Raw genomic sequence first — 54053 nt, forward strand, 5'->3', positions numbered from 1 at the left:
TCACTGACCAAGACCATCAGGCCGTCGGGGGATAACCCCGGCGGCCTTTTGCTTGCCCGGAACAGGCGTCGCCGTCACCCTGTCGCCAACCGCCGCGATGAGCCGGCGGATAGAGGGTGGCGAGCATGGAACGTCGGAGATTTCTGAAGGCCGCGGGCGTGGCGGCGGCGGGCGCGGCCCTGGCGCGACCCGGTGTCTCCGGCGCGGCGGCCAAGGCGCCGCCGCCGGAGCCACGCGGACTATCGGCGAGCGGGCCGGGCGAACGGCTGTCGCTCGACCTCGGCTGGCGCTTCCACCGCGGCGACGTGGCCGCGCCCGTGCCCCACACCGGCGACCAGAGCTACGCCAGCACCAAGGCCGGGGCGGCGGGCGGCGCGGCGGGCCTGCGCTACGACGCCTCGTCCTGGCGCGAGCTCGACCTGCCGCATGACTTCGTGGTGGAGGGGCCGTTCGAGGAGAGCGCCAATGTCGCCCAGGGCTATCGGCCGAAAGGCGTCGCCTGGTACCGCCGCACCCTCAAGCTCGACCCCGCCGACCAGGGCAAGCACCTGGAGCTGCAGTTCGACGGCGTCGCGACCAACGCCACCGTCTGGTTCAACGGCAACGTCGTGGCGCACAGCTACAGCGCCTATTCGTCGATCTACGTCGATATCACCGCCTTCGCCCGGTTCGGGGAGGAGTTGAACGCCATCGCCGTCAGGGTCGACGCCGATCCGCTGGAAGGCTGGTGGTACGAGGGCGGCGGCGTCTATCGCCACACCTGGCTGGTCAAGCGCGCGCCGGTCCATCTGATCACCGACGGCGTCTACGCCCATCCGCGCCGCGAGGCGGACGGCCGCTGGACCCTGCCCGTGGAGGCCACGGTCGCCAACACCGGCGAGGCGGTGGCCGAGGCCGAGATCGAGGTGGTGCTGGTCGACCCCGAGGGCCGTCCGGTCACTCAGGGGCGCGCCAGCGTCTCTGTGGCGCCGCTCGAGCGGTCCGTGGCGCGCCTGTCGCTGGAGGTCGTACAGCCGCATCTCTGGTCGATTGAGACGCCGACGCTCTATCAGGTGCGCACGACCGTCCGGCTTGGCGCAGCGGCGGTGGATGAGGCGGCCACGCTCTGCGGCTTCCGGACCCAGAGGTTCGATCCGGACCGCGGCTTCTTCCTCAACGACAAGCCGGTGAAGATCCAAGGCGTCTGCATCCACCAGGATCACGCCGGCGTCGGTATCGCCCTGCCGGACGCGATCATCGACTTTCGGCTGCGGCGGCTGAAGGCGCTGGGCTGCAACGCCATCCGCTCGTCGCACAACGCGCCCACCCGCGAGCTGCTCGATGCGGCCGACCGGCTGGGCTTCCTGGTGATGGACGAGAACCGGCTCTTCAACACCAGCGCCGACTATCTGCGGATGCTGGAGTGGATGGTGCGGCGCGACCGCAACCATCCGAGCGTGATCCTCTGGTCGGTGTTCAACGAGGAGCCGCTACAGGGCCGCCGCGAGGGCTATGAGATGGTCCGCCGCATGGCCCGGGTGGTGAAGAGCCTGGACACCACCCGGCCGGTCACCGCGGCGATGAACGGCGGCATGTTCAACGCCGTGAACGTCTCCCAGGCGGTCGACGTGGTGGGCTTCAACTATCAGATCTCGGCCTACGACCGGTTCCACGCGGCCAACCCCACCAAGCCGATGACCAGTTCCGAGGACACATCGGCGGTGTCGACGCGGGGCGAATACCTCAGCGACCGCAAGGGGCGGCACGTCCTGACCTCCTACGACGACGAGGCGCAGCCTTGGGGGGCGACGCACCGGGCGGCGTGGAAAGCGGTCGCGACCCGGCCCTTCGTCGCCGGCGCCTTCGTCTGGACCGGGTTCGACTACCGCGGCGAGCCGCAGCCCTTCGAATGGCCCACCGCGAGCTCATCCTTCGGGATCATGGACCTCTGCGGCTTCGAGAAGGCGGCCTTCTACATCCACCAGGCGCAGTGGGTGAAGGACCGCCCGATCCTGCATCTGATCCCGCACTGGAACTGGCCAGGCCGCGAGGGCCAGAAGATACGCGTCGTGGCCATGGCCAACACCGAGACCGTGGCCTTGATCCTCAACGGCAAGCTGATCGGCGAGCAGAAGGTCGATCCGTTCGAGATGAACGAATGGCAGGTAGCCTATGCGCCCGGTCGGCTGGAGGCGGTGGGCAAGACCGCGGGGAGGGTGGTCGCCCACGCTGTGGTGGAAACCACCGGCGCGCCCGTCGCCCTGCGCCTGACGCCGGACCGGATCGGCCTGGCCGGGGATGGGCGGGACGCCATGCCGGTGACGGTCGAGGCGCTGGACGCCCAAGGCCGACCGGTCCCGACGGCGAACCTCCCCGTCGCTTTTGAGATCACGGGCGGGCGGATCATCGGCCTGGGCAACGGCGACGCCAACAGCCACGAGCCGGAGAAGGGGAACGCCCGCAGGCTCTACAACGGCCTGGCGCAGGTGATCGTGCAGAGCGAGGCGGGCGGGGCAGGCGTGCTGGCGCTGCGTGCAAAGGCCCCGGATCTGAAGCCGGCCGAGACGCGGATCGCAGTGCGGGCCGATCGCGGGCCGCCCAGCGCGCCCCGGCCAAGTTGAAGGCGCCCGCCCGCGAGGAAAGGCTGCTCATGACAGCCAAGTCATGACCGCGAATTAAGCTGCTTCGACTGCAACGCAGGGCTAGCTTCCGCGCCAGGATTTGAGATTGGGGATCAGACCATGCGTTTTGCGATCGCGCTGCTGGCGGCCGCGGCGGCCTTGACCACGGCGGGCGCCGCCGCCGCCGCGCCCTCCGTCGAGATCAGGGACGCGGTCGTCCGCGTCACGGTGATCCCCGAGGACCGCGCCGACGTGAAGGTGGAGATCCTGACCACCAATTCGAAGCTGCCGCTGGAGGTCAGGACCCAGGGCTCGGAGACCATCATCTCGGGCAACCTCTGGCATCGCATCCACGACTGCCATTCCCGAGGCGACCATCCGACCGCCTGGGTCGGCGGGATCGGCATCGTCGACTTCAAGGACATGCCGCAGGTGGTGATCCGCACGCCCAAGGCGGTGGCGATTTCGGCGGGCGGGGCGGTCTATGGCTCGATCGGCCGCGCGGCGAGCCTCGACCTGGAGAATTCCGGCTGCAGCGGCTGGACCCTCGCCGACATCGCGGGCGACGTGGCCCTGCGCGAATCCGGCGCCGGCTCCGTGCGGATGGGCTCGGCCGGCAAGCTCGACATCCGGCTCTCCGGGGCCGGCAACGTCCACGCCACCCAGGTCCGCCAGGGCCTGGACGCGACCGTCTCGGGTGCGGGCGGGGTGACCATCGACGACCTCAGCGGCGCCATGCAGGCCCACCTCTCCGGCGTCGGCCACATCAAGGTCGCCCAGGGCCACGTGGGCGCGCTGCGGGCCTCGATCTCAGGGGTCGGCGGTGTCGACTTCGGCGGCCAGGCTGAAAGCCTCGACGCCTCGATCTCCGGCTTCGGCGGCATCCGCGTGAAGGCGGTGAGCGGCCAGGTGACGAAATCCATCTCGGGCGGCGGGCACGTGACGATCGGCTGACGCCGCGTTGCGACCTCGCTCCCGGACCCAAGAGACCAAGAGGAACCGAAAGATGCGTATCTTCCTGATGCTGGCGGCCACCGCGGCCGCGGCCCTCGCCGCCGGCGCCGCCAGCGCGGCCTCTGTCGAGGTGAAAGACGCCGTGGCCCGGGTGACGGTAGTCCCGGAGAACCGCACCGACATCAAGGTCGATATCATCCAGGCCAATTCGCAGCTGCCGCTGGAGGTGCGCACCTTCGCGGGCCGCACCATCGTCGATGGCCGGCTCGGCCGCCGGGTCCGCGGGTGCCGCGGCTCGGGCGAGAACGTCAGCGTCCATGTCCGAGGGGTCGGCGACGTCTCCTGGCGGGAGATGCCCCAGGTGGTGATCCATACGCCGCGAGACGTCGACGTCGACGTGGGCGACGCCGTCTGGGGCTCGGTCGGCCGCTCGGCCAGCCTCAAGCTCGGCAACGCCGGCTGCGGCGACTGGACCGTCGGCAATGTCGAAGGCGCCATGCGGATCAGCCAGGCCGGATCGGGCGACACCCGCGCCGGGTCGGCCGCCGAGGCGAAGATCCGGGTGGCCGGCTCCGGCGACACCGCCGTGGGTGACATCCGCGGCGGCCTCGACGTCGATATCGCCGGCTCCGGCGACGTGACCGTGGCCTCGGTCTCAGGTCCCCTGGACGTCCACGTGGCCGGCTCCGGCGACGTGAAAGTGGCCGCCGGTCACACGCCGACCCTGAGCGTGGCGGTGGCCGGCTCCGGCGACGTCGACTTCCGCGGCGTCGCCGACAGCGTGAAGGCCCGCATCGCCGGGTCCGGCGACATCCGGATCCGCGAGGTCAGGGGCCCGATCTCCAAGACCGTCATGGGCTCCGGCGGCGTGACCATCGGCGACTGACTTCGGGCAACGGCGGGCGGCCGAAAACCGGCCCCCGCGCCCTTGACGCCACCGAGTCGAACCGGTAATGACGCGCCTCCTGTTGGACCGGCTGTAGCTCTCGGGCTAGACGCGGTCCGCAGAACGAGCTGAGGCAGTGCTCTCACCAGCGCCTCGGCACAGGCCCTCGCGGGTATCGCGTGGGCCTAAGTCGTTTTTGCGGACTTACGCGTACGGGCTCTCACTTGAGAGTTCGGGTTGGTCTTTGAAATGGTCGAGATCACGCGGACGGTTCGTCGTCTGTAGGGAACGAAAAGAGCGATATGGATCGTCAGAACATCCGCATCCGCCTCAAGGCGTTTGACCACCGCGTGCTGGACCATTCCACGCGCGAGATCGTCAACACGGCCAAGAGAACTGGCGCGACCGTGCGCGGGCCCATCCCGCTGCCGACGCGCATCGAGAAATTCACCGTCAACCGCTCGCCGCACATCGACAAGAAGTCGCGCGAGCAGTTCGAAATCCGCACGCACAAGCGCGTGCTCGATATCGTCGACCCCACCCCGCAGACCGTGGACGCGCTGATGAAGCTCGACCTGTCCGCCGGCGTGGACGTCGAGATCAAGCTCTAAGGGGATTGATCCGATGCGAACTGGCGTAATCGCCAAAAAGCTGGGCATGGCGCGCTTCTTCGATGAAGCGGGAACCCATGTGCCGGTGACCGTGCTCAGCCTCGAGGGCTGTCAGGTCGTCGCCCAGCGCACCCAGGACAAGGACGGCTACGTGGCCCTCCAGCTGGGCGCGGGCGCGAAGAAACCCAAGAACACCTCCAAGGCCATGCGCGGCCACTTCGCCAAGGCGGAAGTCGAGCCGAAGCGCACGATCGCGGAGTTCCGGGTCTCCGAGGACATGCTGATCGACGTGGGCGCCGAGTTCACCGCCGACCACTACCTCCCGGGCCAGAAGATCGACGTGACCGGCGTGACGGTCGGCAAGGGCTTCCAGGGCGCCATGAAGCGCTGGAACTTCGGCGGCATGCGGGCCACCCACGGGGTGTCCGTCTCCCACCGGGCCCACGGCTCGACCGGCCAGCGCCAGGATCCGGGCAAGACCTTCAAGGGCAAGAAGATGGCCGGCCACCTCGGCCAGGAAACCGTCACCACCCTCAACCTCACCGTCTGGCGCGTCGATGTCGAACGCGGCCTGATCCTGGTGAAGGGCGCCGTTCCCGGCACCGAAGGCGACTTCGTGAAGATCCGCGACGCGGTGAAGATGGCCGCCCCCAAGGACATTCCGACGCCGGGCGCCTTCCGCAAGGCCGGTGAAGAGCCCAAGGCTCCCGCCGCCGAGGAAGAGCCCACGGTCGTCGAAGCCGCCGCCGAAGCCGAAGCGCCTGCCGCTGAAGCGCCCGCCGCCGAGGAACCCGCCGTGAGCGCGGCTCCGGAAGCCGAAGCGCCGACGGCTGAAGCCTCCGAAACCGAAGCCCCGGCCGCGGAAGCGCCGGAAGCCGGGGAAGAAGCCTGATGAAACTCGACGTCATCAAACTGGACGGCGGGAAGAGCGGCTCGATCGAGCTTTCCGACGACATCTTCGGGATCGCCGACATTCGCGGCGACATCCTGCAGCGCATGGTGACCTGGCAACTCGCCAAGCGCCGCGCCGGCACCCACAAGGTCCAGGTCCGCAACGAAGTCTCGCGGACCTCGAAGAAGATGTACAAGCAGAAGGGCACCGGCGGCGCCCGTCACGGTTCGCGCCGGGCGGCTCAGTTCGTCGGCGGCGCCCGGGCCCACGGGCCCGTGGTCCGCAGCCACGCCTTCGGTCTGCCCAAGAAGGTCCGCGCGCTCGCCCTGCGTCACGCGCTCTCCTCCAAGGCCAAGGACGGTTCGCTGATCGTCGTCGACACCCTGACGCTCAAGGACGCCAAGACGGCGGCCCTGCGCACCCAGCTCGGCGCCATCGGCATCACCCACGCCCTGGTCATCGGCGGGGTCGAGGTCGACAAGAACTTCGGCCTGGCCGCGCGCAACATCCCGAATGTGGACGTGCTGCCGAACGCCGGCCTCAACGTCTATGACGTGCTGCGCCGCCGCACCCTGGTGCTCACCAAGGACGCGGTCGAAGCGATCCAGGCGCGCTTCGTTAAGGAGGCCGCGTAATGGCTGAGCAACCCACCGCCCGTCACTACGACACCATCCTGTCGCCGGTGATCACCGAAAAGGCCACGCTGCTCTCCGAGCACAACAAGGTCGTCTTCCGCGTCGCTGGCGACAGCACGAAGGACGAGATCGCGGCGGCCGTCGAGGCGCTGTTCAAAGTGAACGTCACCAAGGTCAACACCCTGAACGTCAAGGGCAAGACCAAGCGGTTCCGCGGCATCAAGGGCCGGCGTTCCGACGTCAAGAAAGCTGTCGTGACCCTGGCCGAAGGCCAGTCGATCGACATCACCACGGGGCTCTGATCCGATGGCCTTGAAGCAATATAACCCGACCTCTCCCGGTCGCCGCCAGCTGGTGCTGGTGGACAAGTCCGAGCTCCACAAGGGCGGGCCTGTGAAGTCCCTCGTCGAGGGCCTGACCAAGTCCGGCGGACGTGGCGGCGGCGGTCGCATCGCGGTGCGTTTCCGCGGCGGCGGCGCCAAGCGCCTCTACCGCAAGATCGATTTCAAGCGCCGCAAGTTCGACATGGTCGGCACGGTCGAGCGCCTGGAGTACGACCCCAACCGCACGGCGTTCATCGCGCTGATCAAATATGCCGACGAGGAGCTGGCCTACATCCTGGCTCCGCAACGGCTGAAGGTCGGCGACCAGGTGATCGCGGCCGAAAAGGCCGACGTGAAGCCCGGCAACGCCATGCCGCTGCGCGGCATGCCGATCGGCACCATCATCCACAACGTCGAGCTGAAGCCCCTGAAGGGCGGCCAGATCGCCCGCTCCGCCGGGACCTACGCCCAGCTCGTCGGCCGCGACGCCGGCTACGCCCAGATCCGCCTGAACTCGGGCGAGCTGCGCATGGTGCCGGACGGCTGCATGGCCACGGTGGGCGCGGTGTCGAACCCCGACCACATGAACGAGGTCATGGGCAAGGCCGGCCGCAATCGTCACAAGGGCCGCAGGCCCCACGTCCGCGGCGTCGCCATGAACCCGGTCGACCACCCGCACGGCGGCGGCGAAGGCAAGACCTCCGGCGGCCGTAACCCGGTCACCCCGTGGGGCAAGCCGACCAAGGGCGCCAAGACTCGTACGAACAAGACGACCGACAAGTTCATCATCCGGTCACGTCATGCCAGGAAGGCTCGCTAAGCGATGACCCGCTCAGTCTGGAAAGGTCCGTTCGTCGACGGATACCTGCTCAAGAAGGCCGAGGCCGTCCAAGGCTCTGGCCGCAAGGACGTGATCAAGACCTGGTCGCGCCGCTCCACCATCATGCCGCAGTTCGTGGGTCTCACGTTCGGCGTGCACAACGGCCAGAAGCACGTCCCCGTGCACGTGTCGGAAGACATGGTCGGCATGAAGCTGGGCGAGTTCGCGCCCACCCGCTTCTTCCCCGGCCACGCCGCCGACAAGAAGGCCAAGAGGAAGTAGCCATGTCGCAGACGAAGAAAGTTCGCCGACTGGCCGGCATCGAAGCGATGGCGAAGGTCCGCACCCTGCGGACCAGCGCGCGCAAGCTGAACCTGGTCGCCCAGTCGATCCGCGGCCTCAAGGTCCAGCGGGCGCTGAACGAGCTCGAGTTCAGCCACAAGCGCATCGCCAGCGACGTCCGCAAGGCGCTCTATTCGGCGATCTCCAACGCCGAGAACAACCACAACCTCGACATCGACTCCCTGGTCGTCGCCGAGGCCTACGTGGGCAAGAACCTGGTGATGAAGCGCTTCTCCGCCCGCGCGCGGGGCAGGGCTTCGCGTATCGAGAAGCCGTTCAGCGAGATCACCATCGTGGTCCGCGAACTGGGTGAGGCTGCCTGATGGGTCAGAAAGTCAATCCGATCGGGCTTCGGCTCGGCATCAACCGCACGTGGGACAGCCGCTGGTTCGCCGACGGCGCCGACTACGGCAAGCTGCTGCACGAGGACATCAAGGTCCGGCGCGCGCTGAAGAAGCGCCTCTACCAGGCCGGCGTCTCGCGCATCACCATCGAGCGTCCGCACAAGAAGTGCCGCATCACCATCTATGCCGCGCGCCCCGGCGTGATCATCGGCAAGAAGGGCGCGGACATCGACAAGCTGCGCAAGGACATCGCGGCGATGACGGATGGCGAGGTTCACCTGAACATCGTCGAGATCCGCAAGCCCGAGACCGACGCCCAGCTGATCGCCGAGAACATCGCCCAGCAGCTCGAACGCCGCGTGGCCTTCCGCCGCGCCATGAAGCGCTCGATGCAGTCGGCCATGCGCCTTGGCGCCAAGGGCGTCCGCATCAACGTCTCCGGCCGCCTGGGCGGCGCGGAAATCGCGCGGATGGAATGGTACCGCGAGGGCCGGGTGCCGCTGCACACGCTTCGCGCCGACATCGACTACGGCTTCACCGAGGCCAAGACCACCTACGGCATCATCGGCGTGAAGGTGTGGGTGTTCAAAGGCGAGGTGCTCGAGCACGACCCGATGGCGCTGGATAAGCGTCTGGCCGGCGAAAGCGGGCCCGCGGGTGAAGGCGGCGGTCGTGACCGCGCTGGCGATCGTCCCGACCGCGGCCCGCGCCGCGATCGGCGCGAGCAGGCGAACGCGTAAGGGCCGATCAGATGCTGTCTCCGAAAAAGACCAAGTACCGCAAGCAGTTCAAGGGCAAGATCCATGGTCTTGCCAAGAGCGGCTTCACGCTGAACTTCGGCTCCTATGGCCTGAAGTCGGTCGAGCCCGAGCGGGTCACCGCGCGTCAGATCGAGGCGGCCCGCCGCGCGATCACGCGTCAGATGAAGCGCCAGGGCCGGGTGTGGATCCGGATCTTCCCCGACGTGCCGGTCACCGACAAGCCGGCCGAAGTGCGGATGGGCAAGGGCAAGGGCGCGGTCGAGTACTGGGCCGCGCGCGTCCACCCGGGCCGGATCATGTTTGAAATCGACGGCGTGCCTGACGACGTGGCCCGCGAAGCCCTGCGCCTCGGCGCGGCCAAGCTTCCGGTGAAGACCCGCATCGTCACCCGCATCGACGCCGTCGCGGAGCACGCGTGATGAAGATCGATGAAGTTCGCGGGCTGACGCCCGACCAGCTGGCCGAAAGCCTGATCAACCTGAAGAAGGAGCAGTTCAACCTGCGCTTCCAGAAGGCGACCGGCCAGATCGAGAAGACCCACCGCGTGGATCAGGTGCGCAAGGATATCGCGCGCATCAAGACCCACCTGCGGACCAAGCAGGCACAGGCCTGAGGAGACTGACAGATGCCCAAACGAATTCTCGAAGGCGTTGTCGTTTCCGATAAGGGCGACAAGACGGTGGTGGTGAAGGTCGAGCGGACCTTCCTGCATCCGGTGCTGAAGAAGACCGTCCGCCGGTCCAAGAAGTACCACGCCCACGACGAAACCAACGCCTACAAGGCCGGGGACAACGCCCGCATCATCGAGTGCGCGCCGAAGTCGAAAACCAAGACTTGGGAGGTGCTGCCCAAGGGCGGCGCCGACCAGGCAGCGTAAGGGATCAGAACCTATGATCCAGATGCAAACTAACCTGGAAGTCGCCGACAACTCCGGCGCACGCCGAGTCATGTGCATCAAGGTGCTGGGCGGCGCGGGGCGCCGTTATGCCGGCGTCGGTGACAAGATCGTGGTCTCCGTGAAGGAAGCCATTCCGCGCGGCCGCGTGAAGAAGGGCGATGTGCTGCAAGCCATCGTCGTCCGCACGAGCTCGGCCATCAAGCGCAAGGACGGTTCGGTTATCCGCTTCGACAAGAACGCGGCGGTGATCGTGAACAAGCAAAGCGAGCCGATCGGCACGCGGATCTTCGGCCCGGTTCCCCGCGAACTGCGCGCCAAGAACCACATGAAGATCATTTCGCTCGCCCCTGAGGTGCTGTGATGGCGGCGAAGATCAGAAAAGGGGACCGCGTCGTGGTCCTCACCGGCAAGGACAAGGGCCGCCAAGGCGCGGTCTCCAAGGTGTTCCCGAAGGAATCCCGCGTGCTGGTCGACGGCCTGAACATGGTTCAGCGCCACACCCGGCCGTCGCAGGGCGATCCCCAGGGCGGCATCAAGAACAAGGAAGCGCCGCTTCACGTGTCGAACGTGGCCGTCGTCGACTCCAAGGGGAAGGCGACCCGCGTCGGCTTCCGCATGGACGGCGACAAGAAGGTCCGTTTCGCCAAGACGACCGGCGAGGTGATCAATGGCTGATCAAGCTTACGAACCGCGGCTGAAGTCCGACTACCGGACCCGGATCCGCAAGGCCCTGAAGGACCAGTTCGGCTACACCAATGAGATGCAGATCCCCAAGCTGGACAAGATCGTCCTGAACATGGGCATCGGCGAATCGGTGGCCGACTCCAAGAAGGTCAACGCGGCCATGGCCGACCTGGCGAAGATCGCCGGCCAGAAGCCCGTGCCCACCAAGGCGCGCACCTCCATCGCCGGCTTCAAGCTACGCGAAGGCATGGTGATCGGCGCCAAGGTGACCCTTCGCGCGGACCGCATGTACGAGTTCCTGGATCGCCTGATCACCGTGGCCCTGCCGCGGGTGAAGGACTTCCGGGGCCTGAAGCCCACCTCTTTCGACGGTCGGGGCAACTACGCCCTCGGTCTGCGCGAACACATCGTGTTCCCGGAGATCAACTACGACGAGATCGACCAGATGTGGGGCATGGACATCATCGTCACCACCACTGCGAGGACCGATGACGAGGCGCGCGCGCTTCTGAAGGAATTCCAGTTCCCGTTCGTCATCGCGCAAGCGTAAGCGGGAAAGAAAGAGCACATGGCCAAGAAAAGCGCCGTCAACCGCAACCTGCGGGTCCAGGCCCTCGTCAAGCAATACGCCGCTAAGCGTCTCGAGCTTAAGGCTGTCGCCAACAACGAGAGCCTGCCGCTGGAAGAACGTTTTGAAGCCCGGCTGAAGCTGGCGGAATTGCCGCGCAGTTCGTCCAAGACCCGCATCCGTAACCGGTGCCTGGTGACTGGTCGTCCGCGCGCCTACTACCGCAAGCTGAAGATGAGCCGGATCTCCCTGCGTGACCTCGGGTCGCACGGGCTGATCCCCGGCCTCGTCAAGTCGAGCTGGTAGGAGGGTCCCGCAATGGTCAACGACCCCATCGGCGATCTGATCGCCCGCATCAAGAACGCCGCCACCCGCGGCCGCTCGAAGGTGATGACGCCCGCGTCGAAGATGCGCGCCCGTCTCCTCGACGTGCTCACCGACGAAGGCTACATCCGCGGCTACCACCTGGTGGAAAAGCCTGGCGCCTTCCCGGAATTCGAGATCGAGCTGAAGTACTTCGATGGCGCTCCCGTCATCGTCGACATCGCCCGCATCTCCAAGCCCGGCCGGCGCGTCTATTCGTCGATCAAGGACCTGAAGCCGGTGAAGAACGGCCTCGGGATCTCGATCCTGTCGACGCCCAAGGGCGTCATGTCGGACACCGCCGCGCGCGACGCGAACGTGGGCGGCGAAGTCCTCTGCCGGGTCTACTGATATGTCTCGTATCGGAAAGAAGGCGGTCGCCATTCCTGCGGGAGTGACGGTGACCGTCGAAGGTCAGACGGTCACGGTGAAAGGCCCCAAGGGGCAGCTTTCCTGGACGGTCGCCGAAGAGATCGAAGTGAGCCAGGCGAACGGCGAACTGACGCTCGGCAAGCGCGTCGAGGGCCAGCGCGCCCAGGCCATGTGGGGCCTCTCGCGGACCCTGGTCGCCAACATGGTGACCGGCGTCACCACGGGCTTCGAGCGCACGCTCGAGCTGGTGGGCGTGGGTTACCGCGCGGCGATGAAGGGCCAGGCGCTCTCCATGCAGCTCGGCTTCAGCCACGACGTCGACATTCCGGCCCCGGCCGGGATCAGCTTCGCCGTGCCCAAGCAGACTGAAATCAAGATTTCCGGCATCGACAAGCAGCAGGTCGGCGAAACCGCCGCCCGCATCCGCCGTATCCGTCCGCCCGAGCCCTACAAGGGCAAGGGCGTGCGCTACGCCGGCGAGCAGGTCCGCCGCAAGGAAGGCAAGAAGAAGTAGGCCATGGCCCTTTCCTCCCGTGATTCATCGCAGAAGCGCGCGCAACGCACGCGCACCCGTCTGCGCAAGCTGGCCAACGGGCGTCCGCGCCTGTCGGTCTTCCGTTCGTCGAAGAACATCTACGCCCAGGTCATCGACGATGAGCGCGGCGTGACGCTGGCGGCCGCCTCGTCGCTGGAAAGCGGCGAGAAGACCAAGAAGGGCGCCGACAAGGACGCCGCGGCCCGCGTGGGCGCGCTCGTCGCCCAACGCGCCATCGACAAGGGCGTCAAGGACGTGGTCTTCGATCGCGGCGGCTACCTCTATCACGGTCGGGTGAAGGCGCTGGCTGACGCCGCGCGTGAAGCCGGCCTGAATTTCTAAGGAACGCTAGATGGCTCGCAGAGACGACAACCGCGGCGGTCGCAACAATCGCGAAGAAGAACGCGACAGCGACATCGTCGAAAAGTTGGTCCACATCAACCGCGTGGCCGCCACCGTGAAGGGCGGGCGCAGGTTCTCCTTCGCCGCCTTGATGGTGGTCGGCGACCAGAAGGGCCGCGTCGGCTTCGGTCATGGCAAGGCGCGCGAAGTGCCGGAAGCCATCCGCAAGGCGACCGAAGAAGCCAAGAAGACGATGATCCGCGTGCCGCTGCGCGAAAGCCGCACCCTGCACCACGACGGCAACGGCCGCTGGGGCGCGGGCAAGGTGATGGTCCGCTCGGCGCCGCCCGGCACCGGCGTCATCGCCGGCGGCCCGATGCGCGCGGTCCTGGAGACGCTCGGCGTGCAGGACGTGGTCGGCAAGTCGGTCGGCTCGTCGAACCCCTACAACATGGTGCGCGCGACCTTCGAGGCGCTGAAGGCTCAGTCTTCGCCCCGCCAGGTCGCCGCCAAGCGCGGCAAGAAGGTCTCGGACGTCATCGGCCGCCGCGCCGACGGCGCTTCGACGCCGGCCGCGGACGTGGAAGGATAAGCTTCGATGGCTAAAGTCACCGTCCGCCAGACCGGCAGCCCGATCCGCCGCAAGAAGGATCAGCGCGCGACCCTGGTCGGCCTGGGCCTCAACCGCCCCGGCCGCGTCTCCACGCTCGAGGACACCCCCTCGGTGCGCGGCATGATCGCCAAGGTCGCCCACATGATCGAGATCGTCGAAGGCTAAGGCCTTCGGCCCTCGATCCACGTCACATCAAGCCGAGTCGGGGTCTCGCCCCGGCGCCAGATCTCCAAGGAGAGGCACATGACCAAGCTCAACGAACTTTCGCCGCGTGAAGGCTCCACCAAGGGCCGCATGCGCGTCGGCCGCGGCCCGGGCTCGGGCAAGGGCAAGACCGCCGGTCGCGGCGTGAAAGGCCAGAAGGCGCGCTCCGGCGTCGCCATCGCCGGCTTCGAAGGCGGCCAGATGCCGCTGCACATGCGCATGCCCAAGCGCGGCTTCAACAACATCTTCCGCAAGGACTTCGCCGAGGTGAACCTGTGGCGCCTGGAGCAGGCGATCGCCGCCGGCAAGCTCGACGCCAAGAAGGCCATGGACGCCGACGTCCTGATCGCCGCCGGCGTCGTGCGCCGCGCCAAGGACGGCCTGCGCCTGCTCGGCAAGGGCGAGATCAAGTCGAAGATCGACATCACCGTCTATTCCGCCTCCGCCGCGGCCCGTGAAGCCGTCGAAAAGGCGGGCGGCAAGGTCACCACCACCAAGAAGGAAGCCCCGGCCGAAGAGGCCTGAGCTTAGCTTTGCGACCACGGCGGCCTCGCAAAGGCCGCCGGGGCGCCCTATCTGGTGAGGACTTCGAGTCAGGGGAACTGGTGAATGGCTTCGGCCGCTGAACAACTCGCAGCCAATTTGAACGTCGAGGCCTTTTCGAAGGCCACGGAGCTTCATAAGCGCCTGATCTTCACCATGGTCGCGCTGATCGTCTATCGGATCGGCTGCTACATCCCGATCCCGGGCATCAACATCGCCGCCTTTTCGCAGGCCTTCGAAGGCCAGGCGAAGGGGATCCTGGGCATGTTCAACATGTTCTCCGGCGGCGCCGTGCGGAACATGGCGGTCTTCGCGCTCAACGTGATGCCCTACATCTCGGCCTCGATCATCGTCCAGCTGCTGGGCACGATCTATCCGCCCTGGGAAAAGCTCAGGAAGGAAGGCGGCGAGGCGGGGCGCAAGACGCTCAACCAGTACACCCGCTACCTGACCGTGGTGCTGGCCCTCTTCCAGTCGTTCGGCATCTCCATGGGCCTGCAGTCGGGCCAGGGGATCGTCGACAATCCGGGGATCTTCTTCACAATCTCGACGGTGGCGACGCTGACCGGCGGGACCATGTTCCTGATGTGGCTGGGCGAACAGATCACCAGCCGCGGGGTCGGCAACGGCGTCTCGCTGATCATCTTCGCCGGCATCGTCGCGGTCTTCCCGCGCTACATCGCCCAGGCCTTCTCGCTGGCCCGCACGGGGGCCATGAGCCCGACGGCGCTTCTGATCATCTTCCTCCTGGTGATCGCCGTGACAGTGGCCATCGTCTTCATGGAGCGCTCGCAGCGAAGGCTCCTGGTGCAGTATCCAAAGCGACAGGTGGGCAACCGCATGTTCGGCGGCGACACCTCGTTCCTGCCGCTGAAGATCAACACCTCAGGCGTCATCCCGCCGATCTTCGCCTCGTCGCTCCTGCTGTTGCCGGCGACGGTGATGGGCTTCCTGGCCAACGCCAACCTGCCGTCCTGGGCCCAGTGGCTGCCGGGCGCGGTCGGCCAGTTGCAGCACGGCCGGCCGGCCTTCATGGTGCTCTATGGCCTGCTGATCGTGTTCTTCTGCTTCTTCTATACCTCCGTGGTGTTCAGCCCCGAGGACACGGCGGAGAACCTGCGCAAGTACGGCGGCTTCATGCCCGGCATCCGGCCCGGCAAGCGCACGGCGGAATATCTCGATTTCGTGCTGACCCGCCTGACGGTGATCGGCGCAGCCTATATCGCCATCGTCTGCCTGCTGCCCGAGGCGCTGATCGGGTTCTATAACGCGCCCTTCTACATGGGCGGCACCTCGGTCCTGATCGTGGTCAGCGTCACCATGGACACCGTGACCCAAATCCAGTCACACCTGTTGGCGCACCAATACGAAGGCCTGATCAAGCGCTCGAAACTGCGCGGCAAGGGCGTCCGATAGGAAAGTCTCGCAGGCCCCGCTAAGAGGGCCGGCGATGGGGAAGGGCTTTAGCCGCATGAATCTGATCCTGTTCGGGCCGCCGGCGGCGGGGAAGGGCACCCAGGCCAAGCGCCTGGTCGAGACCCGCAAGATGGTCCAGCTCTCCACCGGCGACATGCTGCGCGCCGCCATCGCCTCCGGCTCGGAACTCGGCAAGCGGGTTTCCGGGATCATGGAGCGCGGCGAGCTGGTCTCCGACGCGATCGTCGTCGAACTGATCGAGCAGCGCCTGCCCGAGGCCGAGGCCGCCGGCGGCGCGATCTTCGACGGCTTCCCCCGCACCCTGGCCCAGGCCGAGGCGCTCGATCGCATGCTGGAGCACCGCGGCTCGCGCATCGACCTCGTCGTCCGGCTGAAGGTCGACGATGACGCCCTGATGCAGCGCGTGGCCGGGCGGTTCGCCGAAAGCGGCCGGCCCGACGACAACCCGGACAGCTTCAAGGTCCGGCTCGACGCCTACAACACCCAGACCGCGCCGCTGTTGCCCTACTACCGCGACCACAGGAAGCTGGTGGAAGTGGACGGCATGGGCTCCATCGAGACCGTCGCCTCGGCCATCGACAAGGCGCTGGACGCACCGCGCGCCTAAGCTTCAGGCCGCGTTCTGGTGAAGCCGTCGATACTCTTCCGAGATGACCTGGTGTGCCGGCGCGTCTTCCACGGCCCGACCAACTCATACGCCGCCGGCTTCGGGAAAGCGCCGGGCGGGAGCTTGCCTTCGCGCGGTCAATTGGCCATTCACCGGCATGGATCGCCCGCCGCCATCCGCCATCAGTGACCGGGGCCGATGAGCCAGGACTTCCCGACCTCCTTGGCCGCCGACATGGAGGCCGCCGTCGCCCATGACCGCGCCGGGCGCCTGGAGGAGGCCGAGCGGCGCTATGCGGAGATCCTCGCGCGGGAGGCGGACACTCTCGCCGCGGCGTTCAATCTCGGCCTGGTGCAGTTGCGCCGGGGCAGGCCGGAGGCCGCCGAGGCGAGCTTCGCGCGCGCCCTGCAGATCGCGCCGGCCTATGCGAACGCCATGGTCAACCGCGGCACGGCGCTGAAGGCGCTTAACCGGCCGGCCGAGGCCGAGGCCTGCTACCGCGGGGCGCTCGCCCTGGAGCCCGGCCACGCCGCGGCGATCCGCAATCTCGGCATCCTCTTCAACCTGCTCGAACGGCACCAGGACGCGCTGGAGGCCGCCGACCTCGCCCTGACGGTTGCGGGGACGCCGGAAAGCTTTATCGCGCGGGGCGACGCGCTCTATGGCCTGGGCCGGTTCGAGGACGCGCTGGCCAGCTACGCCGAGGCCGGAAACCTGTCGCCCGACCCCTATGAAACCCTCATCAAGGCGGCCATCGCCCGGACGCCGCTGCGGCAATATCCACAGGCCCTGGCCTTGCTCGAGGAGGCGGTCGCCTTGCGGCCCGAGAACCCGCTGGCCTATTTCCAGCGCGCCTCGATCCGGCTCTTGACCTGCGACTTCGCCGGCGGATGGCGCGACTACGAGTTCCGCTGGCGCAACGCGCTCTTCAACGCCTCGTCCGCCGCGATGGTGTCGCCGCAGGTGCGCGAGAGCCTCGCCCTCAACCTGGGGATCGATGATGTCAGGGGTCGCCGCGTGCTGCTGGTCGGCGAGCAGGGCATCGGCGACCAGGTGATGTTCGCCAGCATGATCCCGGATCTGGCGGCCGTGGCGGCCAGCGTGACCTGTGTCTGCGACTCCAGGCTGCTCGGCCTGTTCTCCAACTCGTTTCCCGCCGTGCGGTTTGTCGATCCGGGCGCTACGAACCTGTCGCGGTCCGCCTTCGACCTAGTGGTCGCCATGGGCAGCCTTGGACGCATCTTCCGCAACCGCATCGAGGATTTTCCCGGGACCGCCTACCTGCGGCCGCGCGAGGATGTGGTCGCGCGTTGGGCGGCGCGCCTCGGCGCGAGGCCGAAGGGCCTGCGCATCGGCCTCTCCTGGCGGGGCGGGACGCCCGGGACCTCGGCCAGCCAACGTTCGCTCGCGCTCGCCCGGCTCGCGCCGAGGCTCGAAGCCCCGGGGGACGAATTCGTCAGCCTGCAGTACGGCGACGTGTCGGCGGAGGTGGCGGCCGTCAACGCCGGCCTGGCGCGGGAGATCCGCGTCTTCCTGCCGGGCGACATCGATGACTATGAGGAGCTCGCCGGCCTGATCGCCAACCTGGACCTCGTGGTCTCGGTGCAGACCTCGGTGGTGCACCTGACCGGCGCCCTGGGGACGGAGTGCCGGGTGATGGTTCCGTACAATCCGATCTGGCGCTACACGGCCAACGCCGCCACCATGCCCTGGTACCGGTCCGCCCGGATCTTCCGGCAGCCCGAGCCGGAGGGCTGGGACCCGGTGATCGAAAGCGTGGCGGAGACGCTGCGCGCCAGCCGCCCGCCGGCCCGAACCTGACCGTCTGGAGACCAGGCTGCAACCGCCCCCCGTCCTCGACGTCTTCATCGGCTACGATCGCAATGAGATCGTGGCCTACCATGTGCTGTGCCAGAGCATCCTGGAGCGCAGCCGCCATCCGGTGCGCTTCACGCCGGTCAACCTCGCGAGCCTCAAGCCGATCTTCGAGCGCGAGGCCACCAGCCAGCAATCGACCGAGTTCTCCTTCTCGCGGTTCCTCACGCCCTACCTCTCCGGCTATGCCGGCTGGTCGCTGTTCATGGACTGCGACATGCTGGTCCGCGCCGACATCGGCGAGCTCTTCACCCTGGCCGACGACCGCTATGCGGTGATGGTCTGCAAGCACGACTATGCGCCGAAGGACGAGGTGAAGTTCCTGAGCCGCACCCAGTCCCGCTACGCCAAGAAGAACTGGTCGAGCGTGATGCTGCTCAACAACGCCCGATGCCGGGCGCTGACGCCGGCCTTCGTGCGGAACGCGACGGGGCTCGACCTGCACCAGTTCCGCTGGCTGGCCGACGAGGGCGAGATCGGCGGCCTGCCGCTCGAATGGAACTGGCTGGTGGGCGAGTATGACTTCGATCCGGTCGCGCGCGTCGCCCACTTCACCCGCGGCGGACCCTATCTCCCGGGCTACGCTGCCAGCGACTACGCCGACGAATGGCGCGCCATGTACGAGCGCACCGTGCACGCGAAGGGCTCCGGTCCGCGCCCGTGGGAGCCGGCCGGCTAGGCCGCGACGTAGGCCTCGATGGCGGCGAGGTGCGGCGCGATCTCCTGGGGTGTCAGGAACGACCCCGTGAAGCTGTTGCGGGCCAGGGTGGCGAGGTCCTCGCGGGTCAGGCCCAGCGCGCCGGCCGTCGACACCCAGTTCTGCGCCAGGTAGCCGCCGAAATAGGCCGGGTCGTCGGAGTTGATGGTGGCGTGCAGGCCAAGCTGCAGCATGGCCTTCAGCGGATGCAGCGTCAGGTCGTCGACCACGCAGAGCTTGAGGTTCGACAGCGGGCAGACGGTGAGCGTCATGCCCTCGGCGGCCAGGCGCCGGACCAGGGCCGGATCCTCCAGCGCCCGGTTGCCGTGGTCGATCCGGTCGACCCTCAGGACATCGAGCGCCTCCCAGACATAGGCCGGCGGCCCTTCCTCGCCGGCGTGGGCCACCAGCTTCAGGCCGCGGTCGCGGGCGGCGGCGTAGATCTTGGCGAACTTCGACGGCGGATGGCCGATCTCCGAGGAGTCCAGGCCCACGGCCGCGATGCGGTCGAGATAGGGCGCGGCGGCCCTCAGCGTCACGAAGGCGGCGTCCTCATCCAGGTGGCGCAGGAAACAGAGGATCAGCTTGGAGGTGACGCCCAGCGTACGCGCGGCCTCCGCCATGCCGGACAAGAGACCGTCGGCGGCGACCGAGAAGGGCAGGCCACGGTCGGTGTGGGTCTGGGGATCGAAGAACAGCTCCACGTGGCGCGCGCCGTCGCCGGCGACGCGGCGGAAATAAGCCATGGCCAGGTCGTGGAAGTCCTGCTCGGTCATGAGCACGCCCGCGCCCTGGTAGTAGATGTCCAGGAAGTCCTGCAGGTTCGAGAAGGCGTAGGCCGCGCGCACCGCCTCCACCGAGGCGAAGGGCAGGGTGATGCGATTGCGGCGCGCGAACTCGAACATCTGCTCGGGCTCGAGGCTGCCCTCGATGTGCAGGTGGAGCTCGGCCTTGGGCAGGCCGCGGATGAAGTCGGCGTCGGAGGTCATGCGGCGAATGTCTGGACGCCGCACCGCCCGCGTCAAGCCTAGTGCGCGGCAGGCAGGCCCTTGGCCTTGTAGACAACGCCGCCCTTCATCACGAAGGACACCTTTTCCAGCACCGTCACATTGGCCAGCGGGTCGCCGTCGACGGCGATGATGTCGGCGTATCGGCCGGGCTGGATGGACCCGATGTCGGCGGTGTCGCCGATCAGGTCGGCGGCGTTCCAGGTGGCCGCCTTGATGGCTTCCATGGGCGGCATGCCGGCGTCGACCAGGAGCTTGAACTCCTGGGCGTTCTCGCCGTGGTTCGACATGCCGAAGGTGTCGGTGCCGAAGGCGATCTTCACCCCGGCCTCATAGGCGTTGTGCAGGTTCTTCAGCATGTAGGGCACGACCGTCATGGCCTTCTGGGCCGTGGACGGATTGAGGTCCTCGGGGTGGACCTTGGCGTGCTCATAGACCTTGGAGCCCACCAGCATGGTCGGCACCAGATAGGCGCCGTGCGCCTTGAAGAGCTTGTAGCTCTCGGCGTCCGCATAGGTGCCGTGTTCGATGGAATCGACGCCCAGCGAGATCGTGTGGTCGATGACCTGCTTGCCGTGGGCGTGGGCCGCGACCTTCATGCCCAGGCTGTGGGCGGTCTCGATCACCGCCTTGATCTCGTCGTCCTCCATGAGCTGCAGCTTCGGGTCGTCGCCGATCGACATGACCCCGCCCGACGGCATGATCTTGATCAGGTCGGCGCCCTCGCGGCGCAGCCGGCGCACGGTCTTGCGCGCGGCCTCGGGGCTGTCGATCAGGTTGCTGGTCCAGCCGGGATGCTCCAGCTCCGGATCGAGGCCGTTGGCGGCGTCGCCGTGGCCGCCTGTGGGGCCAAGCGGCGTGCCCGCCACCCACAGGCGAGGCCCCGGGATGAGGCCGGCGTTGATGGCGTGCTTCAGGGCCACGACCACGCCGGTGTCGCCGCCGACGTCGCGGGCCGAGGTGAAGCCGGCCATCAGGGTGTTGCGGGCGTTGACCACGGCGTCGATCTCGTCGTCGAAGGACGTCCGGGTCATGGACGTGTGGATCGGATCGCCCTTGTGGAAGCTCTGGGTGATGTGGACGTGGTCGTCGATCAGGCCGGGCAGGACGGTCGAACTGGAGAGGTCGATCACCTCGGCGCCCTTGGGCGTGGTGAAGCCGGTTTCGATCCCGGTGATCCGGTCATCGTGGATCACGATCGAGACCTGCGTCCTGACCGCCTTGCCGGCGCCGTCGATCAGCCGCCCGGCGTGAATCACCAGGTCCTTGGCCGACGCCGGCGCGGCGCTCAGCGCCAACAGGGCCGCGAAACCCGCCGCGGCCGTCAAACCCTTGCGCAAACCCATCTCAGATCTCCCCCGAATCCAAGATCGAAATAAGGGCGCCGCCGACGCCCATGCAAGCCCGCGCGCGCGAGGCAATTGCGCGCCTGCCCCTCTTCATGCTTTCCTCAACCGTCCCCGGCGCAGAGTCGGGGCCTTATGAGTACGCACGCGGGCGGGGGAGCACCCCTTGCGCCCGCCCTTTTCCGTTCATAAATGGGCGTTTCCGTTGTTGACGGAACCGCAACGATCCCTATAACGAGGCGCTTCCGCGAAAGAGCGCGAAGGACGAACCGGCTTGACCTTCGGGCGAGGGGCCGGGGCGCCGTTCGCGCTTTCCTTGCGTGACCAGGAGAGATCTGAACGTGGCCCGTATCGCAGGCGTCAATATTCCCACCAACAAGCGCGTGGTGATCGCGCTGCAGTATATCCATGGCATCGGCCCTGCGAAGGCGCGCGATATCGTGCAGAAGGTCGGCATCGAGGACGCTCGCCGCGTCAATCAGCTGACCGACGCCGAAGTGCTGCAGATCCGCGAGACCATCGACCGCGACTTCACCGTCGAGGGCGACCTGCGCCGTGAGACCGCCGTCAACATCAAGCGCCTGATGGACCTGGCCTGCTACCGCGGCCTGCGTCACCGCAAGGGCCTGCCGGTCCGCGGTCAGCGCACGCACACCAACGCCCGGACCCGCAAGGGCCCCGCCAAGCCGATCGCCGGCAAGAAGAAGTAAGAGAGCGTCTCGATGGCCAAGGAACCGGCGCGCGTCAAACGTCGCGAGCGCAAGAACATCATTTCGGGCGTGGCGCACGTGAACGCCTCGTTCAACAACACCATGATCACCATCACCGACGCTCAGGGGAACACCATCTCCTGGTCCAGCGCCGGCATGATGGGGTTCAAGGGGTCGCGTAAGTCGACGCCCTACGCCGCGCAGATGGCGGCCGAGGACGCCGGCCGCAAGGCCGCCGAACACGGCGTCAAGACGCTGGAAGTCAACGTCTCCGGTCCCGGTTCGGGCCGTGAGTCGGCGCTCCGCGCCCTGCAGGCGGTCGGCATGACGATCACCACCATCCGCGACGTGACCCCAATTCCGCATAACGGCTGCCGGCCGCCCAAGCGCCGGCGCGTCTGAGTAGCCAAGTACACAATTCCCTGCGCCGGACCGCGACTGCGGCCGGCGATCCTGCGTTTTCGAGGGACATCCATCCGTGATCGAACGAAACTGGAACGAGCTTATCCGTCCCGAGAAGCCGCAAATCGAGACCGGCGCCGACGCGAACCGCAAGGCGCGTCTGGTGGCCGAGCCCCTCGAGCGCGGGTTCGGCGTGACGCTGGGCAACAGCCTGCGCCGCGTGCTTCTCTCCTCCCTGCAGGGCGCGGCTGTGACCGCGGTGCAGATCGACGGCGTCGTGCACGAGTTCTCCTCGCTTGAGGGCGTGCGCGAAGACGTTGTCGACATCGTCCTGAACATCAAGCAGCTGGCCGTGCGCATGCACGCCGAAGGCCCCAAGCGCATGACCCTGCGCGCGACCGGCCCCGGCGCTGTCACCGCCAGCCAGATCGAGGCCCCCTCGGACATCGAGATCCTCAACGGCGACCACGTGCTCTGCACGCTGGACGACGGCGCCCAGGTGCGCATGGAATTCACGGTCCAGACCGGCAAGGGCTATGTCCCCGCCGAGATGAACCGTCCGGAAGACGCCCCGATCGGCCTGATCGCCGTCGACGCGCTCTATTCCCCGGTCAAGCGCGTCGCCTACCGCGTCGAGCCCACCCGCCAGGGCCAGAGCCTCGACTACGACAAGCTGGTGCTGGAAGTGGAAACCAACGGCGCGGTCACGCCCGTGGACGCCGTGGCCTATGCCGCGCGCATCCTGCAAGACCAGCTGCAGATCTTCATCACCTTCGAAGAGCCGAAGAAGAAGGTCGAAGGCGAGGCCAAGCCCGAGCTGCCGTTCAACCCGGCCCTGCTGAAGAAGGTCGACGAGCTCGAGCTGTCGGTCCGTTCGGCCAACTGCCTGAAGAACGACAACATCGTCTACATCGGCGACCTGATCCAGAAGACCGAAGCCGAGATGCTGCGCACCCCGAACTTCGGCCGCAAGTCCTTGAACGAAATCAAGGAAGTCCTGGCCGGCATGGCGCTGCATCTCGGCATGGACGTGCCCAACTGGCCGCCCGAGAACATCGAAGAGCTGGCCAAGAAGTTCGAAGACCAGATGTAGAAGGCTTCCGCGCCGACTCCAGGGCCGCCCACTTTTATCTGAAGGTGGGGCGGCCTGGGCCCGATGAAGCCGCAACCGCGGTGAAGGGCTCCGGCGCTTCGCATTGACCCAGGCGGGAGCAGGCTGGGATTTGATTAGGCAGGACGGCTTCCCGATGGATCGGGAGCGTCCCTGGTGGGCCAGGCGGCCCAGGAGATATCGAGATGCGTCACGGTTCCGCGCACCGCAAACTGGGGCGGACGTCCGCCCACCGGACGGCCATGTTCGCCAACATGGCGGCCAGCCTGATCAAACACGAGCAGATCGTGACCACGCTTCCCAAGGCCAAGGAGCTTCGCCCCTTCGTCGAGAAGCTGGTGACGCTCGGCAAGCGCGGCGACCTGCACGCCCGCCGCCAGGCGATCAGCGCGGTCCGTGACGTCGAACAGGTCGGCAAGCTCTTCGCCGTGCTGGGTCCGCGTTACGCGGCCCGCAACGGCGGCTATATCCGCGTGTTGAAGGCGGGCTTCCGCCATGGCGACAACGCGGCCATGGCGGTCATCGAGTTCGTCGACCGCGATCCGGCCGAAAAGGGCAAGGACAGCGGGCCCGTCGCCGAGAGCTTCGCCGACTGATCCCAGCCACAGAGCTGAAATTCCGAAAACCCCGGAGCGACCCTCCGGGGTTTTTGCTTTTGCGGGCTTTTGCCGGGGCTGAAATGGACTTGCCGCAGAGCCGGTCTAGGGTCGGCGCATGACATCGCTGCTCCGCGCCATCGCCGCCCTCGCGGTCCTGTTCCTCGCCCTTGCCGCCGGTCCGGGCGCGGCCCAGCCGCAGAAGCCGCTGCTGGTGCTGATCTCCATCGACGGCTTCCGGCCGGACTACCTCGACCGGGGCGTGACGCCGACGCTCTCGGCGCTCGCGGCGGGCGGGGTGCGCGGCGAGATGCGACCGTCCTTCCCCTCCAAGACCTTCCCCAACCACTACACCCTGGTCACCGGCCTGCGCCCCGATCGGAACGGCATCGTCGACAACAACATGTACGACCCGGCGATCACCCCGCTGGAATTCACCATGAGCAAGCGCGAGGTGAACAAGGACGGCCGCTGGTGGAACCAGGCCGAGCCGATCTGGGTCACTGCGGAGAAGGCCGGCCAGCACACCGCCACCATGTTTTGGCCGGGCTCCGACGTGGAGATCCGTGGCGTCCTGCCGAGCCATTGGCAGCTCTTCGATATCAAGATGCCCGCCGAGGCCCGCGCCGACCAGGCCCTGGCTTGGCTGGACGGCCCGCCGGCCGAGCGGCCGAAGCTCCTGACCCTCTACTTCGACGACGTCGATACCGCCGGCCACCACGCGGGTCCGGATTCGCCGGGGCTGAACGAGGCGGCGGCCAAGGTCGACGCGGCCATCGCGCGGCTGGAGGCGGGGCTGAAGTCCCGCGGCATCGCGGCCAACATCGTCGTCGTCGCCGACCACGGCATGGCGCCGATCGCCCAGGACCGGAGGGTGTTCGCCGACGACATGCTGGATATGACCGCGATCCGATGGACGACCATGGGGGCTTTCATGGCCCTCACCCCCGTGCCGGGCCATGAGGCGGAGATCGAAAAGGCGCTGCTGCAGACGCCGCACCCCCACATGCAGTGCTGGAAGAAGGCCAACATCCCGGCGCGCTATCACTACGGCAAGAACCCGCGCGTGCCGGCGATCCTCTGCCTGGCCGAGACCGGCTGGGAGATCACCAACCACGCCTACAAGCCCAAGCAGATCGACGCCGGCGACCACGGTTTCGACAACTTCGCCCCCGAGATGCGCGCGGTGTTCATCGCCAACGGCCCGGCGTTTCGGCAGGGGCGGCGGCTGCCCGCCTTCGACAACGTCGACGTCTATCCGCTGCTGGCCAAGCTGCTGGGCGTGAAGCCGCAGCCCAACGACGGGACGCTGGCCGATGTCGCGCCGGCGCTCGCTGACTGATCGGCCAGACCGGGCTCCTTGACGAGTTAATTTCGATATGCGTTAAATATTCTTCTCATGAAGAAGGATCATCGTCATGGCTGAACGCCCCGCGATCGTCGCCAGCCTGTTCTACAAGGACCCCATCGCCGCCATGAAGTGGCTGGAGCAGGCGTTCGGGTTCGAAACCACAATCCTGCTGACTGACGCCGAAGGCCGGCTTGGGCATGCGGAGATGGAGTTTCGCGGTTGCCCGGTGAGCATCGGCGGTGAGTTCGGCGGCGCGCTGCTGGGCGGCGCCCAGATGAAGAGTCCGGAGAACCTCGGAGGCAACAGCAACCAGTTCCTGCGGGTGGAGCTGGCCGACGGGATCGACGCCCACTGCGAGCGGGCCAGGGCCGCGGGCGCGAGGATCACCGCCGAGCCGCAGGATCAGTTCTATGGCTCGCGCACCTATCGCGCCCTGGATATCGAGGGCCACGTCTGGAACTTCAGCCAGGCCGTGCGCGTGGTCTCGGGCGAAGAGATGGAAAAGGCCAGCGGCCTGAAAATCCACACATCGCTCGAAGGCGTCTGACATGGCCGACCGGCGCGCACCCCTGATCTCGGCGCTCTGCTACCAGGACCCGCGGGCGGCCATCGCCTGGCTGGAACGGGCTTTCGGCTTCGAGCTCTTCATGCTGATCGAGGACGACGGCGGCGCGCTGGTCCACTCGGAGATGCGTTTCGGCGATGCGGCGGTGATGATCGGCGCGGAGTGGAGCGACGACCACAAGAGCCCCAGGTCGATCGGCGGCAAGAATACCCAGACGGTCCACATCCAGGTCGAGACCGACGTCAACGCCCATTGCGAGCGGGCGCGGGCGGCGGGCGCGGAGATCCTGATGGAGCCCGAAAACCAGTTCTATGGCGCACGCAGCTACCGATGCCGCGACCCGGAAGGCCATATCTGGTCCGTCGCCCAGAGCGTGCAGGAGGTCTCCCGCGAGGACGCCGAGGTCGCTAGCGGGCTGAAGATCACGGGGTGGGTGTGAGCCAGGCCGCGCGCGCCATCCCCGCCGACCTCGACCGGACCCTGGCCGCCCTGGCCGACCCGCACCGCCGGCGCGTGGTCGATCTGCTGAGCCAGGGCCCTCGCGCCGCGGGCGATCTGGCGCGCGAGCTCGAGCTGACGCCGCCGGCCATGAGCCGCCACCTGAAGACGCTGCGGCAAAGCGGGCTGGTGGAAGAATCCCATCCGACCTTCGATGCGCGGGTGCGCATCTATGCGCTGAGGCCCGAACCCATGGTCCATCTGCTGCGCTGGCTGGAGGAGGCCGAACGGCTTTGGAGCGAACAGCTCCTGGCCTTCAAGGCCCATCTTGAGCGGGCCGCCAAGCCCGGGGACGACGCGTGACGTCCAAGGTCTATGTGGCGTTGCGTGTGAGGGCGACGCCGGAGCGGGCGTTCGCGGCCTTCGTCGAGGAGATCGGCGTCTGGTGGCGGCCGAGCCCGATGTTCCAGACCACGCCGCGCCCCGGTCGGCTGTCCTTCGAGCCGGGCGAGGGCGGCCGGCTGATCGAGACGCGGGAGGGCGGCAAGGTCTTCGAGATCGGCAAGATCACAGTCTGGGCGCCGCCGAGCCGGCTGGTTTTCTCCTGGCGCCAGGCGAGCTTCCCGCTGGATCTTCGCACCGAGGTCGAGGTCGGGTTCGAGGCGGTGGGCGAGGAGACCCGGGTCAGTATCGGGCACCGCGGCTTCGATCGGGTGCCACAGGCCAGCGCCGCGCGCCACAGGTTCCCCGACGAGGTCCTGCTGCTGCGACTGGCCGAGTTCTGGCGAGGCCAGATCGGCGCCGTCGGCGAGAGGCTGGGATAAGCCGGTTGCACGAGTTCATGTTTTGTTTCATGGTCGGGCCAGGGGATCGGCAATGAGCGATCAGCAGAATCAGGCCGGCGCGTCGCGCGGCCGCCAGGCGGCGGTCGGCTTCATCCTGGTCAGCGTCTGGCTCGACGTCCTGTCGCTGGGCGTCATCATTCCGGTCTTCGCCCCGCTCATCCAGCGGTTCAAGGGCGGCGATGCGGCCGCGGCGGGGGTCTATATCGGCCTCTTCGCCACGGTCTGGGCCTTGGCCCAGTTCTTCGGCGCGCCGATCCTGGGGGCGCTTTCCGACCGCTTCGGGTGCCGGCCCGTGTTGTTGATCTCGCTCTTCGGACTGGCCTTCGACTACCTCTTGATGGCCTTCGCACCCAATCTCGGCTGGCTCTTCGTGGGGCGGGTGCTTTCGGGCGTGACCGCGGCCGGCATGGCGGTCGCCAGCGCCTATATCGCCGACGTCACCCCGCCGGAGAAGCGGGCCGGCACCTTCGGCCTGATCGGCGCGGCCTGGGGCGTCGGCTTCATCGTGGGCCCGGCGATCGGCGGCTTCCTGGGCGACATCAACCTGCGCCTGCCCTTCGTTGGGGCGGCGGCGCTGACCCTGATCGGCGCGCTCTACGGCCTCTTCGTGCTGCCGGAATCGCTCAAGCCCGAGAATCGCGCGCCCTTCGCCTGGACGAAGGCCAACCCGGTGGGTTCGCTGAGCTTCCTGGCCTCGCACCGCGAGCTCCTGACGCTCTCCAGCATGAACTTCCTGCTGCAGCTCGCCCACAACGTCCTGCCGACCATCTTCGTGCTCTATGCCTCCAACCGTTACGGCTGGTCGCTGGCCGCGACCGGCTCGGCGCTCGCGCTGACCGGCGTCTGCAACATCATCGTCCAGGGCCTCCTGGTGAAACAGGTGGTGGCCAGGGTGGGCGAGTGGGGCGCGGTGCTGGCCGGCCTGGTGTTCGGCGGCCTGGGCTTTGCGATCTACGGCCTTGCGCCGACCGGCCAGTTCTTCCTGCTCGGCACGCCGGTCTTCGCGCTCATCGGCCTCTTCGGCCCGGGCTTCCAGGGCTTGGTGACCCGCCGCGTGAGCGCCAGCGAGCAAGGACGGCTGCAGGGGGCCAACGCCAGCCTCTCGGGCATGGCCGGCGTCATCGCGCCGACCATGTTCGGCTACACCTATGCCTGGTTCGTGGGCGCTGGGCATCCCTACGTGCCGGGCTCGGCCTTCCTGCTGGCCGCGGGGCTGCATGCGCTCGCCGCCCTGATCGCCGTGGTGGTGATGGCCCGCGCGCCGCGCGCCGCGCGGACGGCCGCCTAGATGGACACGCCCCCCGCCGCGCCCCCCGCGACGGCTTCGCGCCGCCGGGCCGCCTTCGGCTTCATCTTCGCCAGCGCGCTGATGAACTCCATCTCGTTCGGGCTGATGATCCCGATCCTGCCGAACCTGATCCGCCAGCTGACCGGCGGCGACACGGCCGCGGCCTCCGACTGGAACGTGGTCTTCGCCACCACCTGGGGCCTGATGCAGTTCATCGTGGGCCCGATCCTGGGGATGCTGTCCGACCGGGTGGGCCGCCGGCCGATCCTCTTGATCTCCAACTTCGGCCTGGCGGTCGATTTTCTGTTCATGGCCTTCGCCCCCACGCTCTGGTGGCTCTACGTCGGCCGGATCCTCAACGGCCTCACCGCAGCCAGCTTCTCGACGGGCGGCGCCTATGTCGCCGACATCACCCCGCCAAAGGACCGCGCCAAGAACTTCGGCATGCTGACCTCGGCCTTCTCCATGGGCTTCCTGGTCGGCCCGACGCTTGGAGGTTTCCTAGGGGACATCAACATCCGCCTGCCGTTCCTGGTCGCAGCCGGGCTGACGGCGCTCAACTGGTTCTACGGCCTGCTGATCCTGCCGGAGTCGCTGCCGCCGGAGCGTCGCCTGGCGCGCTTCGAATGGGGGCGGGCGAACCCGCTCGGGTCCTTGCGGCTTCTGCTGTCGCATCCCGGCCTCTTGAGCCTGGCGGGCGTGGCCTTCCTGTTCCAACTCGCCCAGATCGTGCTGCCGCAGGTCTTCGTGCTCTACACGACCTGGCGCTACCACTGGTCCATGTCGATCCTGGGCCTGACCTTCCTGATCACCGGGGTGATGGGCGTCATCGTGCAGATGTTCCTGGTGGGACCGGCCGTGGCGCGGTTCGGGGAGCGGCGGATCGTGCTGATCGGCTGCATAGCCGGCGCCCTGGGCTTCGCCTGGTACGGCACGGCTTCGGTGGGCTGGGCCTATCTGGCGGCGGCGCCGATCTTCGCCTTCTCAGGCCTGCTGATGCCCGGCGTGCAGGGCCTGATGTCGCAGCGCGTGCCGCCCAACCAGCAGGGGCAGCTGCAGGGGGCGAACCAGAGCCTGCAGGGCGTCGCCGGCGTCATCGGCCCGTCGCTCTTCGGCCTGACCTTCGCCTTTTCGGTGCGCCACGACGCCACCCTGCATCTGCCGGGCTTGGCGATCTATCTGGCGGGCGGACTGTTCGTGCTGGCGTTCCTGCTGGCCTGGGGTTTCGCCCATCCGCATCGTCCGCAGGCCGCTCCCGTTCCGGCCGCCTGAGCGTCGCCATTAAAGCGCCCGAAAAATCGAGGTAGTGTCGGCCGAACGTCAAGCTCCGGAGAGACCATGCGCGCCTACCGCGTCCTGATCCCGACCCTCGCCCTCTTCGCCGCCAGCTCGCTGGCAACCGCGGGCCTCGCCCAGGCCGAGCCGGCCGCCCGCGTCGTGCCGGCCAACGCCATCGGCCTCAAGCAGTCCTTCGCCCCCGTCGTGCGCCGCGCCGCGCCGGCCGTGGTCAACATCTCCTCCAAGCGGATGGTGCGCCAGCAGGTCGACCCTTTCTGGCAGCTGCTGGGCATGGCGCCGCGCAACCGCATCGAGGGCTCGCTGGGCTCGGGCGTCATCGTCCGCTCGGACGGGGTCATCGTGACCAACAACCACGTCGTCGAGGGGGGAGAGGAGATCACCGTCGCGCTGGCCGACCGGCGCGAGTTCACCGCCAAGGTGCTGCTGGCCGATCCGCGCACCGATCTGGCGATCCTGAAGATCGATCTGCCGGCCGGCGAGAAGCTGCCGGTGCTGACCATCGATGAGCGCACCGACAGCCAGGTCGGAGACCTGGTCCTGGCGATCGGCGACCCCTTCGGCGTCGGCCAGACGGTGACCAACGGGATCATCTCGGCGCTGAACCGCAGCGCCGACCCCAATGGCGACGCGGTGTCCTACATCCAGACCGACGCGGCGATCAATCCGGGCAACTCCGGCGGCGCGCTGGTGGACATGGACGGCGCCCTGATCGGGGTGAACAGCTTCATCCTCTCGCAGTCGGGCACCTCCTCGGGCGTCGGCTTCGCGATCCCCGCGGCCGTGGTGCGCCGCGTGGTGGAGGCCGCGATGGGCGGCGGCCACTCCGTGGTCCGGCCCTGGCTTGGCGCGCGCCTGCAGAGCGTGACGCCGGAGATCGCCAAGACCATGGGCCTCGCGACCCCCTCCGGGGCCCTGGTGGCCGATGTCTGGCCGGACGGGGCGGCGGCGCGCGCCGGGCTCAAACAGGGTGACCTGGTGACTTCCGTCGATGGCGGCCCCGTGGTCGATGCGGCGGCGCTCAACTATGCGATCGCCACCCACCGTCCAGGCGAGGCGGTCAGCGTCGGCGTCCGCCGCTCGGGCGGCCAGCAGACCCTGACCGTTCGCGCCGAGGCTCCGCCCGCGACGCCGGCCCGCGACGAGCGGCTGATCGCCGGCCGCAACCCGTTCTCGGGCGCGACGGTGGTCAACCTGTCTCCGGCGGTCGCCGAAGAGGTCGGGCTCGACCCCTTCGGCAAGCGCGGCGTGCTGGTGATCAAGATGGCCGATGGCGCGGCCCACCAGCTCGGCGTCCAGCCCGGCGACATCATCCGGGCGGTCAACGGCCGCGACATCAAGAGCGTCAACGACCTGACCAGCGCGGTGGCGACCCCGTCGTCGGTCTGGCAGCTGACCATCGAGCGCAACGGCCGGCAGGTGACGGCGACCGTCCGCGCCTAGGCGGCCTGCAGGGTCCGGGAGAGGCCGCTCGCCTGGGCGACCGCGCCTTCGAGCGCCTTCTGCTTGTGATCGGGGCTGATGTTGACGCCCTCGGCGCCCACGACTTCGACGTCGGTGACGCCGATGAAGCCGAAGAAACCGCGCAGATAGCTCTCCTGATGCTGCAGGGACGCCGCGGCGCTGTCGGGTCCGTAGTAACCGCCGCGCGAGGAGGCGAGGATGATGCGCTTGCCGCCGGCCAGGCCTTCCACGCCGGATTCCGAATAGCGGAAGGTCTTGCCGGCGATGGCCAGGTGGTCGATCCAGCTCTTCAGCTGGCTGGGAATGCCGAAGTTGTACATCGGGACCCCGATCACCACGATGTCGGCGGCCAGGAACTCGTCGAGCACCGCGTCGGCCTCGGCGACATCGCGGGCCTGTTCGGCGCTGCGAGCCTCGGGCGCGAGGCCGCGGGCGGCCATCAGGGCGCCGGACTGGTGCGGGGCGGGCGCGGCGTCCAGGTCGCGGTAGACGACCTTCAGGTCGGGGGTCTCGGCGCGTAGCGCGGCCACCGCCGCCGCGGAGATCCGGCGGCTCACGGAGTGGTCGCCGAGGATGCTGGAATCGATATGGAGCAGGTTCACGGGATAGGCCTCATGCTGGTATATGTTTGTGACCAGCACTATTTGAGTAACTGCCCTGAACCTCACAAGAAGGCACTTTTTTGGAACCCAAGCACACCGATGTGACCGCCCCCGTCACCACCCAAGGCGGCCTGTCGCACGCCGAGCTCTTCGCTCAGATCGAGAAGAACGGCGTGCAGTCGGTCGCCGGCGCCTGCCGGCCGGTAACCGATATCCTCAGCCGCGTCGGCGACAAGTGGAGCGTGATGGTCGTCATGCTGCTGGGGCCCGGCTCCAGGCGGTTCAACGAGATCCGCCGGGCGATCAACGGCATCTCGCAGCGCATGCTGACCCTGACCCTGCGCGGCCTGGAGCGCGACGGCCTGGTCACCCGCACGGTCACGCCGAGCATTCCGCCCCGGGTGGACTACGAGCTCACCGAGCTCGGCCAGTCGTTGCGCCGGCCGATCGACGCGCTCGGCGAATGGGCCTTCGCGCACCGCGACGAGATCGATGCGGCGCGCGGCCGGTTCGATCGCTCGCCGGATCGTTCGCCGCTCTGATGCGTCTCACCCTGACCGCCAGGGTTTGGTAGAAGTCTGACATGGCCGATCTCTTCGAAGCCGCGGGCCTGGCGCCCCAGGCGCCATCGCCGCTCGCCGACCGCCTGCGTCCGCAGCGGCTGGACGAGGTCGTCGGCCAGGACCACCTCCTGGGCCCCACGGGGCCGATCCGGCGGATGGCCGAGGCCAAGCGGCTCGCCTCGATGATCCTCTGGGGGCCGCCCGGCACCGGCAAGACTACCATCGCGCGCCTGCTCGCCAAGGAGGCCGGCTATGAGTTCCAGCAGCTCTCGGCGGTGTTCTCCGGCGTGGCGGATCTGAAGAAGGCCTTCGAACAGGCCCGCGTGCGGCGCCTGGCCGGCCAGTCGACCCTGTTGTTCGTCGACGAGATCCACCGCTTCAACCGCGCCCAGCAGGACGGCTTCCTGCCCTTCGTGGAGGAGGGGATCGTCACCCTGGTGGGGGCCACCACCGAGAACCCGTCCTTCGAGCTGAACGGGGCGCTGCTCTCGCGCTGCCAGGTCTTCGTGCTGAAGCGCCTGGACGAGACGGCGCTCGAGACCCTGATCAAGAAGGCCGAGACCTTCGAGAGTTCGCCCCTGCCTCTGGAGCCGGACGCGCGGGCGGCGCTGATCGCGCTCGCCGACGGCGACGGCCGCTACCTGCTGACCCTGATCGAGACCCTATTCAACATCGGCACGGCCAAGCCGCTCTCGACCCAGGAGCTGGGCCAGGTGCTGCAGAAGCGCAGCCCCGCCTACGACAAGGACCGCGAGGAGCACTACAACCTCATCTCCGCCTTGCATAAGTCGATCCGCGGCTCGGACCCGGATGCGGCGCTCTACTGGCTGGCGCGGATGCTGGCCGGCGGCGAGGACCCGCTGTTCGTGGCCCGCCGGCTGATCCGCGCCGCAGCCGAGGACATCGGCGAGGCCGACCCCATGTCGCTGGTGCTCGCGAACGCCGCGAAGGACACCTACGATTTCCTGGGCTCTCCCGAGGGCGAGATAGCGCTCGCCCAGCTCACCGTCCACCTGGCGACCGCGCCCAAGTCCAACGCCGTCTACCGGGCCTATGGCGCGGCGATGAAGGCCGCCCGCGAGACCGGCTCGCTGTCGCCGCCGATGCACATCCGCAATGCATCGACGCGGCTGATGAAGGACCTTGGCTACGGCAAGGGCTACGCCTACGACCACGACCAGGCCGAGGGCTTCTCCGGCCAGGACTATTTCCCCGACGAGATGGACCGTCAGACCTTCTATGCGCCGAAGGGCGAGGGTTCCGAGGCGCGGATCAAGGAACGGCTCGACCGCTGGACGGCGCTGCGCCGCGAGCGGGGCGGGGCTTGAGCCGCCGTCCACAGCGCCCCGACCGCGCGCCGACCGCCGGGGTCAAGCTGACGCCCGTCGAGATCGCCTTCGTGCGCGGGCTGGTGATCTACGAGGACCCCGACATCCTGGCGCTGAACAAGCCCGCGGGCCTGTCGAGCCAGGGCGGACGCGGCCAGGCCCATACGCTGGACGAGCTGCTCTGGGCCTTCGCCAAGCCCGGCAAGGCCCGCCCCCGCCTGATCCATCGCCTGGACCGCGACACCTCCGGGGTGATCCTGACCGCGCGGACCAAGCCCGCCGCGGGCTTCCTGGGCAAGGCGATGATGGGCCGCAGGTTCGCCAAGACCTATCGCGCCATCGTCACGCCCGGCGCGCCGGAGCCGAAGGCGGGCGTGGTCGAGGTTCCGCTTCGCCGCGAGGAACAGGGCCGCGAGGCCTATATGCGCGTCTGCCCGCCCGACCACCCGGACGCCGAGACGGCGCGCAGCCGCTACCGCACGCTCGCGGAGGCGCCGGGCGCGGCGTTGCTGGAGCTCGATCCGGAGACGGGCCGCATGCATCAGCTTCGGGTGCACCTGGCCTCCCTTGGCCGGCCGATCGCCGGCGACGCGCGCTATGGCGGCGCCCTGGTGGTCGGCGGCCATGCCGTCCCGCGCCTGATGCTGCATGCCGCCGCGCTCACCTTCCCGCATCCTTCGGGCGGCGAGAAACGCATCGAGGCCGCGGTTCCTGCCGACATGGCCGGGCTGATCGCCGCGCTCGGTCTCGGCTAGGCCAGGGAACGGCCTGGGCGTTTCGCCGGTTGGGTAAGCGACGCTATGATGCGCCTTGAGGGACCTGCGCCGGAACCAACCGATGAAACGTCTTCTGCTGCCCGCCCTCGCGGCGCTCTCACTCGCCGCCTGCGCCACGGCGCCGACCCACTTCCAGCCCGCCGGCGGCCGCGACGCCGTGGGCTTTTCCGACACCCGCATCGAGCCTGGCCGCTACCGGGTGACCTTCCAGGGCGGCCCGGGCGCGCCGGCGGGCCAGGTGCAGGACTACGCCCTGCTGCGCGCCGCCGACCTGGCGGTGGCCGACGGCTACGACTGGTTCCGGATCACCGACCGGATCACCCGCCAGAACGGCTACGGGGGCTCCAGCCTGAGCGTCGGCTTCGGCGGCATGAGCTTTGGCCGGCACAGCGCCACCAGCGTCGGCGTCGGGACCGGCGTGCCCCTGAGCGGCGGCCCGTCGCTGGTCACCTCGCTCGAGGTCCTGATGGGGAAGGGACCGAAGCCGGCGGACGGCGACGTCTACGACGCCCGCGGCGTGCAGCGGTCGATTCGCGCGCCCGCCTGACGCCCTTTGCGGCGGCGCTGCGCCGTCGCATAAGGGGCGCATGCTGAGCCTCGCCAATGTCCTGCTGGTCGCCCTCGGAGGGGCCGTCGGCTCGGTCTGCCGCTACCTGCTGAACGTCGGCGCGACGCGTGCGCTCGGTCCGGGCTTTCCCTATGGGACCCTGGGGGCGAACGCCATCGGCGGCCTGCTGATGGGCGTGCTGGTGGGCGTCCTGGCCCTGCGCGGTGGCGCGGATCAGGAGAAGTGGCGGCTGCTAGTCGGGGTCGGCGTGCTGGGCGGCTTCACCACCTTCTCGTCCTTCTCGCTGGAGACGGCCCTGATGATCGAGCGCCGGCACCTGGAGATCGCCGCTTTCTATGTCCTGACGTCGGTGGCGGCGGCGCTCGGCGGCCTGTTCCTCGGCCTCTTCCTGATGCGCCGGATCCTGGCGTGAAAGAGGTCCGGACCCTCTATGTGGACAGCGGCGAGGACGGGGTTCGTCTCGACCGCTGGTTCAAGCGCCGCTGGCCGCACCTGAACCACATCCAGATCCAGAAGCTCGCCCGCTCCGGCCAGATCCGCGTCGACGGCGGCCGCGCCAAGCCCGACACGCGGCTCGCGGCGGGCGCCCAGGTCCGCGTGCCGCCGCTGCCCGACGCGCCGCCGCCGCGCGACAAGGGGACCCTCGATCCGCGTGAGATCGCCTTCGCCAAGTCGCTGGTGCTCTACGAGGACGACGAGGTGCTGGCGCTGAACAAGCCGGCGGGCCTCGCGGTCCAGGGCGGCACCAAGACCTCCAAGCACATCGACCGGCTGCTCTCGGCCTGGGGCGAGGGGCTGGAACGGCCGCGGCTGGTGCATCGGCTCGACCGCGACACCTCCGGCGTCCTGGTGCTGGGCAAGTCGCCCGGCGCGGCCGCCAAGCTCGCCGGCGCCTTCGCCAAGCGCCGCGCCCAGAAGACCTATTGGGCGCTGGTGGCGGGCTTTCCGAAGCCCGGGGAGGGCGTCCTCGACCTGCCGCTCGCCAAGAAGGGCGTCGGCGACCGAGAGATGGTGCAGCCGGCCGATCTCTCCGACCCCAAGGCCGAGCCCGCCCAGACCGAGTTCGTGACCCTCTCGCGGGCCGGCGACCGCGTCGCCTGGATGGCGCTCTATCCGCATACCGGACGCACCCACCAGCTGCGCGCCCACATGCTGGCCATGGGCCACCCGATCCTGGGCGACCCCAAGTACGGCACCGAGGCCTCGGCGGAGCTCTCCGGCGGGCTGAAGCTGCAGCTGCACGCGCGGCGGCTGGTGCTCGCCCATCCGTCCCGCGGCCAGCTCGTCCTGGAGGCGCCGCTAAGTCCCGAGATGAAGGCCGGCTTCCAGCGCTTCGGCTTCGAGGAGCACGAGGCAAATCCCGACCCCTTCAGGAAGACCCGCCGATGAACGAGGCCGCCGAGATCCGGCGCGCCGAGACCCTGATGGCGCAGGGCAAGGCGGGCGAGGCCGTGGCGCTGACGGCGGGGTTGGTGGTGAGCCGCACGCCCAGCCACCTAGCGCTCGCGGCCCACGCCGGCGCCCTGAAGGCCGCGGGCCGGCGCGAGGAGGCCCTGGCCTTCGACGTCCAGGCCATCGAGCGGTTCGCTTCGAGCCCGATCGCCTGGCATAACCTGGCCGCCACCCTGGGTGACCTCGGACGGGCCGGGGAGGCCGTGAAGGCCTGCGAGAAGGCCTTCACCCTGGGGCTCGACGCGTCCCAGACCTGGGGCGTCTACGCCCGCGCCCTGCAGGCGGCCGGCGACCACGAGCGGGCGGAATACGCCTACCGCCAGAGCCTGATGCGGGCCGGCGGCGACCCTGCGGTGGCCTCCGAACTGGCCGACCTCATCTGGATGGGACGGGGCGATGTCGCGGCGGCGGAGACCGTGCTCGACAGCGCCTTCCATGCCGGCGGGCCGCCGCCGCCCCTTTTGCTCGCCAAGGCGACGCTCTTCGAGGCGGCGGGCGACCCGTCCCGCGCCGCCGCCCTGCTGGAGGCGGCGACCCAGCAGATCCCAGGCGACCTGTCGCTGCTGACCGGCGCCGCCCAGATCGCCTTGCGCATGGAGCGCCTCGAGGACGCCCAGCGCTATGTCGAGGCCGCGCGCGCCGTCGATCCGAACGCCCGCAGCGTCGCGCAACACAGCGCCATCGTCGACCTGGCCTTGGGCCGGCCCGACGAGGCCCTGGCCACGTTGCGCATGGCGCTGGCCCGCTACCCCGACGACCAGTCGCTGTGGGGCTGGGCCGCCACGGCCGCCCGCGCCGCCGGCGACCCGCTCTATGACCAGCTTTGCGACTACGAGGCGATGGTCGCGGCCTACGACCTGGAGACGCCGGAGGGCTGGCCGTCGCTCGATATGTTCTTAGGAGATCTCGGCAAGGCGTTGAAAATCTTGCATCGTTACGCGCAGCATCCGTCCAACCAGTCGCTTCGTCACGGAAGCCAGACGCTGCATCTCCTGTCCGGGTCCGATGACCCCGCGGTCCGGGCGTTCTTCCAGGCGATCGACGCGCCGCTGCGACAGCACATGGCGAAGCTGGGAAGGGGCGAGGACCCGCTTCGCCGCCGCAACACACTGGACTACCGCATCCAGGGGGCCTGGTCGGTGCGGCTGCGGCCGGGCGGCTTCCATCGTGACCACTTCCACCCCGAGGGCTGGCTTTCGTCGGCCTTCTACGTCGAGACGCCCGACGCGGCGCTGGAGATGCACGACCGGCAGGGCTGGATCCGCTTCGGCAAGCCACCCTTCGTGACCCGCCCACCGATGGAGCCGGACCACTACGTCAAGCCGAAGCCCGGGCGGTTGGTGCTTTTCCCGTCCTACATGTGGCACGGCACCGTGCCGTTCACGACGGACGAGAGCCGGCTGACGATCGCCTTCGACGCGGTCCCGAAAGGCTAGACCAGCCCCGTCACGGGCCTGGCCGCGGCGCTGCTGGGGAACACGCTGTTGTCGAGGGCCGCGCGGTCGACGCCCATGTGCTCGGCCAGCACGCCCTTGAAGAGGCCGCGCATGTCGAGCGTCGGGGCGACGTCGCGGCTCTCGTAGAGCGCCTGCTGCCTGAGGGTGGGCCAGTCACCCACGATGCCGCCGGGCTTCAGCGCGCCGCCGAGCAGCAGCGCCGTCGAGGCCGTGCCGTGATCGGTGCCGCCGGTGCCGTTGGCCCGAGCCGTGCGGCCGAACTCGGTGGCGACCACCACGACCGTGTTCTTCCACTCCGGGCCCAGGCCGGTGTGGACGCCGTCCAGCACCGCATCGAGATAGGCCAGGCGCGTGGTGAGCAGGCCCGCCTGGTTGGCATGGCTGTCGAAGCCGTCGAGCGAGATCGCGGCCACGGTGGGCCCGCCGGGCTCGCGCATGAAGCCGGCCAGCGATGCGCCGAGCGTGTGGGCGGCGTCACGCCCCTGCTGCGCCGCAGCGCGCACGAAGGCCGCCTGCTGGGGCGGAACCCCGCCGCCCTTGCCGTTGGTCATCATCGTAGCCGCAGGCGCCGCTTCCAGGCCCGCCGTGGCGTCCTTGGCCATGGTCTCGGTGGCGAGGCCGCGGGCCAGCGCCGGGCCGAGCAGGGCGTCGTTGCGGTAGAGGTCCTGCAGGAGCATCGGCAGGCGGGCCTCGGCGTCCACCGAGCGGCCCGGCGACCAGGAGGCGGTCTGCACCTTGCCGCGCAGGATCAGCGGCGCGGTGGGGCCCACGGAGAGGGCGTCCACCTTGCGGTGCGTGGAGAGCGTCTCGACCGCGCGGTTGAGCCAGCCGGAGGTGGTCGAATAGACGCCCGGCGCGCCGGTCTCCAGCACGTCCTGCGCCTCGAAGTGCGAGCGCGCGCGATCCGGCGTGGCGACGGCCGGGACGATGCGGGCCTCGCCGGCCTTGGCCATGGCGTGGACGGCGGTAAGCTGCGGATGCAGCGCGAAGGTTCCGTCCAGCGGCAGGGCGCTGTCGTTGAGGGCGAGCGCGCCGCGCAGGCCCCGGTATTCGCTGTCGCCGATCGGCGGGGCGACGGAGAGGCCGTCCAGGCCGCCCCTGCAGATCACCACGATCATCTTGCGCCTGTTGAGCTCGCCGTCGGCGGCGAGCGCCGGCACGGCCATCAGCTGCAGCGACAGTCCGAAGCCGGCCGCGGTCGCGAGCAGGCCCCTCCTTGAAGGCGACAGGGTGCGCGAGGGCGAGAGGGGGGTGAAGGCGTTCATCGGCGTTGGAACTCCGGCGACATCAGGAGGAGGGCGAAACCCTCCGGGCGCGACTCGGCGCGTGCTATGGCTTTGGCGGTGTCGGGCGACAGGCGCTCGCCCAGCGCATCGGCCGCCAGCGCCTTGGGATCGCGGTCGCGAACGGCTGTGGATGAGAAGTTCTGAGCGAACTGCATGCGTTTGACGATGGCGTCGGGCGCGGCCCAGGACTGGGCGTCCTCGGCCCAGCCCTTGGGCGACGGAGCCGAGAAGGGCTTCTGGCCGAGCGAGGTCAGGATCGGCGCGAGCATCTGGAAGCCCTGCGGCTCCGCGCCGGCCGCGCGATAGCTCGAGACGATGAACTCGTAGGGCATCTTGAATTTCTCCGCCCGGGGGCTCCAGGCTTCCGGCGCGGAGACCAGGGCCTCGGCCACCTTGGAGAGGTCGCCGCGGCTGGCCGTCCAGGCGGTCGTCAGGCGGGTCGCCAGCGCCGGCGGCGGATCGTCGGCGACGAAATGGCGGGCGATCTTCGTGCAGATGAACCGCGCGGTCTGCGGCTTGGCGGCCAGATCGGCGAGGATGGCGCTCGCCTGCTGCTTGCCGCGCTGGTCGTAGCGCACGCCCATCACCTGCCGCTCGCCGGGTTCATGGGCGGCGTCGCGGAAGACGGCGACGCCATAGGCCGCGTCCCGCTGGCCGCCGATCGACAGGCCGGTCATGGCGCGCGCGAATTCGGTGACGTCGGCCTGGGTGTAGCCGCCGCTCACGCCCACGGTATGCAGCTCGAGGATCTCGCGGGCGAGGTTCTCGTTGAGGCCGAGAGTGCGCTGCTGGAGGGCGGCGGGCTGCAGTCGCGCGCCGAGGCCGCGCGCACCGCCGCGCCGGCCGAACTCGGCCATCTGGCTGTCCGGCCCGATCGACTGGATCTGGTCGAGGTAGGTCAGCATGGCCGGATGGCTCTCGGCCGCGCCCAGCAGGTCGTCGAAGCGCCCGAAGACGTTGGGCCGGATGGCCTCTTCCTCGAAGGGCCCGACCACAGTGCCGGTGATCGCCTTGGTGGCAGAGACGGTGAAGTGGTTGGCCCAGAAGAGCGTCCAGCGTTCGCGGAAGGCCGCATCGGTGGTCGCGGCGAGCTGGGCGCGGGCCGCGAAGTCGGAGCCGATGTCCTGGCGCAGCATCCGGCCGATGACCTTCACCGGATCGCGCGCTTCCTGGCCCTTGGCCGGCGCCGCCGTCTCCATGGCCGCCCCCGCCGCCGGAGCCGGGGGACGGACGTCGGCGGCCTTCTCCAGGCGCACCTCACGCTTCTCGCGCTGGTAGTCGCGGAATTCAGCCATGCGCTGGGCGCTGCTGACCGTGGGCCCCAGGGGCTGGTCGGCGCCGGAGCGGCGAATCTGGCTTTTCAGGAACCCCTGCGGGTCCCTGCGGGCTTCGTCGAGTTCGCCGGGCTTGGCCCCCAGGCCGAAGCGCGTCACCGCGATCGCGGCCTTCATGTCCTGATCGACAAGCGCCACTGGGTGTCTCCTTGCGCCTGTCCCTCATCGCCGTCATGTCACACGAAAGCGGCGTAACCTGGGCCGTCGCGTATCGGGAGTGAAGCGTTGGCGCGAGGATTTCACGAACCGGGGGACAAGCCCAGGCGGTTCTACGCCGCGGTCAGCGTCGCGCCGGCCGAGGGCGGTTACGCGGTCCTGCTGGACGCGCGCCAGCTCCGCGGGCCCAAGGGCGGCCAGGTCGTCCTGCCGACCCAGGCCCTCGCGGACCAGGTGGCCGAGGAGTGGGCCGCGCAGGGCGAGCGGCTGGAACTCGCGGCCATGCACGCCACGCGCCTGGCCAATACCGCGATCGAATCGATCCCCCAGGCCCGCGACGCCACCGCCCAGGCGATCGCCGACTACGCGGCCTCCGACCTGCTCTGCTACTACGCCACCGAGCCCGCAGGCCTCCTGGAGCGCCAGGAGCGCCTCTGGGGCCCGGTCCTCGACCGCGCCGAGGCCGAGGCCCATCTGCGCTTCATCCGGGCCGCCGGGATCGTCCACCAGGTCCAGCCGCCGGAGACCCTGGCGCGGGTGAAGGCCATCGCCCTGGCGCTCGAAGATTTCGGCCTGACGGGATTGGCGTTCGGCGCGGCCCTGTTCGGTTCCGGCGTGCTGGCCATAGCCCTGCAACGCGGCTGGCTCTCGGGCGCGGAGGCCTTCGCCCTGTCACGCCTGGACGAGGCCTGGCAGGAGGAGAAATGGGGCGTCGACGACGAGGCCGCGGCCCGCACGGAGCGGCTTTCCGGCGAGGCGGCCATGCTGGAGCGGTGGTTCCGGGGTCTATCCTCCTAGGCCTCCGCAGACCCGCGCTACGCCGCGAGGTCCGGATTTTGCGCCGCAGCCTGCGAACCCCCGGCGACTGTGCCGGAATGGGAACGGAGCCAGGCCCGTGGTCGCGTCACTCGCGCCTTATCGCAGCCTCCACCGGATATCGGTCATGACGGTGCGCGCCGTCACGCCGATCGCCGAGGCTCCGACGGCCGAGGATCGCCCGCGGCCGCCCGCTTCCCAGCACCTGGCCGCCAACGTCGCCTTCGCGCCCGCCGCCATGTCGGCGCTGATCGAAGCGCAGGAGCACCTGTCGCGGGGCGTGAGCCAGCCGGCCCGCACGCTTGCCGTGGCGAAGATCGACCGGCTGATCTCCATCCTGGCCGACGCGCCGGCCAACGACGTCGAGGGCCCACAGACGCCCTTCGCGGTGCGCGAGCTGCAGACCGCCCGCGAGGCGCTCTCCCTCAGCCCGGTAGACCTCCAGGCCTGACCTTGCCACCGCTGCAGGCGCGCTCTACCCCTTGCCTCGGCAACGGGAAGGGCCGGTTCGCGTGAAGCACATCCTTGAAGAGCTCGACAAGCGGCGCGCCGAGGCGATGGTGGGCGGTGGCGAACGCCGGATCGCCAGCCAGCACGCCAAGGGCAAGCTGACCGCCCGCGAACGCGTCGACCTCCTGCTGGACGAGGGCTCCTTCGAGGAGTTCGACATGTTCGTCGAGCATCGCGCCACCGACTTCGGCATGGGCGACCAGAAGATCCCGGGGGACGGCGTGATCACCGGCTGGGGCCGGATCAACGGCCGGGTGGTCTTCGTCTTCTCCAAGGATTTCACGGTGTTCGGCGGGTCGCTTTCCGGCGCCCACGCCCAGAAAATCCTCAAGGTGCAGCGCCAAGCGCTGAAGATGGGCGCCCCGATCATCGGCCTTTTCGACGCGGGCGGCGCGCGCATCCAGGAGGGCGTCGAGAGCCTGGCGGGCTATGCCGACATCTTCCTCGAAAATACGCTGGCGTCCGGCGTCATCCCGCAGATCAGCGTGATCATGGGCCCCTGCGCCGGCGGCGACGTCTATTCGCCGGCCATCACCGACTTCATCTTCATGGTGAAGGACACCAGCTACATGTACGTGACTGGGCCCGACGTGGTGAAGACGGTCACACACGAGGAGGTCAGCCACGAGGAGCTGGGCGGCTATCGGGTCCATGCGCTGAAGTCCGGCGTGGCCGACGGCGCCTTCGAGAACGACCTGGAGGCCCTCACCCAGGTCCGCCGCCTCATCGACTTCCTGCCGCTCTCCAACCGCGAGAAGCCGCCGGTGCGCGAGAGCTTCGACGAGCCCTATCGCGAGGAGATGAGCCTCGACACCTTGGTGCCGGCCAATCCGAACAAGCCCTACGACATGAAGGAGCTGATCTCAAAGGTCGTGGACGAGGCCGATTTCTTCGAGATTTCACCGGACTACGCCAAGAACATCGTCTGTGGGTTCGCGCGCATGGACGGCCAGCCGGTGGGCATCGTCGCCAACCAGCCGCAGGTGCTGGCCGGCGTGCTGGACATCGACGCCTCCCGCAAGGCCGCCCGCTTCGTGCGGTTCTGCGACGCCTTCGAGATCCCGCTGATCACCTTCGTCGACGTGCCGGGCTTCATGCCGGGGACCAAGCAGGAGCAAGGCGGCCTGATCCGCCACGGGGCCAAGCTGCTCTTCGCCTTCGCCGAGGCCACGGTGCCGAAGATCACCCTGATCACGCGCAAGGCCTATGGCGGCGCCTATGACGTGATGAGCTCCAAGCACCTGCGCGGCGACGTCAACTATGCCTGGCCCACCGCCGAGATCGCGGTCATGGGCTCGAAGGGGGCGGTGGAGATCATCTTCCGCTCCGAGATCGGCGACCCGGAGGCGATCGCCGCCCGCGAGGCCGAGTACAAGGCCCGCTTCGCCAACCCCTTCGTCGCAGCTTCCCGCGGCTACATCGACGACGTGATCATGCCCCACGGCACCCGGCGGCGGATCGTCAGGGCGCTGAGGAACCTCGCGGGCAAGCAGCTCACCAACCCCTGGAAGAAGCACGACAACATTCCGCTCTAGGAGACGTTTTTCGAGGAACCTCCCCCGGATGGGTCCGGTTGTGAGCGCGAGGGCTTCGGCCCACGCCACACACAGACGGAGGACTTCCCCATGGCCGGCGGCAACTGGATGGACGATCGCGAGCGGCAGATGCGCGAGCGGGACGGGCGCGGCATGCGCGACGTCCGGCGCGAGGACGGCGAGGACCGTAGCTGGAACGACCGCTCGGACGCCTACGGCGCAAAGCGCAGCGGGCCCGATCGGGACCGGGTGTTCGGTGAAGGCGAGAGCGGAGCGAGTTATGGCGGCCCGCGTCCGAGCGGGATTCGCGGCGGGCCCTCACGCGGCTGGCAGGATCGCCACTACGGCGGGGTCAGCCCGGCGATGTATGACCGCGGCCCGCGTTTCGGCAGCGAGGACTACACCCGCCAGGACTATGCGACCGGCGGCCGCTTCTACGGCGACGACAGCGCGGGCCGCATCTACCGCGAGGAGTATGGCCAGGGCGGAGTCGAGTATGGCGACGTGCCGCGCGGCTACGACGCCGGCTACAGCCCGACACGCGCGCGCTACCATGCCGAGGGCTACGGCCGGCCGGGCTATGGCGGCGGCGAGCGCGAGGGCCGCACGGAGCGGTTCGAGGGCGCGGGCCGCGGGGCCGGCGAGTTCCTGCACCGGGCCGGCGAGCGCGTGGCGGCCTGGTTCGGCGCGGGCTCGGAATCCCGCATCCACGACCCCGACTTCCAGGGCAGCAGCGCCCGCGGCAAGGGTCCGCAGGGCTATAAGCGCTCCGACGAGCGGATCAGCGACGACGCCCATGAGCGGCTGACCGACGACCATTGGCTGGACGCGTCAAACATCAACCTCTCGGTCTCCGCCGGCGAGGTGACCCTGTCGGGCACGGTCGAGACGCGCGAGGCCAAGCACCGCGCCGAGCGGATCGTCGAGGACATTTCCGGCGTGAACCACGTGCAGAACAACCTGCGCCTGGACCGGGGCTCCTTCCTGACCCGGCCGGCCTCGGGCTATGGCGACAGCGCCCTCGACGCCGAGATGCGCAGCGACGACCCGGTGGCCAACGGGACCGGCGGCGCGGGCGCCGGCCAGTCGACGGCGGGCCGGAAGAACTAACCCTGCACACCCCTGAGTCGTAGCCGCCCGAGCCGCTCGCCTGGAGTTGCGGGCGCGGCTCGGGCGGGCCATGCTCCTCGCTTGCGCTCACGCAAGGGGGCAGGGATGGCGCGAGGACCCAGGGGCGCGGCTCGACCGGCCGCCAGGCCGCGGCCTCGGGCCAAGCCCAAAGCCTGGAAAACCGCCGTGGTGATGATCCACGGCATGGGCGAGCAATGGCCCATGGAGACGTTGCGCGGCTTCGTGGAGGCGGCCTGGACCTGCGATCCCGACGTGGTGATCGAGGGCGTGAACGACCCGATCTATTCGAAGCCCGACGCGATCACCGGCAGCTTTGAACTGCGCCGGATCACCACCCGCGATTGGCGCGGGGCCAAGAAGCGCCGCGTCGACTTCTTCGAGTTCTATTGGGCGCACCTGATGCAGGGCAACACGCTGAGCGCCGTGATCGGCTGGCTGCTGCGCCTGCTGGTGCGGCCGCGCTCGCGGGTGCCCGATCGCCTGGTCGGGGGCTGGATCGCGGGCCTGGTCCTGCTCGCCGCCGTGGCGCTCTTCGCGGCGCTCACCGCGTTCAAATGGGCGCCGGAGGGGCGGCTGGGGGGCGTGCTCTGGGCCTTGATCGGTTTCGGCGGATCGCTGCTGGCGGCGAACTGGCTTGTGCCGGTGGTCGGCGACGCAGCCCGCTATCTCAGCCCCGCGCCCGGCAATGTCGCGGTGCGCCAGACGATCCGCGAGGCGGGCATAGACCTCCTGGCCAAGCTGCATGCGAGCGGCGACTACGACCGGATCGTCGTCGTCGGCCACTCCCTGGGCAGCGTGGTGGGCTTCGACGTCCTGAACTACGCCTGGGGCCGGATCGCCCATCAGGACCTCGCCGACGGCCACCCGGCCGGCTCGCCGATCATGGCCCGGCTGGAGGCGCTGGAGGCCCTCGCCCGGGCGCTGCGCGACAAGCCATCCCGGAAAGGCGGGCTCACGGCCTATCGGACGGCGCAGCGGACCTATTTCGACGAGCTCTCGAAACTGAAGGGCCCATCGCAGACTACGGGCGACCAGGTTCCGAGACCGCTGTGGCTGGTCAGCGACTACATCACCCTCGGCTGTCCCCTGAGCTCGTCGGACGTCCTGCTGGCCCGCGACGCTGAGGACCTGAAGAGCAAGAAGGCGATCCGCGACGTGCCGACCTCGCCGCCGTGGCTGGAAGAGGAGCCCGGAAAGCCGCCCAGCTTTTCCTATCCGGCGGGGGCGGCGGCGCGCACCCCGCATCACGCCGCGGTCTTTGGCCCGACGGTGTGGACCAATGTCTTCTTCCCGAGCCGATTGGGCGTGCTCGGCGATTTCATCTCCGGGCCGGTGGCCCCTCAGCTCGGCCCCGGCGTGCGCGACGTGCGCGTGCCGATCGGCGAGCCCCGGTTCCGGCACCTGGATTACTGGCGTGACCCAAAGGGCAATCCGCCCTGGATGAAGGCCCTGCGCCGCGGGATCAACCTGCGCGACCGCAACGAGGCGATGCTGTGGAAAGATCAGGTCGACTCCAATCCCGTGCTCGCCGAGGCGCTGTCCGACGCCATCGCTCCCGCGAAAACACCGGCGAAGACCCCTCGAAAACCTAGTAGGCGAAGGCGCGGTAGCTCTCCACGGCCTGGGCGGCCTCCGCCTGGGTCTCGAACACCGGGTTGAACCGCAGCCAGCGCCGCGCGCGGTCGGGCAGGGCGGCCAGCACGCCGGCCGGCACGCGGATATCGACCTCAGGCCGGAACAGCCACCGCCGCGAATAGCCGATCACCACCATCGGCCGCGGGGTCCCCGTGCGGTTGGGCGTGCCCCGGTGGATGTGACGGACGTCGCGGATCATCACGTCCCCACGCGCCATATGGACAGGGATCAGTGGCGCCTCGCCCGAGGCGATCCTGGCCATGCCATCGGCCTTGGAGGTCATGTGGGTGCCGGGGGCATATTCCATCGGCCCGTTCTCCTCGGTCACGTCGACCAGCGGGAAATTGACCGCCAGCTGGTAGGGCGGGCTCTCCGCGCCGCTCTCCGGAAACAGCAGCTGGGTGTCTCGGTGCAGGTCCTGGTGCTCGGAGCCCAAGAGGGGCGTGTCGCTGGCGAGCTGGCACATCACCCCGTCGGCCCCGACCAGCTCCTCGACGACGGCCATGATGGCGTCGTTGTCGATCACCCGCGGATCGGCCCAGGGCTCCTGGAAGGGCAGGGTCACATAGTGGCGATGCGCGCCGCGGTTGGGGTCGTCGCCCTCGCGCGCCACGGCGGCGGCCAGCAGCGGCTGGAACGCGGCGTTCCAGGCGTCGATGGTGGCTGTGGGGATCAGGCCGCGCAGGATGGTGACGCTGGTCTCGCGAACCTCGTCGGCGCGGGCCCGGGCGCGGGCTTCGGCGGATCTGGATTTCATGGCATGGCTCGCAGGCTGTCGCGGGCGGCAGGCTAGACCCGGCCTCGCGGCCAAGCTTTGGGGGCGGATCGTCGCATGACGGACAAGTTCGAGAGGTTTGCGCCCTGGCTCGCCCGCTGGGAACTCGCGCCGGACGGCGAACCCTTCGAGACGGGTTATTCCAGGAGCCTCTTGATGCCGGTCCGGCGCGGCGCCCAGCCGGCCATGCTGAAGCTCGCCGCCGACGCCGATGAGCGGCGCGGGGCCGCACAGATGACCTGGTGGGCGGGCGATGGGGCGGCGCCCGTCCTGGCGCACCAGGACGAGGCCCTGCTGATGGTCCGCCTGGAGGGCCCGCTGTCATTGGCGCAGATGGCCCGGGATGGCCGCGACGGCGAGGCCAGCCGGATCCTCTGCGCAGTCGCCGATCGGCTGCACGCCCCGCGCCCTGGCGGACCGCCGGGGGGACTGGTGCCGCTGGAGCGCTGGTTCCGGGCCCTGGCGCCGGCCGCTGCGGCCCACGGCGGAGTGCTGGCGGCGTCGCTGGAGACCGCCAGGGCGCTGTTCGCCGAGCCACGCGAGCCCTGCGTGCTGCATGGCGACCTGCACCACGCCAATGTGCTGGACGGCGGGGCCCTGGGCTGGCGGGCGATCGACCCCAAGGGGCTGTTCGGGGAGCGGGGCTACGACTACGCCAACATCCTGTGCAATCCGGACGAGCCGACCGCCGTCGCCCCGGGCCGCCTCGTCACCCAGGCGGCGGTGATCGCCGAGGCCGCCAGGCTGCCGCTGGATCGCGTGCTCGCCTGGACCCACGCCCATACCGGCGCCTCCGCGGCCTGGTGCATCCGGGACGGCTTCGATCCAGGACCGGCGCTGGCCATCGCCGAGATCGCGCAGATGGAGCTCGCGGCCGTGAGCTAGGCCGTCAGGCGCTCGCGACCGCCGCGGCGACACCCTCGCCACGGTGCAATCGGTCGGGCAGGGGCGCGCCGTAGGGGACGAACTCCAGCGATACCGAATTGATGCAGTAGCGCAGGCGGGTCGGCGGCGGGCCGTCGGGGAAGACATGGCCCTGGTGGCTGCCGCAGCGGGCGCAGAGCGTCTCGATGCGGACCATCCCGTAGGAGACGTCCTTCACGGCCTTGACGTGGGCTTCGTCGACCGGCGCCCAGAAGGACGGCCAGCCGGTGCCGCTCTCGAACTTGGTCTTGTGCTCGAAGAGCGGCAGGCCGCAGAGCCGGCAACAGTAGATCCCGGCGTCCTTCTGATCGAGCAGGCCGCCGCAGAACGGCGCCTCGGTGCCGTGGTGCAGCAGCACCTCGGCCTCCTCGCGGGTCAGGGAAGCCTCGAGGGTCTTGCGTTCCTCAGGGGTAGGCGGAGCCAGGTCGAAGCCTGACGGCGACAGGTGGGACGGGGAGAGTTGTGGCGTGCTCATGACGGTCAATCTAAGGTCCCCGCCTTCGGTTCGGAAGTGAGGCTTGCGCGGGCGTAGATGTTTTCAAAGATATTGATCGCAAATCGCGGGGAAATCGCCGTCCGCATCATCAAGACCTGCCGCCGGATGGGGATCGCCACCGTGGTGGTCTACTCCGAGGCCGACGCCGATTCCATGGCCGTCGAGATGGCCGACGAGACGGTCTTCATCGGTCCGCCGCCCGCCGCCCAGTCCTATCTCGTCGCCGACAAGATCATCGCCGCTTGCCGCGAGACCGGCGCGGAGGCGATCCATCCCGGCTTCGGTTTCCTCTCCGAGAACGCCGGCTTCGCCAAGCGCTGCGCCGCCGAGGGCATCGTCTTCATCGGCCCCAACCCGCACGCCATCGAGGCGATGGGCGACAAGATCGAGTCGAAGAAGTTCGCCACCAAGGCCGGCGTCTCGGTGGTTCCGGGCCACATCGGCGAGATCGACGACACGGCGCACGCCATCAAGATCTCCGAAGGCATCGGCTATCCGGTGATGATCAAGGCCTCGGCAGGCGGCGGCGGGAAGGGCATCCGCGTCGCCTGGACCCGGCAGGACGTCGAGGAGGGTTTCCCGGCGGTGAAGGCCGAGGCCAAGGCCAGCTTCGGCGACGACCGCATCTTCATCGAGAAGTTCATCGAAAGCCCGCGCCACATCGAGATCCAGGTGCTGGGCGACAAGCACGGTAACGTCGTCCACCTCTTCGAGCGGGAATGCTCGATCCAGCGGCGCAACCAGAAGGTCATCGAGGAGGCGCCGAGCCCGCTGCTCGACGCCAAGACCCGCGCGGCCATGGGGGCCCAGGCGGTCGCGCTCGCCAAGGCCGTGCAATATGACTCGGCCGGCACCGTCGAGTTCGTGGCCGGCCAGGACAAGAGCTTCTTCTTCCTGGAGATGAACACTCGCCTGCAGGTGGAGCATCCGGTGACCGAGCTGATCACCGGCGTCGACCTGGTCGAACAGATGATCCGCTCGGCCCACGGCGAGACGCTGCCCTTCGCGCAGAAGGACCTGAAGATCGACGGCTGGGCCATGGAGAGCCGGATCTACGCCGAGGATCCCTACCGGGGCTTCCTGCCCTCCATCGGCCGCCTGGTGCGCTATGACCCGCCGCAGGAAGGCGAAGTGGCGGGCGGCAAGGTGCGCAACGACGCCGGTGTCCGCGAAGGCGACGAGATCTCGATGTTCTACGACCCGATGATCTCCAAGCTCTCCACCTGGGCCAAGACCCGCGAAGGGGCGATCGACGTCATGGGCCGGGCGCTGGAGGACTTCCACATCGAGGGCCTGGGCCAGAACATCCCGTTCCTGGCCGCGGTGATGGACCAGCCGCGCTTCCGGTCCGGCAAGCTTTCCACCAACTACATCAAGGACGAGTTCCCCGACGGGTTCCAGGGCCTGCCGCCCAGCGAGGCGCAGCGCGACCTGATCGCCGCCGTCGCGCTCTCCATGCACCGCACGCTCTTGGCCCGCGCGGCGCCGGACCAGCTTCGGCGGGACTGGATCGTGGTGGTCGGCCACGAGAAGCGCGAGGTCCGGGTCATCGGCAACGGCGGCGGCGTGGTCATCGAGAGCGAGGGCAAGAAGCTGCACCTCGAAGGCGTGCGCTGGCGGCCCGGCCAGCCCAGCTTCCGCGGCAGCCTCGACGGGCGCGAGTTCACCGCCGCGGTGAAGCCCGCCGCCGAGGGCTTCGTGGTCCGCCACCGCGCGACCACCCTGCACGTCCTGGTGCTGACCCCGCGCTCGGCCGAGCTGCATGAGCGCCTGCCGCCCAAGAAAGCCGCCGACACCTCGAAGATGGTGGTGTCGCCTATGCCGGGCCTGGTGGTCACCCTGGACGTCGCGGTCGGCCAGCAGGTCCGCTCCGGCGAGGCCGTCGCAGTGATCGAGGCCATGAAGATGCAGAATATCATCCGCGCCGAGCGCGACGGCGTCGTGAAGGCGGTGAATGCGGGGGCCGGCGACAGCGTCGCGGCTGACGAGGTGCTGGTGGAGTTCGCCTAGGTCGCAAGCGGGGCTATGCTCAGGGCGGATTCTAGGGGCGTCGCATGAACGGCCAGACCGACTGGAGCGAGCTGTTCTTCTCGGCCAACGGCCGGGCCGCGCGCCTGCCGTCCTGGATCGCGGCGCTGACCCTGCTGACCGCCGCGGCGCTCTACGAGGCGATCGCCGGGGCGACCCTGCACTGGATCACCGGCTGGTTCGTCTATCCGCCGCTCTTCTATTGCGGCGCCTGCGTGCTTTCCAAGCGCCTGCACGACCGCGGCCGGTCGGGCTGGTGGGCGGCGCTGATCCTGGTGGCGACGGTGGCGGTCTGGCCGCAGCCGGACAGCTTCTTCGACTTCTTCTTCACGCTGGTGCTGATCTGGGCCGCCATCGACCTGGGCGCCATGCCGGGCGAGGCGGGCACGAACCGCTATGGCCCGAACCCCCTGCGCCCGACGGTCGCCGCCTAGCTCTGGTGGTGGCTGGGGTCGATGTCGCCGCCGAGCATCGGGCTCCAGTGGTGGTCGCCATCCGGATCGTCCGGATGCGGCCAACGCTTGCCGAAGGCCTTCAACTGCCCGTCCAGGTCCTGCAGGCGGTCGAGGTTGGCGTCCCGCCGGGCCGGCGGCAGCTCGTCATGGAAATCGGCGATGCGGCTGAGCAGCCGGTTGAACCACTTGTCCTCGACAGTCTCCGGCGCATGCGGCTCTTCCAGCAGCCGTTCGACCTCGCTCAAAGCGTGCTCGAATTCCGCCTCGTTGCGTAGTGGCGGTGGGTTAGCGCTGGCCATGACGGTGCTCCTTGACGACCCCGTCACAATGAACGCCGAAGCTTGGCCTTTGTTCCGGATTTCGGACCGGATTCAGGGGGCCGCGGCAGTGGTCGGCGTCAACGCCGGCGCCAGGGGGTCTCCGAAGATATAGTGACCGAACCAGTTCTCGTTCTCCTCCATCACCGCCCGTTGCTGCTTGGGCTTGTTGATGGGGTGTCCGAAGCCGTCATAGAGCACCATCTTCACCGGCACGCCGTGATCCTCCAGCGCCTGGCGCAGCTCGTAGGAATTGGCCACGGGCACGCGCTTGTCGGCGCTGCCCTGCTGGATCAGCGTCGGGGTCCTGGCCTTGGCGATGTAGGTGATCGGCGAGGTTTTGGCGTAGATTTTCGGGTCGTCCCAGGGCGTCGCCAGCAGGTACTGCCGGGTGAACGGGGTGATGTCGGTGTTGGCGTAGTAGGTCATCCAGTCGGAGATGCCGGCCCCCACCGAGACCGCCTTGAACCGGTCGCTCGAGGTGGTGATGAAGGCCGAGATATAGCCGCCCTCGCTCCAGCCCATGGCGCCCACGCGGTCCCGGTCCACGAAGCCCTTGGCGATCAGGGAATCCACGCCGGAGATCACGTCGGCATAGTCGCCGACGCCCAGGTTGCGGACGTTCAGTGCCCGGAACTTCTCGCCGTAGCCGGCCGAGCCGCGGTAGTTCGGCCTGAGCACCAGCGCGCCCTTCTCGACGAACCGCTCGATCGGATAATAGCGGTCCGGGCCGAGCGTCGGGGCGTCGACGCCGGTCGGGCCGCCGTGGATCACCACCAGCAGCGGATACTTGCGGTGCGGATCGAAGTCGGCGGGCTTGTAGAGCACCCCTTCGATCTGCGCGCTGTCGCCCGACTTCCAGCGCACCAGCTCGCGCCTGGCGACGGCCAGGCCCGCGAACTGCTCGCCCCCGCGGGTCAGCTGGACCGGGGCCGAGGCCGGCAGGGACGCGGCGTAGATCTCGGGGAACCGGTTCGCGCCGGCCCCGGCGTAGGCGACATGGTGGAAGTCGCTGGAGAACGAGAAGCGTGCGGCGATGTCGGAGCCGGGCAGGGCGATCTTCTTGGCGGCCAAGGTCCTGGGGTCGAGCAGGTAGAGGCTGGCGTTGGTGCCCTCGCGGCCGGCGAAATAGATCCCTTCCGGAGCCCAGCGCAGGATGGCGGCATCCTCGTCGAAACCGGGGTTCACGACCTTGACCGGCCCGCCATCGGCGCCGACCACGGCTATCTTCTGGTTGGCGTAGAAGAAGTACTTGGCGCCCGGCGCGGCGCGGAAGGCGATCTGCGAGCCGTCCGGCGACCAGTGCGGGTCGCTGTTGGGCCCGGGCGCCTCGACGATCTTCTTCACCGCCCCGTCCGCCAGGGTGACCGTGTAGAGCGCGCCGGTCACCGCCGAGATCAGGTCGGGATCGCGCTGGGCGCTGAAGGCGATCTTCGTCCCGTCGGGTGAGAACGAAAATCCGTCGACGCTGAAGATTTCGCTCTTGGTGATCGGCGTGGGCGCGGCGACCGCGCCGACCCGCCCGGCCTCGTCGACGCTCGGCAGTGCGACCCGCCAGAGCTGAACCATGCCGTAGTCGGCGTGGATGACGTGATAGTCGCCGAAGGTCTCCTTGCGGTCCTTCATCGCCTTCGGGTCGGGCGTCTCGGCGCTGACCGCCAGGCTTTTGGAGTCGGGCGCCCAGTCGAAGGCGTTGGCGCCCTTTTCGAAGACCACGAGCTGTTGAGCCTCACCGCCGTCGGCGGGCATGACGTAGAGCTGCTTCTTGCCGGCGGGCGATTTCTCCAGCGCGCCCGGCCGGTCGGACAGGAAGGCGATCCAGCGCCCGTCCGGCGACCAGGCCGCGTCGCCGCTCGACTTCAGCGCCAGCGTCAGCCGCCGGCTCTGGCCGGTGACTACGTCCGCCAGCCACAGCGTCGTGTCGAAGGCGTTGGTCTCCCAGTTGGTCGTGGTCTGCTCGTAGACGACGTGCTTGCCGTCGGGCGAAATCTTCGGCGAGCCGACCGTCACCATGTCGAGGGACTGGGTGATCGTCGGGGCCTTCAGCGGCGCCGCCAGGCCGGGCAGGGCGGACGCGGAAGCCAGCACGGCCGCGCCGATCAGCGCGCCAAACTTGAACCTGGTCATATGTCTCTCCCCGACCCTCGTCATTGAATCTCAGCGCCTGACGAAGCAGGCCTGTCCACCCGCCTTCAGCTTTTCGCAGAGTTGGGCGGCCTCCACGGCCGTCGCGAAGCCCGAGATCAGGGCCCGATTCACGGTCTTGCCCTCCACCTCGACGGTGGCCACGTCGGTGGTGAGGCCGGCGAGCAGGGCGGGGGACTTCTTCCTGAGCCGCGCCAGCAGGTCCTGGGCGTCCGGCAGGCTCGAGGAGGCGCCGACCTGCACGCTCACCGCCGATCCGGTCCCCGCCGTCTTCACGACGGGCTTCGCCGGCTTGGGCGCGGCGGCCGGGGCCGGCGCATCGGCGGGCGCGACCGGCGACTTCGCAGCCTTGTCAGGCGCCTTCGAGGCTGTCCTGAACCGGCCGCCCATCAGCGGGCGTCGGAAATCGCGGTCGCAGAGGGCGCGGATCACCGACCCG

64 protein-coding genes and 1 pseudogene (1 of these 65 running past the window's edge) are annotated in these 54053 nt (G+C 68.9%); 55 read left to right on the forward strand and 10 right to left on the reverse strand.

Going from position 1 to position 54053, the window contains the following annotated elements; all coding sequences use genetic code 11:
- Window positions 1-125 precede the first annotated feature (125 nt).
- The 28 genes and pseudogenes from galA (at window position 126) to ACESMY_RS16010 (ending at window position 18888) form a co-directional block, all read left to right on the forward strand.
- Complete coding sequence (galA, locus tag ACESMY_RS15875) at window positions 126-2600, forward strand: beta-galactosidase GalA (RefSeq protein ID WP_372785589.1); 2475 nt, start codon at window positions 126-128, stop codon at window positions 2598-2600.
- 120 nt (window positions 2601-2720) lie between these two features.
- Complete coding sequence (locus ACESMY_RS15880; RefSeq protein WP_372785590.1) at window positions 2721-3554, forward strand: hypothetical protein; 834 nt, start codon at window positions 2721-2723, stop codon at window positions 3552-3554.
- Window positions 3555-3606: 52 nt separating this feature from the next.
- Window positions 3607-4440, forward strand: a complete 834-nt coding sequence (locus ACESMY_RS15885; RefSeq protein ID WP_372785591.1) for a GIN domain-containing protein — start codon at window positions 3607-3609, stop codon at window positions 4438-4440.
- Window positions 4441-4742: 302 nt separating this feature from the next.
- Window positions 4743-5051 (forward strand): 30S ribosomal protein S10, encoded by a 309-nt coding sequence (gene rpsJ, locus ACESMY_RS15890; protein WP_012521787.1) that lies wholly within the window; start codon window positions 4743-4745, stop codon window positions 5049-5051.
- Window positions 5052-5064: 13 nt separating this feature from the next.
- Window positions 5065-5808: pseudogene (gene rplC / locus ACESMY_RS15895) on the forward strand (50S ribosomal protein L3); the annotation flags it as partial.
- Between the two features lie 134 nt (window positions 5809-5942).
- Entirely contained in the window at window positions 5943-6578 is a 636-nt protein-coding gene (gene rplD, locus ACESMY_RS15900) for a 50S ribosomal protein L4 (protein WP_372785592.1), read from the forward strand.
- Entirely contained in the window at window positions 6578-6880 is a 303-nt protein-coding gene (locus ACESMY_RS15905; RefSeq protein ID WP_372785593.1) for a 50S ribosomal protein L23, read from the forward strand. The genes rplD and ACESMY_RS15905 overlap by 1 nt, the downstream gene beginning before the upstream one ends.
- A 4-nt stretch (window positions 6881-6884) precedes the next feature.
- Window positions 6885-7721, forward strand: a complete 837-nt coding sequence (gene rplB / locus ACESMY_RS15910; RefSeq protein WP_372785594.1) for a 50S ribosomal protein L2 — start codon at window positions 6885-6887, stop codon at window positions 7719-7721.
- A 3-nt stretch (window positions 7722-7724) separates the two neighbouring features.
- Window positions 7725-8003 carry a 30S ribosomal protein S19 gene (rpsS, locus tag ACESMY_RS15915; protein WP_309605671.1) on the forward strand — a complete coding sequence of 93 codons (279 nt, stop codon included), beginning with the start codon at window positions 7725-7727 and terminating at the stop codon, window positions 8001-8003.
- Between the two features lie 2 nt (window positions 8004-8005).
- Window positions 8006-8386, forward strand: a complete 381-nt coding sequence (gene rplV / locus ACESMY_RS15920; protein ID WP_325553220.1) for a 50S ribosomal protein L22 — start codon at window positions 8006-8008, stop codon at window positions 8384-8386.
- Window positions 8386-9147: a 30S ribosomal protein S3 gene (gene rpsC, locus ACESMY_RS15925; RefSeq protein WP_372785595.1), complete on the forward strand. Its 762-nt coding sequence runs from the start codon at window positions 8386-8388 to the stop codon at window positions 9145-9147. Before rplV ends, rpsC begins: the two co-directional genes overlap by 1 nt.
- 11 nt (window positions 9148-9158) lie before the next feature.
- Complete coding sequence (gene rplP / locus ACESMY_RS15930) at window positions 9159-9587, forward strand: 50S ribosomal protein L16 (protein WP_372785596.1); 429 nt, start codon at window positions 9159-9161, stop codon at window positions 9585-9587.
- Window positions 9587-9781, forward strand: a complete 195-nt coding sequence (gene rpmC / locus ACESMY_RS15935) for a 50S ribosomal protein L29 (protein WP_309605675.1) — start codon at window positions 9587-9589, stop codon at window positions 9779-9781. The genes rplP and rpmC overlap by 1 nt, the downstream gene beginning before the upstream one ends.
- 12 nt (window positions 9782-9793) lie before the next feature.
- Window positions 9794-10045 (forward strand): 30S ribosomal protein S17, encoded by a 252-nt coding sequence (rpsQ, locus tag ACESMY_RS15940; RefSeq protein ID WP_372785597.1) that lies wholly within the window; start codon window positions 9794-9796, stop codon window positions 10043-10045.
- 13 nt (window positions 10046-10058) lie between these two features.
- Window positions 10059-10427 (forward strand): 50S ribosomal protein L14, encoded by a 369-nt coding sequence (rplN, locus tag ACESMY_RS15945; protein ID WP_056018090.1) that lies wholly within the window; start codon window positions 10059-10061, stop codon window positions 10425-10427.
- The gene (gene rplX / locus ACESMY_RS15950; RefSeq protein WP_372785598.1) at window positions 10427-10741 is read left to right on the forward strand and encodes a 50S ribosomal protein L24; all 315 of its coding nucleotides are present in this window, start codon (window positions 10427-10429) and stop codon (window positions 10739-10741) included. The genes rplN and rplX overlap by 1 nt, the downstream gene beginning before the upstream one ends.
- The gene (rplE, locus tag ACESMY_RS15955; RefSeq protein ID WP_372785599.1) at window positions 10734-11300 is read left to right on the forward strand and encodes a 50S ribosomal protein L5; all 567 of its coding nucleotides are present in this window, start codon (window positions 10734-10736) and stop codon (window positions 11298-11300) included. The genes rplX and rplE overlap by 8 nt, the downstream gene beginning before the upstream one ends.
- 18 nt (window positions 11301-11318) lie before the next feature.
- Window positions 11319-11624 (forward strand): 30S ribosomal protein S14, encoded by a 306-nt coding sequence (rpsN, locus tag ACESMY_RS15960; RefSeq protein WP_372785600.1) that lies wholly within the window; start codon window positions 11319-11321, stop codon window positions 11622-11624.
- A gap of 12 nt (window positions 11625-11636) precedes the next feature.
- Window positions 11637-12032 carry a 30S ribosomal protein S8 gene (gene rpsH, locus ACESMY_RS15965; protein ID WP_372785601.1) on the forward strand — a complete coding sequence of 132 codons (396 nt, stop codon included), beginning with the start codon at window positions 11637-11639 and terminating at the stop codon, window positions 12030-12032.
- Between the two features lies 1 nt (window position 12033).
- Window positions 12034-12567: a 50S ribosomal protein L6 gene (gene rplF / locus ACESMY_RS15970; RefSeq protein ID WP_372785602.1), complete on the forward strand. Its 534-nt coding sequence runs from the start codon at window positions 12034-12036 to the stop codon at window positions 12565-12567.
- Between the two features lie 3 nt (window positions 12568-12570).
- Entirely contained in the window at window positions 12571-12930 is a 360-nt protein-coding gene (rplR, locus tag ACESMY_RS15975) for a 50S ribosomal protein L18 (RefSeq protein WP_372785603.1), read from the forward strand.
- A 10-nt stretch (window positions 12931-12940) separates the two neighbouring features.
- Entirely contained in the window at window positions 12941-13522 is a 582-nt protein-coding gene (gene rpsE / locus ACESMY_RS15980) for a 30S ribosomal protein S5 (RefSeq protein WP_372785604.1), read from the forward strand.
- Window positions 13523-13528: 6 nt separating this feature from the next.
- Complete coding sequence (gene rpmD / locus ACESMY_RS15985; RefSeq protein WP_372785605.1) at window positions 13529-13708, forward strand: 50S ribosomal protein L30; 180 nt, start codon at window positions 13529-13531, stop codon at window positions 13706-13708.
- 78 nt (window positions 13709-13786) lie between these two features.
- Window positions 13787-14272 carry a 50S ribosomal protein L15 gene (gene rplO / locus ACESMY_RS15990; RefSeq protein WP_372785606.1) on the forward strand — a complete coding sequence of 162 codons (486 nt, stop codon included), beginning with the start codon at window positions 13787-13789 and terminating at the stop codon, window positions 14270-14272.
- Window positions 14273-14356: 84 nt separating this feature from the next.
- Window positions 14357-15706: a preprotein translocase subunit SecY gene (secY, locus tag ACESMY_RS15995; protein WP_372785607.1), complete on the forward strand. Its 1350-nt coding sequence runs from the start codon at window positions 14357-14359 to the stop codon at window positions 15704-15706.
- Window positions 15707-15761: 55 nt separating this feature from the next.
- Window positions 15762-16334: an adenylate kinase gene (locus tag ACESMY_RS16000; RefSeq protein WP_372785608.1), complete on the forward strand. Its 573-nt coding sequence runs from the start codon at window positions 15762-15764 to the stop codon at window positions 16332-16334.
- A 198-nt stretch (window positions 16335-16532) separates the two neighbouring features.
- A complete protein-coding gene (locus tag ACESMY_RS16005; RefSeq protein ID WP_372785609.1) occupies window positions 16533-18155 on the forward strand; it encodes a tetratricopeptide repeat protein in 1623 nt (540 codons plus the stop codon).
- Between the two features lie 70 nt (window positions 18156-18225).
- Window positions 18226-18888, forward strand: coding sequence for a hypothetical protein (locus tag ACESMY_RS16010; RefSeq protein WP_372785610.1), 663 nt, complete (start codon window positions 18226-18228; stop codon window positions 18886-18888).
- On the opposite strand, the gene ACESMY_RS16015 is transcribed toward ACESMY_RS16010, so the two are convergent.
- Together ACESMY_RS16015 and ACESMY_RS16020 are read right to left on the reverse strand one after the other, a co-directional pair.
- Entirely contained in the window at window positions 18885-19895 is a 1011-nt protein-coding gene (locus ACESMY_RS16015; protein ID WP_372785611.1) for an adenosine deaminase, read from the reverse strand. The two genes, ACESMY_RS16010 and ACESMY_RS16015, sit on opposite strands and share 4 nt — an antisense overlap.
- A 38-nt stretch (window positions 19896-19933) precedes the next feature.
- Window positions 19934-21259: an amidohydrolase family protein gene (locus tag ACESMY_RS16020; protein ID WP_372785612.1), complete on the reverse strand. Its 1326-nt coding sequence runs from the start codon at window positions 21257-21259 to the stop codon at window positions 19934-19936.
- 341 nt (window positions 21260-21600) lie between these two features.
- Here ACESMY_RS16020 and rpsM point away from each other — a divergent pair, with 341 nt between their 5' ends.
- From rpsM to ACESMY_RS16080, 12 genes are all read left to right on the forward strand, one after another.
- Window positions 21601-21969 carry a 30S ribosomal protein S13 gene (rpsM, locus tag ACESMY_RS16025; RefSeq protein ID WP_372785613.1) on the forward strand — a complete coding sequence of 123 codons (369 nt, stop codon included), beginning with the start codon at window positions 21601-21603 and terminating at the stop codon, window positions 21967-21969.
- Window positions 21970-21981: 12 nt separating this feature from the next.
- Window positions 21982-22371 carry a 30S ribosomal protein S11 gene (gene rpsK, locus ACESMY_RS16030; protein ID WP_372785614.1) on the forward strand — a complete coding sequence of 130 codons (390 nt, stop codon included), beginning with the start codon at window positions 21982-21984 and terminating at the stop codon, window positions 22369-22371.
- A gap of 76 nt (window positions 22372-22447) precedes the next feature.
- Window positions 22448-23464, forward strand: a complete 1017-nt coding sequence (locus ACESMY_RS16035; RefSeq protein ID WP_372785615.1) for a DNA-directed RNA polymerase subunit alpha — start codon at window positions 22448-22450, stop codon at window positions 23462-23464.
- A 203-nt stretch (window positions 23465-23667) separates the two neighbouring features.
- Window positions 23668-24078: a 50S ribosomal protein L17 gene (gene rplQ, locus ACESMY_RS16040; RefSeq protein ID WP_372785616.1), complete on the forward strand. Its 411-nt coding sequence runs from the start codon at window positions 23668-23670 to the stop codon at window positions 24076-24078.
- 118 nt (window positions 24079-24196) lie between these two features.
- Complete coding sequence (locus ACESMY_RS16045; RefSeq protein WP_372785617.1) at window positions 24197-25420, forward strand: ectonucleotide pyrophosphatase/phosphodiesterase; 1224 nt, start codon at window positions 24197-24199, stop codon at window positions 25418-25420.
- A 76-nt stretch (window positions 25421-25496) separates the two neighbouring features.
- The gene (locus ACESMY_RS16050) at window positions 25497-25976 is read left to right on the forward strand and encodes a VOC family protein (protein ID WP_372785618.1); all 480 of its coding nucleotides are present in this window, start codon (window positions 25497-25499) and stop codon (window positions 25974-25976) included.
- Window position 25977: 1 nt separating this feature from the next.
- The gene (locus ACESMY_RS16055) at window positions 25978-26433 is read left to right on the forward strand and encodes a VOC family protein (protein ID WP_372785619.1); all 456 of its coding nucleotides are present in this window, start codon (window positions 25978-25980) and stop codon (window positions 26431-26433) included.
- On the forward strand, window positions 26430-26795 hold the full coding sequence (locus ACESMY_RS16060) for an ArsR/SmtB family transcription factor (RefSeq protein WP_372785620.1): 366 nt from the start codon (window positions 26430-26432) through the stop codon (window positions 26793-26795). Before ACESMY_RS16055 ends, ACESMY_RS16060 begins: the two co-directional genes overlap by 4 nt.
- Entirely contained in the window at window positions 26792-27256 is a 465-nt protein-coding gene (locus ACESMY_RS16065; protein WP_372785621.1) for an SRPBCC domain-containing protein, read from the forward strand. Before ACESMY_RS16060 ends, ACESMY_RS16065 begins: the two co-directional genes overlap by 4 nt.
- A gap of 52 nt (window positions 27257-27308) precedes the next feature.
- Complete coding sequence (locus ACESMY_RS16070) at window positions 27309-28565, forward strand: TCR/Tet family MFS transporter (RefSeq protein WP_372785622.1); 1257 nt, start codon at window positions 27309-27311, stop codon at window positions 28563-28565.
- Window positions 28566-29837, forward strand: a complete 1272-nt coding sequence (locus ACESMY_RS16075) for a TCR/Tet family MFS transporter (RefSeq protein WP_372785623.1) — start codon at window positions 28566-28568, stop codon at window positions 29835-29837.
- 66 nt (window positions 29838-29903) lie between these two features.
- Complete coding sequence (locus ACESMY_RS16080; protein ID WP_372785624.1) at window positions 29904-31304, forward strand: Do family serine endopeptidase; 1401 nt, start codon at window positions 29904-29906, stop codon at window positions 31302-31304.
- Here the strand turns inward: ACESMY_RS16080 and ACESMY_RS16085 are convergent.
- Window positions 31301-31927, reverse strand: coding sequence for an FMN-dependent NADH-azoreductase (locus ACESMY_RS16085; RefSeq protein ID WP_372785625.1), 627 nt, complete (start codon window positions 31925-31927; stop codon window positions 31301-31303). The genes ACESMY_RS16080 and ACESMY_RS16085 overlap by 4 nt on opposite strands.
- Before the next feature lie 80 nt (window positions 31928-32007).
- Between ACESMY_RS16085 and ACESMY_RS16090 the strand changes: the two genes are divergently transcribed.
- From ACESMY_RS16090 to ACESMY_RS16120, 7 genes are all read left to right on the forward strand, one after another.
- On the forward strand, window positions 32008-32469 hold the full coding sequence (locus ACESMY_RS16090) for a winged helix-turn-helix transcriptional regulator (protein WP_372785626.1): 462 nt from the start codon (window positions 32008-32010) through the stop codon (window positions 32467-32469).
- A 41-nt stretch (window positions 32470-32510) separates the two neighbouring features.
- Window positions 32511-33818, forward strand: coding sequence for a replication-associated recombination protein A (locus tag ACESMY_RS16095; protein WP_372785627.1), 1308 nt, complete (start codon window positions 32511-32513; stop codon window positions 33816-33818).
- On the forward strand, window positions 33815-34573 hold the full coding sequence (locus tag ACESMY_RS16100) for an RluA family pseudouridine synthase (protein ID WP_372785628.1): 759 nt from the start codon (window positions 33815-33817) through the stop codon (window positions 34571-34573). The genes ACESMY_RS16095 and ACESMY_RS16100 overlap by 4 nt, the downstream gene beginning before the upstream one ends.
- 82 nt (window positions 34574-34655) lie before the next feature.
- Entirely contained in the window at window positions 34656-35141 is a 486-nt protein-coding gene (locus ACESMY_RS16105; protein ID WP_372785629.1) for a hypothetical protein, read from the forward strand.
- A gap of 40 nt (window positions 35142-35181) precedes the next feature.
- Complete coding sequence (crcB, locus tag ACESMY_RS16110; RefSeq protein WP_372785630.1) at window positions 35182-35574, forward strand: fluoride efflux transporter CrcB; 393 nt, start codon at window positions 35182-35184, stop codon at window positions 35572-35574.
- Window positions 35571-36551: an RluA family pseudouridine synthase gene (locus ACESMY_RS16115; RefSeq protein ID WP_372785631.1), complete on the forward strand. Its 981-nt coding sequence runs from the start codon at window positions 35571-35573 to the stop codon at window positions 36549-36551. Before crcB ends, ACESMY_RS16115 begins: the two co-directional genes overlap by 4 nt.
- Window positions 36548-38050 (forward strand): putative 2OG-Fe(II) oxygenase, encoded by a 1503-nt coding sequence (locus tag ACESMY_RS16120; RefSeq protein ID WP_372785632.1) that lies wholly within the window; start codon window positions 36548-36550, stop codon window positions 38048-38050. The genes ACESMY_RS16115 and ACESMY_RS16120 overlap by 4 nt, the downstream gene beginning before the upstream one ends.
- Here ACESMY_RS16120 and ACESMY_RS16125 read toward each other — a convergent pair.
- Window positions 38047-39336 carry a DUF1501 domain-containing protein gene (locus tag ACESMY_RS16125; RefSeq protein ID WP_372785633.1) on the reverse strand — a complete coding sequence of 430 codons (1290 nt, stop codon included), beginning with the start codon at window positions 39334-39336 and terminating at the stop codon, window positions 38047-38049. The two genes, ACESMY_RS16120 and ACESMY_RS16125, sit on opposite strands and share 4 nt — an antisense overlap.
- Complete coding sequence (locus ACESMY_RS16130; protein ID WP_372785634.1) at window positions 39333-40829, reverse strand: DUF1800 family protein; 1497 nt, start codon at window positions 40827-40829, stop codon at window positions 39333-39335. The genes ACESMY_RS16125 and ACESMY_RS16130 overlap by 4 nt, the downstream gene beginning before the upstream one ends.
- An 87-nt stretch (window positions 40830-40916) precedes the next feature.
- Here ACESMY_RS16130 and ACESMY_RS16135 point away from each other — a divergent pair, with 87 nt between their 5' ends.
- From ACESMY_RS16135 to ACESMY_RS16155, 5 genes are all read left to right on the forward strand, one after another.
- On the forward strand, window positions 40917-41645 hold the full coding sequence (locus tag ACESMY_RS16135) for an ATP12 family chaperone protein (protein ID WP_372785635.1): 729 nt from the start codon (window positions 40917-40919) through the stop codon (window positions 41643-41645).
- Window positions 41646-41790: 145 nt separating this feature from the next.
- Complete coding sequence (locus ACESMY_RS16140) at window positions 41791-42114, forward strand: hypothetical protein (RefSeq protein WP_372785636.1); 324 nt, start codon at window positions 41791-41793, stop codon at window positions 42112-42114.
- A 61-nt stretch (window positions 42115-42175) separates the two neighbouring features.
- On the forward strand, window positions 42176-43708 hold the full coding sequence (locus ACESMY_RS16145; protein WP_372785637.1) for an acyl-CoA carboxylase subunit beta: 1533 nt from the start codon (window positions 42176-42178) through the stop codon (window positions 43706-43708).
- Between the two features lie 90 nt (window positions 43709-43798).
- The gene (locus ACESMY_RS16150; RefSeq protein WP_372785638.1) at window positions 43799-44818 is read left to right on the forward strand and encodes a BON domain-containing protein; all 1020 of its coding nucleotides are present in this window, start codon (window positions 43799-43801) and stop codon (window positions 44816-44818) included.
- Between the two features lie 186 nt (window positions 44819-45004).
- Entirely contained in the window at window positions 45005-46498 is a 1494-nt protein-coding gene (locus tag ACESMY_RS16155) for a hypothetical protein (protein WP_372785639.1), read from the forward strand.
- Here the strand turns inward: ACESMY_RS16155 and ACESMY_RS16160 are convergent.
- The gene (locus ACESMY_RS16160) at window positions 46428-47231 is read right to left on the reverse strand and encodes a phytanoyl-CoA dioxygenase family protein (protein WP_372785640.1); all 804 of its coding nucleotides are present in this window, start codon (window positions 47229-47231) and stop codon (window positions 46428-46430) included. The two genes, ACESMY_RS16155 and ACESMY_RS16160, sit on opposite strands and share 71 nt — an antisense overlap.
- A 75-nt stretch (window positions 47232-47306) precedes the next feature.
- Here ACESMY_RS16160 and ACESMY_RS16165 point away from each other — a divergent pair, with 75 nt between their 5' ends.
- Window positions 47307-48134, forward strand: a complete 828-nt coding sequence (locus ACESMY_RS16165; protein WP_372785641.1) for an aminoglycoside phosphotransferase family protein — start codon at window positions 47307-47309, stop codon at window positions 48132-48134.
- Window positions 48135-48138: 4 nt separating this feature from the next.
- Here the strand turns inward: ACESMY_RS16165 and msrB are convergent, their stop codons facing one another.
- Window positions 48139-48648, reverse strand: a complete 510-nt coding sequence (gene msrB / locus ACESMY_RS16170) for a peptide-methionine (R)-S-oxide reductase MsrB (protein ID WP_372785642.1) — start codon at window positions 48646-48648, stop codon at window positions 48139-48141.
- A gap of 57 nt (window positions 48649-48705) precedes the next feature.
- On the opposite strand from msrB, the gene ACESMY_RS16175 reads away from it, so the two are divergent.
- A complete protein-coding gene (locus ACESMY_RS16175) occupies window positions 48706-50679 on the forward strand; it encodes an acetyl-CoA carboxylase biotin carboxylase subunit (protein WP_372785643.1) in 1974 nt (657 codons plus the stop codon).
- A gap of 44 nt (window positions 50680-50723) precedes the next feature.
- Window positions 50724-51131: a DUF805 domain-containing protein gene (locus ACESMY_RS16180; RefSeq protein ID WP_372785644.1), complete on the forward strand. Its 408-nt coding sequence runs from the start codon at window positions 50724-50726 to the stop codon at window positions 51129-51131.
- Here ACESMY_RS16180 and ACESMY_RS16185 read toward each other — a convergent pair.
- The 3 genes from ACESMY_RS16185 to ACESMY_RS16195 all read right to left on the reverse strand — a co-directional run.
- Window positions 51128-51451, reverse strand: a complete 324-nt coding sequence (locus ACESMY_RS16185; protein ID WP_372785645.1) for a hypothetical protein — start codon at window positions 51449-51451, stop codon at window positions 51128-51130. The genes ACESMY_RS16180 and ACESMY_RS16185 overlap by 4 nt on opposite strands.
- Window positions 51452-51523: 72 nt before the next feature.
- Window positions 51524-53596 (reverse strand): prolyl oligopeptidase family serine peptidase, encoded by a 2073-nt coding sequence (locus ACESMY_RS16190; RefSeq protein ID WP_372785646.1) that lies wholly within the window; start codon window positions 53594-53596, stop codon window positions 51524-51526.
- A gap of 30 nt (window positions 53597-53626) precedes the next feature.
- Window positions 53627-54053 carry the 3' portion of an SPOR domain-containing protein gene (locus ACESMY_RS16195; protein ID WP_372785647.1) on the reverse strand. 461 nt of this gene lie beyond the right edge of the window, so the window shows 427 of its 888 coding nt (coding positions 462-888); its start codon lies beyond the right edge, outside the window — the gene reads right to left on this strand; it ends in the stop codon at window positions 53627-53629.

Origin of the sequence: Phenylobacterium sp., assembly GCF_041691455.1 — a bacterium.
Taxonomy (GTDB): domain Bacteria; phylum Pseudomonadota; class Alphaproteobacteria; order Caulobacterales; family Caulobacteraceae; genus Phenylobacterium.

Coding starts and splice junctions, on each gene's coding strand:
- ACESMY_RS16055 (WP_372785619.1), top strand. CDS start 25,978: ATGGCCGACCGGCGCGCACCCCTGATCTCGGCGCTCTGCTACCAGGAC.
- ACESMY_RS16125 (WP_372785633.1), bottom strand. CDS start 39,336: ATGAACGCCTTCACCCCCCTCTCGCCCTCGCGCACCCTGTCGCCTTCA.
- ACESMY_RS16075 (WP_372785623.1), top strand. CDS start 28,566: ATGGACACGCCCCCCGCCGCGCCCCCCGCGACGGCTTCGCGCCGCCGG.
- rplB (WP_372785594.1), top strand. CDS start 6,885: ATGGCCTTGAAGCAATATAACCCGACCTCTCCCGGTCGCCGCCAGCTG.
- ACESMY_RS16150 (WP_372785638.1), top strand. CDS start 43,799: ATGGCCGGCGGCAACTGGATGGACGATCGCGAGCGGCAGATGCGCGAG.
- secY (WP_372785607.1), top strand. CDS start 14,357: ATGGCTTCGGCCGCTGAACAACTCGCAGCCAATTTGAACGTCGAGGCC.
- rpsK (WP_372785614.1), top strand. CDS start 21,982: ATGGCCAAGGAACCGGCGCGCGTCAAACGTCGCGAGCGCAAGAACATC.
- rplN (WP_056018090.1), top strand. CDS start 10,059: ATGATCCAGATGCAAACTAACCTGGAAGTCGCCGACAACTCCGGCGCA.
- rpmD (WP_372785605.1), top strand. CDS start 13,529: ATGGCTAAAGTCACCGTCCGCCAGACCGGCAGCCCGATCCGCCGCAAG.
- ACESMY_RS15880 (WP_372785590.1), top strand. CDS start 2,721: ATGCGTTTTGCGATCGCGCTGCTGGCGGCCGCGGCGGCCTTGACCACG.
- crcB (WP_372785630.1), top strand. CDS start 35,182: ATGCTGAGCCTCGCCAATGTCCTGCTGGTCGCCCTCGGAGGGGCCGTC.
- ACESMY_RS16000 (WP_372785608.1), top strand. CDS start 15,762: ATGAATCTGATCCTGTTCGGGCCGCCGGCGGCGGGGAAGGGCACCCAG.
- ACESMY_RS16020 (WP_372785612.1), bottom strand. CDS start 21,259: ATGGGTTTGCGCAAGGGTTTGACGGCCGCGGCGGGTTTCGCGGCCCTG.
- ACESMY_RS16175 (WP_372785643.1), top strand. CDS start 48,706: ATGTTTTCAAAGATATTGATCGCAAATCGCGGGGAAATCGCCGTCCGC.
- rpsN (WP_372785600.1), top strand. CDS start 11,319: ATGGCCAAGAAAAGCGCCGTCAACCGCAACCTGCGGGTCCAGGCCCTC.
- ACESMY_RS16120 (WP_372785632.1), top strand. CDS start 36,548: ATGAACGAGGCCGCCGAGATCCGGCGCGCCGAGACCCTGATGGCGCAG.
- rpsE (WP_372785604.1), top strand. CDS start 12,941: ATGGCTCGCAGAGACGACAACCGCGGCGGTCGCAACAATCGCGAAGAA.
- ACESMY_RS16160 (WP_372785640.1), bottom strand. CDS start 47,231: ATGAAATCCAGATCCGCCGAAGCCCGCGCCCGGGCCCGCGCCGACGAG.
- rpsC (WP_372785595.1), top strand. CDS start 8,386: ATGGGTCAGAAAGTCAATCCGATCGGGCTTCGGCTCGGCATCAACCGC.
- rplP (WP_372785596.1), top strand. CDS start 9,159: ATGCTGTCTCCGAAAAAGACCAAGTACCGCAAGCAGTTCAAGGGCAAG.
- ACESMY_RS16005 (WP_372785609.1), top strand. CDS start 16,533: ATGAGCCAGGACTTCCCGACCTCCTTGGCCGCCGACATGGAGGCCGCC.
- rplF (WP_372785602.1), top strand. CDS start 12,034: ATGTCTCGTATCGGAAAGAAGGCGGTCGCCATTCCTGCGGGAGTGACG.
- rplQ (WP_372785616.1), top strand. CDS start 23,668: ATGCGTCACGGTTCCGCGCACCGCAAACTGGGGCGGACGTCCGCCCAC.
- ACESMY_RS16140 (WP_372785636.1), top strand. CDS start 41,791: ATGACGGTGCGCGCCGTCACGCCGATCGCCGAGGCTCCGACGGCCGAG.
- ACESMY_RS16095 (WP_372785627.1), top strand. CDS start 32,511: ATGGCCGATCTCTTCGAAGCCGCGGGCCTGGCGCCCCAGGCGCCATCG.
- ACESMY_RS16190 (WP_372785646.1), bottom strand. CDS start 53,596: ATGACCAGGTTCAAGTTTGGCGCGCTGATCGGCGCGGCCGTGCTGGCT.
- ACESMY_RS16080 (WP_372785624.1), top strand. CDS start 29,904: ATGCGCGCCTACCGCGTCCTGATCCCGACCCTCGCCCTCTTCGCCGCC.
- rplV (WP_325553220.1), top strand. CDS start 8,006: ATGTCGCAGACGAAGAAAGTTCGCCGACTGGCCGGCATCGAAGCGATG.
- rpsH (WP_372785601.1), top strand. CDS start 11,637: ATGGTCAACGACCCCATCGGCGATCTGATCGCCCGCATCAAGAACGCC.
- rplE (WP_372785599.1), top strand. CDS start 10,734: ATGGCTGATCAAGCTTACGAACCGCGGCTGAAGTCCGACTACCGGACC.
- rpsS (WP_309605671.1), top strand. CDS start 7,725: ATGACCCGCTCAGTCTGGAAAGGTCCGTTCGTCGACGGATACCTGCTC.
- rpsJ (WP_012521787.1), top strand. CDS start 4,743: ATGGATCGTCAGAACATCCGCATCCGCCTCAAGGCGTTTGACCACCGC.
- rpmC (WP_309605675.1), top strand. CDS start 9,587: ATGAAGATCGATGAAGTTCGCGGGCTGACGCCCGACCAGCTGGCCGAA.
- msrB (WP_372785642.1), bottom strand. CDS start 48,648: ATGAGCACGCCACAACTCTCCCCGTCCCACCTGTCGCCGTCAGGCTTC.
- ACESMY_RS16180 (WP_372785644.1), top strand. CDS start 50,724: ATGAACGGCCAGACCGACTGGAGCGAGCTGTTCTTCTCGGCCAACGGC.
- ACESMY_RS16015 (WP_372785611.1), bottom strand. CDS start 19,895: ATGACCTCCGACGCCGACTTCATCCGCGGCCTGCCCAAGGCCGAGCTC.
- rplO (WP_372785606.1), top strand. CDS start 13,787: ATGACCAAGCTCAACGAACTTTCGCCGCGTGAAGGCTCCACCAAGGGC.
- ACESMY_RS16105 (WP_372785629.1), top strand. CDS start 34,656: ATGAAACGTCTTCTGCTGCCCGCCCTCGCGGCGCTCTCACTCGCCGCC.
- rpsQ (WP_372785597.1), top strand. CDS start 9,794: ATGCCCAAACGAATTCTCGAAGGCGTTGTCGTTTCCGATAAGGGCGAC.
- rplX (WP_372785598.1), top strand. CDS start 10,427: ATGGCGGCGAAGATCAGAAAAGGGGACCGCGTCGTGGTCCTCACCGGC.
- ACESMY_RS15905 (WP_372785593.1), top strand. CDS start 6,578: ATGGCTGAGCAACCCACCGCCCGTCACTACGACACCATCCTGTCGCCG.
- ACESMY_RS16165 (WP_372785641.1), top strand. CDS start 47,307: ATGACGGACAAGTTCGAGAGGTTTGCGCCCTGGCTCGCCCGCTGGGAA.
- ACESMY_RS16070 (WP_372785622.1), top strand. CDS start 27,309: ATGAGCGATCAGCAGAATCAGGCCGGCGCGTCGCGCGGCCGCCAGGCG.
- galA (WP_372785589.1), top strand. CDS start 126: ATGGAACGTCGGAGATTTCTGAAGGCCGCGGGCGTGGCGGCGGCGGGC.
- ACESMY_RS16045 (WP_372785617.1), top strand. CDS start 24,197: ATGACATCGCTGCTCCGCGCCATCGCCGCCCTCGCGGTCCTGTTCCTC.
- rplR (WP_372785603.1), top strand. CDS start 12,571: ATGGCCCTTTCCTCCCGTGATTCATCGCAGAAGCGCGCGCAACGCACG.
- ACESMY_RS15885 (WP_372785591.1), top strand. CDS start 3,607: ATGCGTATCTTCCTGATGCTGGCGGCCACCGCGGCCGCGGCCCTCGCC.
- ACESMY_RS16050 (WP_372785618.1), top strand. CDS start 25,497: ATGGCTGAACGCCCCGCGATCGTCGCCAGCCTGTTCTACAAGGACCCC.
- ACESMY_RS16185 (WP_372785645.1), bottom strand. CDS start 51,451: ATGGCCAGCGCTAACCCACCGCCACTACGCAACGAGGCGGAATTCGAG.
- rplD (WP_372785592.1), top strand. CDS start 5,943: ATGAAACTCGACGTCATCAAACTGGACGGCGGGAAGAGCGGCTCGATC.